This is a genomic window from Sphingomonas sp. (genome assembly GCF_013812825.1).
GTDB lineage: Bacteria > Pseudomonadota > Alphaproteobacteria > Sphingomonadales > Sphingomonadaceae > Sphingomicrobium.
Genome location: NZ_JACCSU010000068.1, coordinates 56319 through 111435 on the forward strand (window position 1 = coordinate 56319; position 55117 = coordinate 111435).

General features: G+C 67.7%; 57 protein-coding genes (2 of these 57 only partly in view). 21 read left to right on the forward strand and 36 right to left on the reverse strand.

Annotated elements, in window-relative coordinates; translation table 11 throughout:
• A protein-coding gene (locus H0T81_RS09275) for an ABC transporter ATP-binding protein (RefSeq protein WP_294012151.1) crosses the window boundary here: on the forward strand, window positions 1-923 show its 3' portion. It extends 856 nt beyond the left edge of the window; 923 of the gene's 1779 nt are visible here — the last part of the coding sequence; its start codon lies beyond the left edge, outside the window; the stop codon is at window positions 921-923.
• Here H0T81_RS09275 and asnB read toward each other — a convergent pair.
• The 3 genes from asnB to H0T81_RS09290 all read right to left on the reverse strand — a co-directional run bounded on the left by asnB (window position 920) and on the right by H0T81_RS09290 (window position 5114).
• On the reverse strand, window positions 920-2911 hold the full coding sequence (gene asnB, locus H0T81_RS09280) for an asparagine synthase (glutamine-hydrolyzing) (protein WP_294012153.1): 1992 nt from the start codon (window positions 2909-2911) through the stop codon (window positions 920-922). The genes H0T81_RS09275 and asnB overlap by 4 nt on opposite strands.
• Before the next feature lie 91 nt (window positions 2912-3002).
• Window positions 3003-3449 carry a hypothetical protein gene (locus H0T81_RS09285; protein ID WP_294012156.1) on the reverse strand — a complete coding sequence of 149 codons (447 nt, stop codon included), beginning with the start codon at window positions 3447-3449 and terminating at the stop codon, window positions 3003-3005.
• 39 nt (window positions 3450-3488) lie between these two features.
• Window positions 3489-5114, reverse strand: coding sequence for a phosphoenolpyruvate carboxykinase (locus H0T81_RS09290; protein ID WP_294012159.1), 1626 nt, complete (start codon window positions 5112-5114; stop codon window positions 3489-3491).
• A 199-nt stretch (window positions 5115-5313) separates the two neighbouring features.
• Between H0T81_RS09290 and H0T81_RS09295 the strand changes: the two genes are divergently transcribed.
• The 9 genes from H0T81_RS09295 to H0T81_RS09335 are packed head-to-tail and all read left to right on the forward strand — an operon-like array spanning window position 5314 to window position 11252.
• Entirely contained in the window at window positions 5314-6024 is a 711-nt protein-coding gene (locus tag H0T81_RS09295; RefSeq protein WP_294012162.1) for a response regulator transcription factor, read from the forward strand.
• A complete protein-coding gene (locus H0T81_RS09300; RefSeq protein WP_294012165.1) occupies window positions 6017-7582 on the forward strand; it encodes an ATP-binding protein in 1566 nt (521 codons plus the stop codon). The genes H0T81_RS09295 and H0T81_RS09300 overlap by 8 nt, the downstream gene beginning before the upstream one ends.
• Window positions 7579-8022, forward strand: a complete 444-nt coding sequence (locus H0T81_RS09305; RefSeq protein ID WP_294012167.1) for an HPr kinase/phosphatase C-terminal domain-containing protein — start codon at window positions 7579-7581, stop codon at window positions 8020-8022. Before H0T81_RS09300 ends, H0T81_RS09305 begins: the two co-directional genes overlap by 4 nt.
• 13 nt (window positions 8023-8035) lie before the next feature.
• A complete protein-coding gene (gene rapZ, locus H0T81_RS09310) occupies window positions 8036-8974 on the forward strand; it encodes an RNase adapter RapZ (protein WP_294012169.1) in 939 nt (312 codons plus the stop codon).
• Entirely contained in the window at window positions 8971-9378 is a 408-nt protein-coding gene (locus tag H0T81_RS09315) for a PTS sugar transporter subunit IIA (protein ID WP_294012172.1), read from the forward strand. Before rapZ ends, H0T81_RS09315 begins: the two co-directional genes overlap by 4 nt.
• Window positions 9375-9647, forward strand: coding sequence for an HPr family phosphocarrier protein (locus tag H0T81_RS09320; protein WP_294012175.1), 273 nt, complete (start codon window positions 9375-9377; stop codon window positions 9645-9647). The genes H0T81_RS09315 and H0T81_RS09320 overlap by 4 nt, the downstream gene beginning before the upstream one ends.
• A 12-nt stretch (window positions 9648-9659) precedes the next feature.
• Window positions 9660-10460, forward strand: coding sequence for an RNA methyltransferase (locus H0T81_RS09325; protein ID WP_294012178.1), 801 nt, complete (start codon window positions 9660-9662; stop codon window positions 10458-10460).
• 35 nt (window positions 10461-10495) lie between these two features.
• Window positions 10496-10837 carry a hypothetical protein gene (locus H0T81_RS09330; RefSeq protein ID WP_294012181.1) on the forward strand — a complete coding sequence of 114 codons (342 nt, stop codon included), beginning with the start codon at window positions 10496-10498 and terminating at the stop codon, window positions 10835-10837.
• A 4-nt stretch (window positions 10838-10841) separates the two neighbouring features.
• Window positions 10842-11252, forward strand: coding sequence for an META domain-containing protein (locus tag H0T81_RS09335; RefSeq protein WP_294012184.1), 411 nt, complete (start codon window positions 10842-10844; stop codon window positions 11250-11252).
• Between the two features lie 4 nt (window positions 11253-11256).
• On the opposite strand, the gene H0T81_RS09340 is transcribed toward H0T81_RS09335, so the two are convergent.
• Window positions 11257-12579: a DNA recombination protein RmuC gene (locus H0T81_RS09340; RefSeq protein WP_294012187.1), complete on the reverse strand. Its 1323-nt coding sequence runs from the start codon at window positions 12577-12579 to the stop codon at window positions 11257-11259.
• A gap of 117 nt (window positions 12580-12696) precedes the next feature.
• Between H0T81_RS09340 and H0T81_RS09345 the strand changes: the two genes are divergently transcribed.
• Entirely contained in the window at window positions 12697-13089 is a 393-nt protein-coding gene (locus H0T81_RS09345; protein ID WP_294012189.1) for a four-helix bundle copper-binding protein, read from the forward strand.
• A gap of 121 nt (window positions 13090-13210) precedes the next feature.
• Here the strand turns inward: H0T81_RS09345 and def are convergent, their stop codons facing one another.
• Both def and recR read right to left on the reverse strand, forming a co-directional pair.
• On the reverse strand, window positions 13211-13750 hold the full coding sequence (def, locus tag H0T81_RS09350) for a peptide deformylase (RefSeq protein ID WP_294012192.1): 540 nt from the start codon (window positions 13748-13750) through the stop codon (window positions 13211-13213).
• A 31-nt stretch (window positions 13751-13781) separates the two neighbouring features.
• Window positions 13782-14378, reverse strand: coding sequence for a recombination mediator RecR (recR, locus tag H0T81_RS09355; protein WP_294012195.1), 597 nt, complete (start codon window positions 14376-14378; stop codon window positions 13782-13784).
• 109 nt (window positions 14379-14487) lie between these two features.
• Between recR and fmt the strand changes: the two genes are divergently transcribed.
• Both fmt and truA read left to right on the forward strand, forming a co-directional pair.
• Window positions 14488-15387 (forward strand): methionyl-tRNA formyltransferase, encoded by a 900-nt coding sequence (gene fmt / locus H0T81_RS09360; RefSeq protein ID WP_294012197.1) that lies wholly within the window; start codon window positions 14488-14490, stop codon window positions 15385-15387.
• Window positions 15384-16124, forward strand: coding sequence for a tRNA pseudouridine(38-40) synthase TruA (gene truA / locus H0T81_RS09365; RefSeq protein ID WP_294012200.1), 741 nt, complete (start codon window positions 15384-15386; stop codon window positions 16122-16124). Before fmt ends, truA begins: the two co-directional genes overlap by 4 nt.
• Window positions 16125-16235: 111 nt before the next feature.
• Here truA and H0T81_RS09370 read toward each other — a convergent pair whose 3' ends face one another.
• Both H0T81_RS09370 and H0T81_RS09375 read right to left on the reverse strand, forming a co-directional pair.
• Window positions 16236-17465 (reverse strand): pyridoxal-dependent decarboxylase, exosortase A system-associated, encoded by a 1230-nt coding sequence (locus H0T81_RS09370; RefSeq protein ID WP_294012202.1) that lies wholly within the window; start codon window positions 17463-17465, stop codon window positions 16236-16238.
• Window positions 17462-18961 (reverse strand): acyl-CoA ligase (AMP-forming), exosortase A system-associated, encoded by a 1500-nt coding sequence (locus H0T81_RS09375; protein WP_294012204.1) that lies wholly within the window; start codon window positions 18959-18961, stop codon window positions 17462-17464. The genes H0T81_RS09370 and H0T81_RS09375 overlap by 4 nt, the downstream gene beginning before the upstream one ends.
• A gap of 93 nt (window positions 18962-19054) precedes the next feature.
• On the opposite strand from H0T81_RS09375, the gene H0T81_RS09380 reads away from it, so the two are divergent.
• Both H0T81_RS09380 and H0T81_RS09385 read left to right on the forward strand, forming a co-directional pair.
• The gene (locus H0T81_RS09380; protein ID WP_294012206.1) at window positions 19055-19474 is read left to right on the forward strand and encodes a hypothetical protein; all 420 of its coding nucleotides are present in this window, start codon (window positions 19055-19057) and stop codon (window positions 19472-19474) included.
• 50 nt (window positions 19475-19524) lie between these two features.
• Window positions 19525-19818 carry an acyl carrier protein gene (locus H0T81_RS09385; protein WP_294012208.1) on the forward strand — a complete coding sequence of 98 codons (294 nt, stop codon included), beginning with the start codon at window positions 19525-19527 and terminating at the stop codon, window positions 19816-19818.
• Window positions 19819-19840: 22 nt separating this feature from the next.
• Here H0T81_RS09385 and trxB read toward each other — a convergent pair whose 3' ends face one another.
• From trxB to tpiA, 4 genes are all read right to left on the reverse strand, one after another.
• On the reverse strand, window positions 19841-20806 hold the full coding sequence (gene trxB, locus H0T81_RS09390) for a thioredoxin-disulfide reductase (RefSeq protein ID WP_294012210.1): 966 nt from the start codon (window positions 20804-20806) through the stop codon (window positions 19841-19843).
• A gap of 30 nt (window positions 20807-20836) precedes the next feature.
• Window positions 20837-22471: a CTP synthase gene (locus tag H0T81_RS09395; protein ID WP_294012212.1), complete on the reverse strand. Its 1635-nt coding sequence runs from the start codon at window positions 22469-22471 to the stop codon at window positions 20837-20839.
• Window positions 22472-22571: 100 nt separating this feature from the next.
• The gene (gene secG, locus H0T81_RS09400) at window positions 22572-22964 is read right to left on the reverse strand and encodes a preprotein translocase subunit SecG (protein ID WP_294012215.1); all 393 of its coding nucleotides are present in this window, start codon (window positions 22962-22964) and stop codon (window positions 22572-22574) included.
• 41 nt (window positions 22965-23005) lie between these two features.
• A complete protein-coding gene (tpiA, locus tag H0T81_RS09405; RefSeq protein ID WP_294012218.1) occupies window positions 23006-23782 on the reverse strand; it encodes a triose-phosphate isomerase in 777 nt (258 codons plus the stop codon).
• 112 nt (window positions 23783-23894) lie between these two features.
• Here tpiA and H0T81_RS09410 point away from each other — a divergent pair, with 112 nt between their 5' ends.
• From H0T81_RS09410 to H0T81_RS09420, 3 genes are all read left to right on the forward strand, one after another.
• A complete protein-coding gene (locus H0T81_RS09410) occupies window positions 23895-25829 on the forward strand; it encodes a peptidylprolyl isomerase (protein WP_294012220.1) in 1935 nt (644 codons plus the stop codon).
• 82 nt (window positions 25830-25911) lie between these two features.
• Complete coding sequence (gene lexA, locus H0T81_RS09415; protein ID WP_294012222.1) at window positions 25912-26565, forward strand: transcriptional repressor LexA; 654 nt, start codon at window positions 25912-25914, stop codon at window positions 26563-26565.
• 12 nt (window positions 26566-26577) lie between these two features.
• Window positions 26578-26922 carry a VOC family protein gene (locus H0T81_RS09420; protein ID WP_294012224.1) on the forward strand — a complete coding sequence of 115 codons (345 nt, stop codon included), beginning with the start codon at window positions 26578-26580 and terminating at the stop codon, window positions 26920-26922.
• Between the two features lies 1 nt (window position 26923).
• Here the strand turns inward: H0T81_RS09420 and H0T81_RS09425 are convergent, their stop codons facing one another.
• On the reverse strand, window positions 26924-27196 hold the full coding sequence (locus H0T81_RS09425; RefSeq protein WP_294012226.1) for a DUF4242 domain-containing protein: 273 nt from the start codon (window positions 27194-27196) through the stop codon (window positions 26924-26926).
• A complete protein-coding gene (locus tag H0T81_RS09430; protein ID WP_294012228.1) occupies window positions 27171-29369 on the reverse strand; it encodes a ComEC/Rec2 family competence protein in 2199 nt (732 codons plus the stop codon). The genes H0T81_RS09425 and H0T81_RS09430 overlap by 26 nt, the downstream gene beginning before the upstream one ends.
• Before the next feature lie 84 nt (window positions 29370-29453).
• Between H0T81_RS09430 and gltX the strand changes: the two genes are divergently transcribed.
• Both gltX and H0T81_RS09440 read left to right on the forward strand, forming a co-directional pair.
• Window positions 29454-30836 carry a glutamate--tRNA ligase gene (gltX, locus tag H0T81_RS09435; RefSeq protein WP_366474177.1) on the forward strand — a complete coding sequence of 461 codons (1383 nt, stop codon included), beginning with the start codon at window positions 29454-29456 and terminating at the stop codon, window positions 30834-30836.
• Window positions 30833-32119, forward strand: coding sequence for a citrate synthase (locus tag H0T81_RS09440; protein ID WP_294012233.1), 1287 nt, complete (start codon window positions 30833-30835; stop codon window positions 32117-32119). Before gltX ends, H0T81_RS09440 begins: the two co-directional genes overlap by 4 nt.
• A gap of 9 nt (window positions 32120-32128) precedes the next feature.
• Here the strand turns inward: H0T81_RS09440 and H0T81_RS09445 are convergent, their stop codons facing one another.
• From H0T81_RS09445 to H0T81_RS09455, 3 genes are all read right to left on the reverse strand, one after another.
• The gene (locus H0T81_RS09445) at window positions 32129-33466 is read right to left on the reverse strand and encodes a HAMP domain-containing sensor histidine kinase (protein ID WP_294012235.1); all 1338 of its coding nucleotides are present in this window, start codon (window positions 33464-33466) and stop codon (window positions 32129-32131) included.
• Window positions 33447-34463 (reverse strand): DUF2336 domain-containing protein, encoded by a 1017-nt coding sequence (locus H0T81_RS09450; RefSeq protein ID WP_294012238.1) that lies wholly within the window; start codon window positions 34461-34463, stop codon window positions 33447-33449. Before H0T81_RS09450 ends, H0T81_RS09445 begins: the two co-directional genes overlap by 20 nt.
• An 80-nt stretch (window positions 34464-34543) precedes the next feature.
• A complete protein-coding gene (locus H0T81_RS09455) occupies window positions 34544-35728 on the reverse strand; it encodes a hypothetical protein (RefSeq protein WP_294012241.1) in 1185 nt (394 codons plus the stop codon).
• 101 nt (window positions 35729-35829) lie between these two features.
• On the opposite strand from H0T81_RS09455, the gene H0T81_RS09460 reads away from it, so the two are divergent.
• Window positions 35830-38139 carry a hypothetical protein gene (locus H0T81_RS09460; RefSeq protein ID WP_294012244.1) on the forward strand — a complete coding sequence of 770 codons (2310 nt, stop codon included), beginning with the start codon at window positions 35830-35832 and terminating at the stop codon, window positions 38137-38139.
• 3 nt (window positions 38140-38142) lie between these two features.
• Here the strand turns inward: H0T81_RS09460 and H0T81_RS09465 are convergent, their stop codons facing one another.
• The 19 genes from H0T81_RS09465 to H0T81_RS09555 form a co-directional block, all read right to left on the reverse strand.
• Complete coding sequence (locus H0T81_RS09465; protein ID WP_294012247.1) at window positions 38143-38403, reverse strand: DUF1467 family protein; 261 nt, start codon at window positions 38401-38403, stop codon at window positions 38143-38145.
• Window positions 38400-40040 carry a ribonuclease J gene (locus H0T81_RS09470; protein WP_294012250.1) on the reverse strand — a complete coding sequence of 547 codons (1641 nt, stop codon included), beginning with the start codon at window positions 40038-40040 and terminating at the stop codon, window positions 38400-38402. Before H0T81_RS09470 ends, H0T81_RS09465 begins: the two co-directional genes overlap by 4 nt.
• Window positions 40041-40820, reverse strand: coding sequence for a type III pantothenate kinase (locus H0T81_RS09475; RefSeq protein WP_294012253.1), 780 nt, complete (start codon window positions 40818-40820; stop codon window positions 40041-40043).
• Between the two features lie 31 nt (window positions 40821-40851).
• On the reverse strand, window positions 40852-41565 hold the full coding sequence (locus H0T81_RS09480) for a biotin--[acetyl-CoA-carboxylase] ligase (RefSeq protein WP_294012408.1): 714 nt from the start codon (window positions 41563-41565) through the stop codon (window positions 40852-40854).
• Window positions 41553-42989: an NADH-quinone oxidoreductase subunit NuoN gene (gene nuoN / locus H0T81_RS09485; RefSeq protein ID WP_294012256.1), complete on the reverse strand. Its 1437-nt coding sequence runs from the start codon at window positions 42987-42989 to the stop codon at window positions 41553-41555. Before nuoN ends, H0T81_RS09480 begins: the two co-directional genes overlap by 13 nt.
• A complete protein-coding gene (locus H0T81_RS09490; RefSeq protein ID WP_294012259.1) occupies window positions 42989-44521 on the reverse strand; it encodes an NADH-quinone oxidoreductase subunit M in 1533 nt (510 codons plus the stop codon). The genes nuoN and H0T81_RS09490 overlap by 1 nt, the downstream gene beginning before the upstream one ends.
• Entirely contained in the window at window positions 44518-46563 is a 2046-nt protein-coding gene (gene nuoL / locus H0T81_RS09495; protein ID WP_294012262.1) for an NADH-quinone oxidoreductase subunit L, read from the reverse strand. Before nuoL ends, H0T81_RS09490 begins: the two co-directional genes overlap by 4 nt.
• Window positions 46563-46868, reverse strand: coding sequence for an NADH-quinone oxidoreductase subunit NuoK (gene nuoK / locus H0T81_RS09500; protein WP_294012265.1), 306 nt, complete (start codon window positions 46866-46868; stop codon window positions 46563-46565). Before nuoK ends, nuoL begins: the two co-directional genes overlap by 1 nt.
• A 28-nt stretch (window positions 46869-46896) precedes the next feature.
• Window positions 46897-47496, reverse strand: a complete 600-nt coding sequence (locus tag H0T81_RS09505; RefSeq protein ID WP_294012268.1) for an NADH-quinone oxidoreductase subunit J — start codon at window positions 47494-47496, stop codon at window positions 46897-46899.
• Between the two features lie 24 nt (window positions 47497-47520).
• Window positions 47521-48006, reverse strand: a complete 486-nt coding sequence (nuoI, locus tag H0T81_RS09510) for an NADH-quinone oxidoreductase subunit NuoI (protein WP_294012271.1) — start codon at window positions 48004-48006, stop codon at window positions 47521-47523.
• Complete coding sequence (gene nuoH, locus H0T81_RS09515; protein ID WP_294012274.1) at window positions 48003-49061, reverse strand: NADH-quinone oxidoreductase subunit NuoH; 1059 nt, start codon at window positions 49059-49061, stop codon at window positions 48003-48005. Before nuoH ends, nuoI begins: the two co-directional genes overlap by 4 nt.
• Window positions 49058-51103, reverse strand: coding sequence for an NADH-quinone oxidoreductase subunit NuoG (gene nuoG, locus H0T81_RS09520; protein WP_294012277.1), 2046 nt, complete (start codon window positions 51101-51103; stop codon window positions 49058-49060). The genes nuoH and nuoG overlap by 4 nt, the downstream gene beginning before the upstream one ends.
• Window positions 51103-51720, reverse strand: coding sequence for a hypothetical protein (locus tag H0T81_RS09525; RefSeq protein ID WP_294012280.1), 618 nt, complete (start codon window positions 51718-51720; stop codon window positions 51103-51105). The genes nuoG and H0T81_RS09525 overlap by 1 nt, the downstream gene beginning before the upstream one ends.
• Window positions 51720-51854, reverse strand: coding sequence for a hypothetical protein (locus H0T81_RS09530; RefSeq protein WP_294012283.1), 135 nt, complete (start codon window positions 51852-51854; stop codon window positions 51720-51722). Before H0T81_RS09530 ends, H0T81_RS09525 begins: the two co-directional genes overlap by 1 nt.
• Before the next feature lie 115 nt (window positions 51855-51969).
• Entirely contained in the window at window positions 51970-53280 is a 1311-nt protein-coding gene (nuoF, locus tag H0T81_RS09535; RefSeq protein ID WP_294012286.1) for an NADH-quinone oxidoreductase subunit NuoF, read from the reverse strand.
• Window positions 53277-53417: a hypothetical protein gene (locus H0T81_RS09540; protein WP_294012289.1), complete on the reverse strand. Its 141-nt coding sequence runs from the start codon at window positions 53415-53417 to the stop codon at window positions 53277-53279. The genes nuoF and H0T81_RS09540 overlap by 4 nt, the downstream gene beginning before the upstream one ends.
• Entirely contained in the window at window positions 53417-53569 is a 153-nt protein-coding gene (locus tag H0T81_RS09545; protein ID WP_294012292.1) for a hypothetical protein, read from the reverse strand. The genes H0T81_RS09540 and H0T81_RS09545 overlap by 1 nt, the downstream gene beginning before the upstream one ends.
• Window positions 53566-54234 (reverse strand): NADH-quinone oxidoreductase subunit NuoE, encoded by a 669-nt coding sequence (nuoE, locus tag H0T81_RS09550; protein WP_294012295.1) that lies wholly within the window; start codon window positions 54232-54234, stop codon window positions 53566-53568. Before nuoE ends, H0T81_RS09545 begins: the two co-directional genes overlap by 4 nt.
• On the reverse strand, window positions 54234-55117 hold the 3' portion of the coding sequence (locus tag H0T81_RS09555; protein ID WP_294012297.1) for an NADH-quinone oxidoreductase subunit D. The gene runs 355 nt beyond the window's last position; the window shows 884 of its 1239 coding nt (coding positions 356-1239); its start codon lies off the right edge, out of view — the gene reads right to left on this strand; it ends in the stop codon at window positions 54234-54236. The genes nuoE and H0T81_RS09555 overlap by 1 nt, the downstream gene beginning before the upstream one ends.

Sequence of the window (55117 nt, forward strand, 5' to 3'; positions counted from 1 at the left end):
AAGGCGGCCTTGCGCAGGCCCTGCCGATCCTGGGTGCGGTCGCGCTTGGCGCCCAGCGCCTGCTGCCGCTGATCCAGCAACTCTACGCGGCCTGGACCGGGCTTGCCGGGCAGCGCTCGGTGACCGCCCAGGTGCTCGATCTGCTCGCGCTTCCGGTCGAAGATCAGGCGCAGCGGTCGCGGCCGGGGGAGCCCTTGGAGTTCCGGCAAGCAATCGCGTTCGACAAGGTAAGCTTCACGTATCCAGGGCGGCAGCATCCAGCGATCGAGGACGTCAGTCTCTCGATCGAGTGCGGCTCGCGGGTCGCGCTGGTCGGTCCGACCGGCAGCGGCAAGAGCACTCTGGCCGACCTGCTGATGGGGCTCCTCGAGCCCACCGAGGGGACCATTGCCATCGACGGAACGCCGCTGACCCGCGAGACCAGGCGCGCCTGGCAGCGCAGCCTCGCCCACGTCCCGCAAGCGATCTTCCTCGCCGACGCCAGCATCGCCCGCAACATCGCCTTCGGGGTGCCGGCAGCGGACATCGACATGCAGCGGGTCGCTCGATCCGCCGCCGCCGCCCAGCTCGGCGGGTTCATCGACTCGCTTCCCGACCGCTACGAGACTTCGGTCGGAGAGCGCGGAGTGCGCCTGTCCGGCGGCCAGCGCCAGCGGCTCGGGATCGCCCGAGCGATCTACAAGGATGCGCGGGTGCTGGTGCTGGACGAAGCGACCATTGCGCTCGACCATGACACCGAGGTCGCGGTGCTCAGGGCTCTCGACCAGTTGGGCGGCGAAGGCCGGACCGTCGTGGTCATCGCCCACCGGCGCTCAACAGTCGAGCACTGTGATCTGATCGCGCGACTGGAAAATGGCCGGCTCGTCGAGCTTGGCACATTCGCCGAGGTGTTCGGCCGCCCGCCGCGGACCGCGACGAACTAGGCGGCGGCCGACAGCGCAGAGCGCTGCTCGCGCACCCACGACTGGAACATCAGCACCGCCCACAGCGCCGGTGTCGAGTCGCGCCGGCCGCCGAGGTGGTCTTGCCAGCGGCGCTGGACGATTGCCGGGTCGAACCAGCCGTCCCCGGCCATTCGCGACGCATCGAGCAGATCCTCGGCCCACGGCCGAAGCGGGCCCTTGATCCACTCGCCGACCGGAATCGCGAAGCCGACCTTGGGGCGCTCGAACAGCTCGCTCGGGACCTCGCGGTAAAGCAGTTCGCGAAGAATGTGCTTCCCGCGGCCGCCGCGCACCTTCATGTCGAGCGGGATCCGGGCGGCGAACTCGGCGACCCGGTGGTCGAGAAAGGGCACGCGAGTCTCGAGGCTCACCGCCATCGATGCGCGGTCGACTTTGCACAGGATGTCGCCGGGCAGATAGGAGACCGCATCGAAGTACATGGTCCGGACCGTGTCCGGTACTTCGTCGTCACAGTCCATGTCCTCGGCTCGCAGGGCGCCATGACCGCCGCGGACCGGCGATTCCTCGAAGCCCCACTCGTCGATGAAGCTGGAATAGAGCTCGTCGAAATTGCGCACCGAACCCGCCAGTCGAAGCCCTTTCTGGATCTTGCCGCCGATGAGCGGCTGGTGACGGCCCGAAAGCAGGCCGACCGCGCCGCTCCAGAATTGCGACGGCACCCGGCTCAGCGACGAGCCGATCGCCGAGCGCAGTGGCCGCGGCAGGCGGCGCAGCTGCTGCCACAATTGCGGTGCCGTGAAGTGCCGGTTGTAGCCGGCAAACAGCTCGTCGCCGCCGTCGCCGGTTAGCGCCACGGTCACCTGATCGCGGGCAAAGCGGCTGACGAGGTGGGTCGGGATCTGAGAGCTGTCGGCGAATGGCTCGTCGTACATCGACGGCAGAAGCGGGATGACGTCGCGCGCTTCCTGGACGGTCAAATAGCGTTCGCTGTGGACGGTGCCGAGGTGGGCCGCGACCGTCCTGGCGTCTTCGGCCTCGTTGAAAGCCGCTTCCTCAAAGCCGATGGTGAAAGTGCGGACCGGCGTCGAAGAGTATTTCTGGTAGAGGGCGACGATGGTCGAGCTGTCGACTCCTCCGGACAGGAAGGCGCCGACCGGCACGTCCGCGACCGACTGGTCGGTGATCGCTCTTGCAAGCACCTGCTCGAGCCCGTCGAGCGCTTCGCGTTCGTCGCCGATCCGCTGCTCGAGCCCGCGCCGGACGACGTCGCGGTACGACCAATAGCGGCGGACGTGGATTCCGCCGGCCGCCCCGTCCGCCCGTGGCGGAGCGTCGAGCGGGGTCCGTGCCGCCTCCGGCGTGATGGTCAGCACGCAGCCCGGCTCGAGCTTGAACAGCCGGCGGTAGATCGACAGCGGCGCCGGGATGTAGGTTCGCGCCGCGAATAGCCGAAGCGCGCGTCGATCGATCTGGCCGTCGAAGCGCGGATGGGCGCGGATCGCCTTGAGCTCGGAGGCGAAGACGAAATCCTTGCCCGCCCAGCCGTAGTAGAGCGGCTTCTCGCCGAAGCGGTCGCGGACCAAATGGAGCGTGCGCTGCTTCCGGTCCCACAAAGCGAAGGCGAACATTCCGACGATCCTGGGCAAGGTATCGGCCAGCCCCCAGGCGGACACGCACTCGAGGAAGGTCTCGGTGTCCGAATGGCCGCGCCAGCCGCCGGGCGGAGCATTGCCCGCCGCCTCGAGTTCCTTGCGCAGCTCGGAATGATTGTAGATTTCGGCGTTGTAGGTGATCACATAACGGCCGTCGGCGGACTCCATCGGCTGGTGCCCGGCGGGCGACAGGTCGACGATCGCCAGCCGGCGGTGGCCGAGCCCGACACCGGCCTCCGAGTCGATCCACACGCCCTCGTCGTCGGGGCCGCGGTGCACGAGCGGGTCGATCAGCCGCCGGACATCGCGCTCGTCGAGCCGAGATGAAGAGATGATTCCGGCGATCCCGCACATTTGGGTATCGGGTCCTTGCTAGAGCCGCATGCCGGCCGACTATTGCTCCGCCGAGGCGCCCGAAATCAAGCCGCGCTCCCGAAACGGCGAGTCACGGCAGGGCCGCGATGTCCGGCGGCACAAGCTTGCGGCGCGCTTCGGCCGAGAACAGCCGCTCGGCGCTGTAGAAGCGCAATGGCCAGTCGCGGCGGCCCATCGGGGAAAGCAGCAGCTCGTTGACCAGCTCGTGAAGCGGCTGGTTCAAGTCCGCCTCGGCGAGGAACAGCCGAACGCCGTGCAGGAACAGGCGGGTGATCGTCTCATGATAGCCCTCGTCATCGCTGTTCACCCCGCCGACACTCTCGTTGTAGGCGCGGATGATGCCCGGCAGCTGGCGGTCGATGTCGATGTCCGGCCGGCGGGTGAGCAGGAAAGTGGTCGCGGCGAGGTGCGCCTCGTGGGTCCAGTCGGAGCGCGGCAGGGTGCGGGCGGTCAGCCCCTCGCCAATTCGGACGATCTCGGATTCGTCATGGAAAAGCCGGGGTTTCTGGTCGCTCATCGGTCGGGCCTATTCGGCAGCCCGACTGCAAGCCGGGCGTCAGACGGTTTCGGGTGCGTTGCTCGTTTGCACGGCTTGCGGCCCGGATTGTCGAACGCCCTCGTCGACGTGCGGCGCGAACTCGGCGAAATTGGCCACGAACAGGTCGACCAGCCTGGCCGCCGTGCGGTCGTATTCCTCCTTGTCCGGCCAGGTGCCGCGCGGATCGAGTATGGCGGTGTCGACGCCCGGGACTTCGACCGGCACGTCGAAGCCGAAGTTCGGGTCCTTGCGGAAGTTCGCGTTCTTGAGGCTGCCGTCGAGCGCGGCGTTGAGCAGCGCCCTCGTCGCCTGGATCGGCATGCGCTTGCCGACCCCGTACTTGCCGCCGGTCCAGCCGGTGTTGACCAGCCAGCAGTCGACATTGCCCCTGGCGATCCGCTCTTTGAGCAAATTGCCGTAGACCGACGGGTGGCGCGGCATGAACGGCGCCCCGAAGCAGGTCGAGAAGGTCGCCTCCGGCTCGGTCACGCCGATCTCGGTGCCGGCGACCTTGGCCGTATAGCCGGACAGGAAATGGTACATCGCCTGGTCGGGCGTCAGCCGGGCGATCGGCGGCAGCACCCCGAACGCGTCGGCGGTCAGCATCACCACGTTGCGCGGCAACGGCCCCATGTTGTGCTCGGACGAATTGGGGATGAAGTCGATCGGATAGGCGCCGCGGCTGTTCTCGGCGAGGGTCGCGTCATCGAGGTCGAGCTCGCGCGTCACCGGGTCGATCACGACATTCTCGAGCACCGTTCCGAACCGCTTGGTGGTGGCGAAGATTTCCGGCTCGGCTTCGGCCGACAGGCGGATCATCTTGGCGTAGCAACCGCCCTCGAAGTTGAACACCGCGGTATCCGACCAGCCGTGCTCGTCGTCGCCGATCAGGGTTCGATGGGGGTCGGCCGACAGAGTCGTCTTGCCGGTCCCGGACAGGCCGAAGAAGATCGCCGTGTCGCCTGCCGGGCCGATGTTGGCCGAGCAGTGCATCGGCATGATCCCCTGCGGCGGAAGCAGGAAATTCAAGAGGCCGAACACCGACTTTTTCATCTCGCCGGCATAAGCCGTGCCGCCGATCAGGATGATCTTCTTCTCCAGGTTGACCGCAATCACCGTCTCGCTCCGGCAGCCGTGGCGAGCCGGATCGGCCTTGAAGCTCGGCAGGTCGATGATGAGATATTCGGGGTCGAAAGCAGCCAGCTCATCGGCTTGCGGCCGCACCAGCAGGGTGCGGATGAACAAATTATGCCAGGCAAGCTCGTTGATCACCCGCACCCGGACTCGGTGCTCGGGCTGCGAGCCCCCATAGAGGTCGGCGGCGAACAATCTGTCCTTGCCGCCGAGCGCTTCGAGGAAGTCCTGGTGCAGCCGGTCGAACGCATCGCCGTCCATCGGCTTGTTGGTCTCGCCCCACCAGACGGTGCGCTCGCTGGTGGAATCGCGGACGATGAAGCGGTCGCTGGCGCTGCGGCCGGTATGCTTGCCGGTGCGCACCACCAGCGGTCCGTGCCTGGCGAGCAGCCCTTCGCCGACGCGCACCGCATGCTCGACCAGGGGTGCGGTCGTCAGGTTCCAGTGGATCTCGGCGCCGGTCGCAATGCCCTGCGCTTCAAGCCCGTTCTTCGGAACCCGGTCGGTCACTCACATTCCCCTGTTAGATGTTCAAAGCGGCGGCCAGCCGGCACCTTTGCAAGTGGGCCTGCCGCTGCATACGTATGCGCCACAGCGCCTATAAACCCGAAAAAGTTGCCGGGTCAAAGCCGAGGCCCGCGGCTTGTTTCGGGATGAGACGCTGGCTAAGCCGCCCCTTCCGGCAAAAACTGCCGCCAAAAGGCCATCGATGAGCCAAGTGATCGCGCTGGTCGACGACGACCGCAACATCCTCACGTCCATCTCCATCGCGCTCCAGGCCGAAGGCTTCATCACTCGCGTCTATTCCGACGGGGACACGGCATTGAAGGCGTTCGCCGAAAATCCCCCGGACCTTGGGGTGTTCGACATCAAGATGCCGCGAATGGACGGAATGGAGCTGCTCCGCCGGGTGCGCGAGACGAGCGCGATGCCGGTGATCTTCCTGACCTCGAAGGATGATGAGCTCGACGAGGCGCTCGGCCTGGCGATGGGCGCCGACGATTATATCGCCAAGCCCTTCTCCCAGCGGCTGCTGATCGCGCGGATCCGCGCTTTGCTTCGCCGCCAGGAGCTCGCCAGGGGCGAGGCCAGCGCAACGCAGGATGAGCCCGAAGCGCCGTTGCTGGAGCGCCGCCGGCTGAGCATGGACCCGGCGCGCCACAAGGTGCTGTGGGACGGCAAGGACGTCACTCTGACGGTCACCGAGTTCCTGATCCTCGAAGCGCTCGCCCAGCGGCCCGGAGTGGTGAAGAGCCGAAACCAGTTGCTCGACATCGCCTACCAGGACGACGTCTACGTCGACGACCGCACCATCGACAGCCACATCAAGCGTATGCGGCGCAAGTTCCGAGCGATCGATCCGGATTTCGACGCGATCGAGACGCTGTACGGCGTCGGCTACCGCTTCGAAGATGAGTGAGCACCCGCAATCGGCCGAGGCCGATGACCTCGCGCTGAGCTGGTCCGGGCGGTGGACGCTCGCCCACCGGATCCTGGCGGTCAACATCCTGACACTGGCGTTGCTGGCGCTCAGCATCCTCTACCTCGATGCCTTCCGCAATCAGCTGAGCAAGGAGCGCATTCGCCAGACGCAGCGCGAAGCGGCGATCACCGCGCGCGTGCTGGAAGCGGTTCCCGCGCAGGCCCGCGGCGCGGCACTTGCGCAGGTCGCGCGCTCGACCGGCAGCCGGCTGCGGCTCTACGACTCGCAGGGCCGGCTGGTCGAGGACAGCTGGCGCCTCACCGGCCCGACCTACGAGCTGCGCGACCCCGCCACCCAGCGCTGGACCAAGGACGCCGCCCGGGCCCTCGACCGTGGCTTCAACGCGATCGTCGGGGCCGAGCCGATCGACGATTTCTCCGAGCCCGCGAACGACCGCCTCGCCGCCTGGCCGGAGGCGCTCGAAGCCAGGAGCAGCGGCCGCGTCGAGAGCGAAGTCCGCAACGCGCCGGACCTGACGCCGGTGTTTGCGTCGGCAGCGCCCGCCGCGGGCGGGATCCTGCTGGTGACCGAGAACGACCGCAACTTCACCCGCACGGTTCGAAGCCAGCGCGCCGCCCTCGGGATCGCGATGGCCTTTGCGACCATCCTGTCGATCCTCCTGTCGCTGTTCCTTGCCCGAACGATCGTCCGGCCGCTGCGCCGGCTGGCGCTGGCCGCTCATCGGGTTCGTTTGGGCCGTGCCCGCGAGGTCAAGGTCCCCCGCCTGCCGTCGCGAAGCGACGAGATCGGGCTCCTTGCCCGGGCGGTCTCGGACATGAGCCAGTCGCTGCGGCTGCGGATCGACAATATCGAGGCGTTTGCCGCCGACGTCACCCACGAGCTCAAGAATCCGCTGGCCTCGCTGCGCTCGGCGCTCGACGGCCTCGACCGGGTCGAGGACCCGCAGCTTCGCCAGAGGCTGATCGAGGTCGCGCGCGACGACGTCCGGAGGCTGGACCGGCTGATCGGCGACATCAGCGAGGCGGCTCGAACCGACGCCGAGCTCGCCCGGGCGGCGTTCGAGCCGGTCGATCTCGGCCCGCTGATCGAACAATTGGTATCGAGCTGGGAAACCAATCGCGAAAAGGGCGATGCGACGATCGCCTTCGCCCGGCCGCGGCGGGCCAGCGCGGTTGTGCTCGGCAAGCCGGACCGGCTCGTCCGAGCGATCGATAATCTGATCGACAATGCAATCAGCTTCTCGCCGCCGGGCGGGCTGGTGGAAATCGCCGCCGCCCGGGTCGGCGACAAGGTCCGAATCCGAATCGACGACGAGGGCCCCGGCGTTCCCGGCGAAGCGCGTCAGGCAATCTTTAACCGCTTCCACTCAGTACGGCCGGAGGGCGAGGATTTCGGCCGCCATTCGGGGCTCGGGCTTGCGATTGCCCGCGCAATTGTCGAAGGCCATGACGGGGAGATTGACGTGCAGGACCGCGACGATGCGCCTTCGGGCGCCCGCTTCACCATCTGCTTACCGGCGGCGAACCTGTCATGACGACCGCTCGTTTGTCATCCGAGACGGTTCACGCGAGCACCGTCGCGATCGAGGGCCGGGCGGTGCTGATCAGCGGACCGTCGGGGTCCGGCAAGTCCGACCTCGCGCTGCGCCTGCTCGACCGCGGTTTCACCCTGGTCAGCGACGACCAGACCATCGTCCGCCGCGAGGATGACCGACTGATCGCCTCGCCGCCGCCCAATATCGCCGGCAAGCTCGAAATTCGCGGCATCGGCATCGTCGACATGGACAATCTCACCGACATGCCGGTCGCGCTGCTGGTCGAGCTGACCAGCGAAATCCAGCGAATCCCGGACGACAGCCGCGAGCGGCCGATCCTCGGGGTCGCGCTGCCGCTGATCAGCATCGACGCGATGGCCGCTTCAGCTCCCTCCAAGGTGGCGCTCGCACTCGATCGAATGGGCCTCAAGCTCAAGTGAGCTGGAAGGTTCGTTGACCGACGCGCGGGCCGGTCAGCGACCTGGGCCGCGCTTGCTGCTCGTCACCGGAATGTCGGGCGCCGGAAAGTCGACGGTCCTCGACGCTCTCGAGGACATGGGCTGGGACTGCGTCGAGAACCTGCCCGCCTCGATGCTCAAGGATTATGTCGAGCAGGGCCTCGAGGGCGGCCGCCAGGTCCCGGTCGCGGTCGGGATGGACGTCCGAAGCCGCGGCTTCGACCCCGCAGCCTTGCCCGACATCGTCCGGTCGATCGACGGCGTCAGCCCGGAAATCCTGTACCTTGACTGCTCGGGCGCGGAGCTCATTCGCCGCTACGACGAGACCCGCCGCCGCCACCCGCTTGCGGCGGATCGGCCCGCCGAAGACGGCATCGCCCGCGAGCGCAGCTTCACCGCCGGGCTTCGCAGCGCGGCCGAGAGCGTGCTCGACACCACCGACCTGACGCCGGCCGAACTGCGCGATGAGCTTCGGCGGCGCTACGGCGGCCAGGCCGACCAGCCGGTGCTGACCATCGCCTCGTTCGGCTTCACCCGCGGCGTGTCGCGCACCGCCGACCTGATGTTTGACTTGAGGTTCCTGGCCAACCCGCACTGGGTCGACGAGCTTCGGCCGCTGACCGGCACCGACGACAAGGTCCGAGCCTATATCGAGCAGGACGAGTCCTGGGCCGAGACAATGGACCGCATCGAAGCGCTTCTCATCGACTGGATTCCCCGCTACTGGGCCGCCGGCAAAACCTATCTGACCGTCGCATTCGGCTGCACCGGCGGGCGCCATCGCTCGGTCTGTGCCGCGGTTGAAATGGCGGAACGATTGCGAAGAGCGGGCTTTTCCCCGAATGTCCGGCACCGCGACCTGGCGTCGCGGCCGAGCGACACGGTCGAAGGCAATGCCGGGCAAGGCTCCATTGGAGGCGAGTTGAGCGGATGATTGGACTTGTGCTGGTGACTCACGGCCGCCTGGCGGCCGAGTTCATCACCGCGTTGGAGCATGTCGTCGGGCCGCAAGAAGCGGTCGAGGCGATCGGCATCGGCCCCGACGACGACATGGAAGCGCGGCGCAAGGACATCGCCGAGGCGATCGGCCGAGTCGACAGCGGCGAGGGAGTCATCGTCTTGACCGACCTGTTCGGCGGCACCCCGTCCAACCTCGCCATCAGCCTGATGAAGAGCGAGAACGTCGAGGTCATCGCCGGGGTCAATCTGCCGATGCTGATCCGCCTCGAGAGCGCCCGCAAGGTGATGGGGGTCCACGCCGCGGTGACCGCCGCTCGCGAGGCCGGGCGCAAATATATCTCGGTCGCTTCGGAGATCCTCGGGGAAGCCGCGGCTTGACCGCAGTCCGGCGCGACGTCCGGATCGCCAACCAGCGCGGGCTGCACGCTCGTGCAAGCGCGAAATTCGTCAGCATGGCGAGCCAGCTGCCGGCGACCGTCGAGGTCGAGAAGGACGGCAATCGGGTGTGCGGCACCTCGATCATGGGGCTGATGATGCTCGGCGCGGCGATGGGCGACGAGATTACCATCCACGTCGAGGGCGAAGGAGCGCAAGCGGCGCTCGAGCAGTTGGCCGAGCTGGTCGAAAGCCGCTTTGGCGAGGGCTGATGGTCCGCCCCGATGCCTAGAAGCGTCACCGCTTTCTCCAACGCGACGGTGAAAAGGCTGCGCTCGCTGCGCGACAAGAAGGCGCGGCGCTCGGAAGGTCTGTTCCTGGCCGAAGGGCTGCGGATCATCGCCGAGGCGCGCGGCAGCGGGCGCCTCCCCGAGATCATCGCTTTCTCGCCCGCCGGCGCTCAGCATCCGCTGGCCGCCGACATTATCGCGGAAACCGAGGCGACCGGCGGTGAAGCGATCGAGACCAGCCCGGACATTCTTGCCAAGATGTCGGGCAAGGACAATCCGCAGACGGTGATCGCCGCCTATCGGCAGCCCGACCTGTCGCTCGAGCGGATCGACCGGTCGGCGGCCCCTCTATGGATCGCCGTGCAGGCGCTGCGCGACCCGGGCAATATCGGCACGATCCTGCGAACCGGCGACGCTGCGGGGGCCGGCGGCTTGATCCTGATCGACGAATGCGCCGACCCGTTCTCGGTCGAGGCGGTGCGCGCCTCGATGGGCGCCTTGTTCACGCAAGGCATCGCGGCCGCGCGGTGGGACGAGTTCATCGCCTGGCTGCGCACCGGGCCTGGCCAGCTGGTCGGAACCAGCCTCAAGGCCGACCACGACTATCTCGATGCCGAGTATCAGGCGCCGTGCTTCCTCTTGATCGGCAACGAGCAGCAGGGCTTGCCGGCCGATTATGAGGCGGCGTGCGACCTTCTGGTCAAGATCCCGATGGCCGGGCGCGCCGACAGCCTCAACGCGGCGATGGCGGCGGCGGTGATGGCGTTCCAGGTCAAGGCGAGCTGGCGCGGCTGACGGAACCGCCATGCGGCCCAAGCGGTTGCTTGATCATGAAAAGAGTGTCTGCACTGCTGCTCGCCGGCCTGCTCGCCGGCTGCATCACCCCGCCCCCGGCGCCGCCCGCGCCCTATTCCGCCCGCGGCAGCCAGCCGAACTGGTCGCTGATCATCGACAACCAGCACGTGACCTACATCCGCGCCGACCAGTCGGTGCTGCGCGAGCCGACCCCGCAACCGGTGATCACCGCCGCCGGCTCGACCTATCAGTCGCCGCGCATCCGGGTGACCATCACCCACGCCCAGTGCCGCGACGGCGTCAGCGACCGGGTCTATCCGGACCGGGTGCGGGTCGACGTCGATGGCCGGGCGTTCAACGGCTGCGGCGGGCTCTAGGCGGATGAAACGGCTCGTGCTCGCCGGCGCCGTGCTGGCGATGGCCGGCTGCGCGCCCGTCGCGGGCGCAATCCCGCCCCAGAACGCAAGCGTGGCCGGCACCCGCTGGCAAGTCGTCGAGATCAAGGGCCGGGCGACCCCAGCCTCCGACCTCTACCGGATCAGCTTCGAGCGCGGCCAATTGGGCGCCCGCTTCGGCTGCAACCATATGGGCGGCTCCTACCAGCAGGTCGGAGGGACGATCCACGTCGGCCAGGTGGCCAGCACTCTGATGGGCTGCCCGGAGCCGGCCGGCACCTTCGAGGCCGAGGCCGGAGCGATCCTTTCCCAGCCGATGAGCGCGACCTGGATCAGCCGCGACCGGCTCGAGCTCAGCAACCGCGCCGGCGGAATGAAGCTGGTCCGCCTGCCGTAGCGCGCTAGGCCGCCGCGTCGTCCTCGTTGGCGCTCGCCGGAGCAGCGATCTTGGTCAGCGGCCGCGGGCTCGCCTCGACCATCGGCGGCGGCTCCATCGCCTTGGCGCTGCCCGCTCCCAGGCCCTCGAACTTGCGAGCCTGGGTCAGCACCTGGCTCTCGAAGCTTCCGACCATCTGGTTGTACGCGGAATTGGCGGTCGAAAGGTTCTTGCCCATCCGCGCCATATGTTCAGCCATCGTCGCAAGGCGGGAGTGCAACTCCTTGGCAATCCTGGCGATTTCTTCGGCGGACTCGTTTCTCTCGGACTGCTCCCAATAATGGGCGGCGGTCCTGGCGACGACGACCAGGTTGGTCGGAGTGGCGAGCAGCACCTTGCGTTCGAACGCCCATTCCCAAAGCGTCGGGTCGAGCTCCAGCGCGGCATTGAGGAAGTGCTCGCCGGGGACGTACATCACGACCAGCTCGGCCGAATCGCCGAACTGCGCCCAATAGGCTTTCGAGCCCAGCTGCTGCGCATGAGCGCGGATCGATGCGACATGAGCCCGGAAGCAGGCGGCGCGCTTGTCCTCGTCGACCTCGTCGCAGGCATCGAGATAGGCGTTCAATGAGCATTTGGCGTCGATGATCAGCTGGCGCCCGCCGGGCAGTCGAACCACCACGTCCGGGCGCAGCTTGCCGTCCTCGCCGTCGACCGACACCTCGGTCCGGAAATCGGCATATTCGCTCAGGCCCGCATGTTCGAGGACGTTGCGCAGCGACTGCTCGCCCCACCGGCCGCGGGCCTTGGGCGACGAACGCAAGGCGTTGACCAGGCTGCGGGTCTCGTCGCGCACCTGCCCCTGCCCCGCGCGCACCAGCTCGACCGCCTCGCGGAGCCCGGCATAATGGTCGACGCGCTCCTTTTCGACCGACTGGAGTTTTTCCTCATAGCGTTTCAACGTCGCTTCGACCGGCTGCAGGAGTGATTGCAGCTTGGTGGACTGCTCTTTGTCGGCCTTGGCCATTCGGTCGTCCGCCTTGGCAAGGAAATCCTTGTGAGCCCTTTCCAGCAGTTGATCGCCGATCTCACGAAACTGGACGACCAGTTGGTCTCGCGACTTCTGCAGGTCAGCCATACGAGCGTCGAAATTGCGCGCGTCGGACTCGAGCGCAGCCTTGGCGGTGAGCGCGTCATTACGTTCGATGGTGACCGCGTCGAGCAGCTTTTGCAGTTCAACAGCCCGCTCTCTGCCTTGGCTGGCGCCGCGAGAGGCCGCGAACCACCCAAGCCCTAGTCCGAGGACCAGAGCGGCCAACGCCAGCACGACTGCAACCACCGGCTCCATGACCTGACTCCCCGAAGCGGAACAGAGTGTGAACTCTAGGGCCTGGGCGCGGCTCGCTCAAGCGGAACATACACGGTTGGCGCCGGTTCACCCTGTGCCGGCCCAAAGGGGAAAACCATGTCCATCCGCAAGATGATCGCCCTCCATCCCGACGTCCAGGGGCACGTCAACCAGCCGCTCGGCGATGCGGTCCACCACGCGATGTATTGCGCGAAGATGTGCCTGAGCTGTGCCGACGCCTGCTCGGCCGAGGACATGGACATGGTCCAGTGCATCCGGACCTGCCTCGATTGCGCGGCCGTGTGCGACACCACCGCGACGCTCGGCCTGCGCCGGGCCGGCTCCAACGAGGCGGTGCTGAAGGAAATGCTCGAGCTGTGCGCGCGGGTTTGCGACGCCTGCGCCGCCGAATGCGACCGGCACGATCACGAACATTGCAGGCTGTGCGCGCAAATCTGCCGCGAATGCGGCGACGACTGCCGGAAGGCGGCGGTGACGATTACGCCTTAGTTCCTCCCCGGAAACGGGGAGGGGGACCATTGGCCGAAGAGCGAATGGTGGAGGGGGCGCGGTGCCAAGCGAAGGCCCCCCAGGGTCAGCTGCGCTGCCACCTCCCCGTTTCCGGGGAGGATCAAGCTGCTCTAAGACCGCGCTCCTTGCGCATCTTGGCGAGCTTCTTGAGCACCATCTCGCGCTTCAGCCGCGACAGATGGTCGATGAACAGGATGCCCTCGAGATGGTCCATCTCGTGCTGCAGGCAGACCGCAAGCAGCCCATCGAGCTCCTCCTCGTGGGGCTTGCCGTGCTCGTCGAGCCAGCGGGCGCGGATCCGGTCGGGCCGCTCGACGTCCGCATATTGGTCGGGAACCGACAGGCAGCCCTCCAGATAGGGCACTTCCTGGTCGGAGCGTCGGAGGATTTCGGGGTTGATGAACACGCGCGAATCCCGGATCGGTTCGCCGTCCTCTTCCTCGGGCTCCTGCAGGTCCATCACCAGCACCCGCCTGGGGACCCCGACCTGGATCGCGGCAAGGCCGATCCCCGGCGCCACGTACATCGTCTCGAACATGTCGGCGATCAGCTTGCGCACCTCGTCGTCGACCGTCTCGACGGCCAAGGAGATCTGGCGCAGGCGCGGGTCCGGGACCTCGACGATGGGCAGGATGGCCATGGCGGTTATCTAGTCTTTCAAGCGGCTTGCTTCAAGCAATCGGGCGCCTCGCGCGCAACGCCTGGGCAAGCGTTCCCTCATCGAGATAGTCGAGCTCGCCGCCGACCGGCAGGCCATGGGCGAGCTGGGTCAGCCGGACCGGATATTTCTCGAGCCGTTCGGCGAGATAATGGGCGGTGGTCTGGCCCTCGAGGGTCGCGTTCATGGCCAGCACGACCTCGTCGATGCCGCCCGCGGCGACCCGCGCGACCAGCCGGTCGATGCCGAGATCCTCGGGCCGGACGCCCTCGAGCGCCGACAGCCGCCCGCCGAGCACATGGTAGCGGCCCGGGAACAGCCGCGAGCGGTCGAGCGCCCACAGGTCGGCGACCTCCTCGACCACGCACAGCAATTTGTCGTCGCGGCGAGCGTCCGAGCAGATGCCGCACGGATCGGAAGTGTCGAGATTGCCGCAGGTCGAGCAGGTCGACAGGCGCTCGGAAACATCGCGCAGCGCCGCCAGCAGCGGATCGAGGGCGGTTTCGCGCCGCTTCATCAGGTGCAGCACCGCGCGCCGCGCCGAGCGCGGCCCGAGGCCGGGAAGCCGGGCCAGCGCCTGGCTCAGCGCCTCGATTTCCTGTGATGCCATTCACCTCACATAGTCCCTTCGGGCTGAGCTTGTCGAAGCCCTGTCCTTCACTTTCTACGCTGGAGGGATAAGGACAGCCCTTCGACAGGCTCAGGGCGAACGGGTTCGGATGAGAATTGTCTTCATGGGAAGCCCGGAGTTCGCGGTGCCGAGCCTCGAGGCGCTGGTCGGCGCGGGGCACGAGCTGGCCGCGGCCTACTGCCAGCCGCCGCGGCCGGCGGGACGCGGCAAGGCGCCGCGGCCGACGGCGGTGCAGCGGAGAGCCGAGGAGCTGGGCATCGAGGTGCGGACCCCGACGAGCCTGCGCTCCGCGCAGGAGCAGGCCCGATTCCGGTCGCTCGACGCCGATCTCGCGATTGTCGCGGCCTACGGATTGATTCTGCCGCCGCCGATCCTCGAAGCCCCGAAAGCCGGGTGCATCAACGTCCACGCCTCGCTGCTGCCGCAGTGGCGCGGAGCGGCGCCGATCCAGCGCGCGATCCTCGCCGGCGACACGGTCAGTGGGATCACGATCATGCGCATGGACGAAGGCCTCGATACCGGCCCGATGCTGCTCCAGCGCGAGCTTCCGATCGCCGGGAAGAACGCCGGGCAGGTCACGCAAGAGCTTTCGCGATTGGGGGCGGCCGCGCTGCTCGAATGGCTCGCCTCGCCGACCCAGCCGATACCGCAGCCCGACGAAGGAATGACCTACGCGGCCAAGCTCGCCAAGGCCGAAGCGCGGATCGACTGGAGCCGCGGCGCCGAGGCGGTCGTTCGGCAGGTGCTGGCGTTCGCGCCGTCGCCTGGCGCCTGGTTCGAAGCCGACGGCGAGCGGGTCAAGATGCTGGACGCGGAGGCAGGCGAAGCCTCGGGCCGGCCCGGGGAAGTGCTCGACGACCGCCTGGCGATTGCCTGCGGCCAGGGCGCGGTGCGGCCGCTGCTGGTCCAGCGCGCCGGACGGGCGCCGATGACCTCCCAGGAGCTGCTGCGCGGCTTCGCGATCCCGGTCGGCACGGTCGTCCGTTGACCCGCTGGCGGCTGACCATCGAATATGACGGCCGCCCGTTCATGGGCTGGCAGCGGCAGGACAACGGCCCGTCGGTCCAGCAGCAGGTCGAGGCGGCGATTTTCCGGATGACGTCGGAACTGGCGACAGTTCATGCGGCTGGCCGAACGGACTCAGGTGTCCACGCGCTGGCGATGAGCGCCCATGTCGATATCGCCAGGACGCTGAGCGCCGACCGGTTGCGCGACGGGCTCAACGCGCTGGTCCGGACCGAACCGATCGCGATCCTCGCCGCGAGCGAAGTCGACGACGACTGGCACGCGCGCTTCTCGTGCATCGGGCGGCGCTACGAGTATCGAATCCTCAACCGGCGAGCGCCGCCGGCGATCGAGCGCGGGCGCGTGTGGCATGTCGCGGCGCCGCTCGATGCCGAGGCGATGGCCGAGGGCGCGTCGCTGCTGGTCGGGCGCCACGACTTCACCACCTTCCGTTCGGCCCAGTGCCAGTCGCAAAGCCCGGTCAAGACGCTCGACCGGCTCGAGGTCGTCCGCGACGGCGACGAGATCCGGGTCGCCGCGGCGGCGCGCAGCTTCCTCCACCACCAGGTGCGATCGATGGTCGGCTGCCTGGCGATGGTCGGGCGCGGGCAATGGAAGCCGGCCGACATCCGCACCGCGCTCGAGGCGCGCGACCGGGCCGCCCTCGGCCTCAACGCGCCCCCGGACGGCCTGTATTTCGCGGAAGCGATCTACCCCTAATCCTCCCCGGAACGGGGAGGGGGACCATGTGCAACATGGTGGAGGGGCGGCGTGCCACGCGCGGACCCCCTTCCGTCAGCCGGCGGCTGCCACCTCCCCGGCCGGGAGGAGCTAGACCAGCACTTCGCGCGCCGGCGGCTGGCCGAGGAACGCTTGCGGGCTCGCCGTCAGCCCGTAGGCGCCGGCACAGAAAATCGCCATTATGTCGCCGGGCTCGGCATGCGGCAGCGACACGTCGTCGGCGAGCAGGTCGAGCGGAGTGCACAGGCAGCCGGTGACGGTCACCTGCTCGTCGGGCTCGCAGCCGAAGCGGCCGGCGATGGCGACCGGGTAGTTGCGGCGCAGCAGCTGGCCGAAATTGCCGCTTGCGGCGAGCATGTGGTGGAGCCCGCCGTCGGTGACGAGGAACGTGCGGCCGCCGCTCTCCTTGCGGTCGATAATCCGCGCCAGATAGACCCCTGCCTCGCCGACCAGCCAGCGGCCGAGCTCGATCGCGAAGCGGGTCTCGGCGAGGACGTCGGGAGCGCCGCCAAGAGTCTCCGCCAGCGCCGCTCCGACCGCCTCGACGTCGAGCGGCTGCTCGCCGGGGAAATAGGGGATTCCAAAGCCGCCGCCGAGGTTGAGCTCGGGCGGAGCGGCACCGGCCGCATCGGCGATCTCCGCCGCCAGGGCCACCGTCGCCCGCTGCGCCTCGATCAGCGCGTCCGCGGCCAGCACCTGCGACCCGGCGAAGATATGCAAGCCCCGCCACTCGGCGCCGTCGTCGATCACTCGCCGGACCAGCGCCGGGGCGCGATCGGCATCGACCCCGAACGGGCTGGCGAGGCCGCCCATCTTCATTCCCGAGCCCTTGATCCCGAACGGCGGATTGACCCGGACGGCGATCCTGGGCTGGCGGCCGGCCCGCCCGGCGATCGTCAGCGCGCGCTCCGCCTCGCCCTCGCTTTCGACGTTGAGAGTGACGTTCGCGGCAATGGCAAGCTCGATTTCCCCGTCGCGCTTGCCGGGTCCGGCAAAGCTGACCGGAAGCCCGGCGACTTCCGCCTCCTCGAGCATCCGCAGCTCGCCCGCCGAGGCGATGTCGAAGCCGTCCACGTGCCGCGCAAGGAACCTCAATAATGGCCCGTAAGGATTTGCTTTGACGGCATAATGCAAGGCCAGTCCGTCCGGCATCGCCGCCCGGAAGCGGGCGACCTGGCCGCCGGCGATTATGTTGTCGTAGACGAACAAGGGAGTGCCGCCGGCCTGCTCGATCAGCTCGTCGGCCGACCAGCCGCCGATCTTCAGTCGGGCGTCTTCATCCGCGCTGAATTGCGCCGGGATCGGCCCCATCGCCTTCATTCGAACTCCTTGACCAGCGCCGCCCGGTCGACCTTGCCGGTGGCGCCGAGCGGCAGCGCTTCGCGCCAGACGATGTCGCGCGGGTGCATGTACGCCGGCAGCTCGGCGGCGAAATAAGCGCGCAGCCGCTGCTCGGCATCCGCGCCCCTGGCGACCGCAATCAGCATCACCGCCTGGCCGAGCCGGTCGTCCGGGACTCCGAGCGCGAGCGCTTCGCGGACCGCTCCGCTGGCCAGGGCCGCCTCCTCGATTTCGTTGGGACTCAAGCGGTTGCCGCTGACCTTGATCATCGCATCGTCGCGGCCTCGGAAGCGGATCAGCCCGTCCTCGCCCTCCACCACCCGATCCCCCGACCAGACCGCGATGCCGCCATGGCGGGAACCGGGCGGCGCCGGACGAAACCGTTGCTGAGTCCGCTCCGGGTCGCTCCAGTAGCCTTGCGCGACCAGCGGCCCGGCGTGGACCAGCTCGCCTTCCTCGCCCGGTTCGGCCTGGCTGCCGTCGCGACGAACGACCATGACTTCGGCGAACGGGATCCCCGTTCCGACGCTGTCGGGATGCTCGTCGACCAGCGCGGGATCGAGGCTGGTCGAACGGAAGGCCTCGGTCAGCCCGTACATCAGGTGCAACCGGGCATCGGGGAACAGTTCGCGCAAGCTGCGTACGACGCGCGCCGGCAAATGACCGCCGCTGTTGGTCAGGCTGCGAAGGCTCCTGCCCGCGCCGCCCGGCCAATCGGCCTCGGCCAGCTGGATCCACAGCGGCGGCACTGCGGCGAGCACGGTGACGTCATGACGTCCGACTGCCCGAACGACGTCTCGCGGCAACAGGTAATCGAAGGCGATCGCATGGCCGCCCGCCGCCCAGGTCGAGAGCAGCTGGTTCTGGCCGTAGTCGAACGCCAGCGGAAGCACCGCCAGCGTCCGGTCCTTCGCGGAAAGCCCGAGGTAATGAGCGACGCTGATCGCTCCGAGCCACAGATTGGAGTGGCTCAGCATCACCCCCTTCGGCCGCCCGCTCGAGCCGGAGGTGTAAAGCAGAGCGGCGAGTTCGTCGGGATCCGCGTGGGACAATGGCAAGGCGTCGTCACCCGCCTCCCATTCCTCGAGCGCGATCATGCGCGCTTGCGCTCGATCATCGTCCAGCAGCGTCGCCAGCCGCGCCTGGTTGGCGATCAGCAGCCTGGCGCCGCTGTCGGCGAGGATGTGCGCGACCTGCGCGCGTTTGAGCACCGGGTTGACCGGAACATGGACCAGCCCGGCCCGGGCGCAGGCCAGCGGCAGCACGCAGGCGAGCAAGGTCTTGGCCATCCAGCTGGCCACCCGGTCGCCCGGCGACAGCCCCTGGCCGATCAAGGCCGCCGCCGTCCGCCCGACCTCCTCATCGAGTTCGCGGTACGACCAGGTCCGACTGCCCACGCTCAGCGCCGCATCGCCGGGCGCGCCGCGGCTCGCCAGGCGGTCGAGCGGATAGGGTCTGGGATCGGGCCCGCTCATGCGTCTTTACGTTAGCCGCCGGGTCCCTCCAGCGCCAGCGCCGGGTCCCGGCTTGCGCGGCATCGGCATCCGACGCACAGCAGTTTCCGAGTCATGGACCTTTCACTGAATCTCCTCGCCTCGATCGTCCTGATCGTCGTCGTGACCATCGTCCACGGGTCCGGCGTCACGCTCGCCGGCAAGCTGCTCAAATATGAGGAAGGGGAATTCAGCCGGCGAAGCCTGTTGTTCGTCGAGTTCCACTTCCTGGTGCCGATGGCGCTGTTCCTGTTCGGGCTGCACCTGGTCGAGATCGCGATCTTCGCGTCATTCTACATGATCGTCGGCGCCATCGGCACCGTCGAGGACGCCTTGTACACGTCAGCCGCCGCGTACGCGACGCTCGGCCTGTCCGAACACGGGCTCGCCGGATGGCGGCTGGTCGGCGCGTTCGAGGGTCTCGCAGGGTTCCTGATGATCGGCTGGTCGGTGGCGGTGTTCATCGCCGAGATGGACAAGGTCGTGCGCAAGTGACCCCTGGCGCGCGGCTTGCTGCCTTGGACGACATTCTCTAGCGGGCGGCGGTGAAGCCGAACCGACAGCGCGCAGAGCCGGCAACGGCCACGACGGTCGAGGCAACGCTTCGGGCACTGCTCGCCGACACTCTCGGGCTGCCGGCCAGGCGGGTCGCCGGCTTCACCGAGGCGACCCCCTTGTTCGGCGCCCTTCCGGAGTTCGACTCTCTCGCGGTGGCAAATTTCCTCACCGCGTTCGAGGAGCGGTTCGCGGTCCTGATCGAGGATCCTGACGTCGAGGCCGAGGATTTCGCCAGCTTCGGCGCCCTGCTCGCCTTCACGAAAAGAATGACTCTGGGCTAGCGGGCGGACGCCTCCCGCCAGGCTATTCGGCGGCCATTGCCTCGAATTCCTGAGCGGCGAGATATTTCTCGGCGTCGAGCGCGGCCATGCAGCCGGTGCCCGCCGCGGTCACCGCCTGGCGGTAGATCTTGTCCATCACGTCGCCGCACGCGAACACCCCCTCGACGCTGGTCCGGGTCGAGCCGTCCTGGACCTGGATATAGCCGTCCTCGTCGAGGTGGAGCTGGCCGGCGAACAATTCGGTGGCGGGCGTGTGGCCGATCGCCACGAACGCGCCCTCGACGTCGATCCGGCTGACTTCGCCCGAGCGGGTGTCGCGGATGTCGAGACCGACCAGGGCCTCGGGGTCGCCGCCGCCGATGAATTCGGCGACCTCGTGGTTCCAGATCACCTTGATCGCCGGGTTGGCGAACAGCCGGTCCTGCAGGATCTTCTCGGCGCGAAGCGAATCTCGCCGATGGATCAGGGTCACGTCGTGGCTGTGGTTGGTCAGGTACATCGCCTCCTCGACCGCGGTGTTGCCGCCGCCGATCACCGCCACCTTCTTGCCGCGGTAGAAAAAGCCGTCGCAGGTCGCGCAGGCCGAAGCGCCGCGCCCCTTCATATGCTCCTCGGACGGGAGCCCGAGCCATTTCGCCTGGGCGCCGGTCGCGATCACCACCGTGTCGGCCGAGTAGACGGTGCCGCCGTCGCCGGTCAGCCGGAACGGGCGCCGCGACAAGTCGACGGCGGAGATGTGGTCCCAGACGACCTTGGTGCCGACATGCTCGGCCTGCGCCTGCATTTCCTCCATAAGCCACGGGCCCTGGATGACGTCGCGGAATCCCGGATAATTCTCGACGTCGGTGGTGGTGGTCAGCTGGCCGCCCGGCTGTATCCCCTGGATCAGGATCGGCGCCAGCCCGGCGCGCGCCGCGTAGATCGCGGCGGTGAGGCCGGCCGGTCCGGAACCGAGAATCGCGACTCGAGTGGAGACGGTGTTGGTCATGCGAGGCCCGATTTAGGGATGCCCATCGGCCTAGACCAGCCGCGACTTGTCGAGCGCTGCCTTGATGAAGCCGGCGAACAAGGGGTGCGGGTTGAACGGGCGGCTCTTCAACTCGGGGTGGAACTGGACTCCGACGAACCAGTCGTGATCGGTCCGCTCGACGATCTCGGGAAGCTGGCCGTCCGGGGACATGCCCGAGAACAGCAGCCCACCCTTCTCCAGCGCATCGCGATAGTGGACGTTGACTTCGTAGCGATGGCGATGGCGCTCGCTGATCTCGGTCGTCTGGTAGATCGAGGCGACCCGGCTGTTGCCGGCGAGCCTGGCCGGATAGGCGCCGAGCCGCATGGTGCCGCCAAGCTCGCCGCCGGCCCGGCGCTGCTGGAGCCCCTCCTCGCTCATCCACTCGGTGATCAGCCCGACCACCGGCTCGGGAGTGTCGCCGAACTCGGTGGTCGACGCCTCGGCGATTCCGGCGAGGTTTCGGGCGCCTTCGATGCACGCCATCTGCATTCCCAGGCAGATGCCGAAAAACGGCACATTGCGCTCGCGGGCGAACTTGACCGACGCGATCTTGCCCTCGCTGCCGCGCTCGCCGAAGCCGCCCGGCACCAGGATCCCGTGAAGCGGCTCCAGTTCGGCGGCCAGATTGGCGTCCTCATGCTCGAACAGCTCGGCGTCGAGCCAGCGGATGTTGACCTTGGCGCGGTTGGCGAGCCCGCCGTGGACCAGTGCCTCGTTGAGGCTCTTGTAGGCGTCCGGAAGACCGACATATTTGCCGACGACGCCGATCGTCACCTCGCCTTCGTGATTGTCGAGCCGGTCCATGATGTCGTGCCAGCGGGCCAGGTCCGGCTCGGGCGCATCGTCGATCCCGAAGGCCTTGAGCACCTCGTCGTCGAGCCCTTCGGCGTGATATTGCAGCGGGACGTCGTAGATCGAGCGGGCGTCGAGCGCCGGGATGACCGCCGATTTGGCGACGTTGCAGAACAAGGCGATCTTGGCGCGGTCGCTGTCGGGCAGCTGCCGATCGACCCGGCACAGCAAGACGTCGGGCTGGATGCCCAGGCTGGTCAGCTCGCGCACCGAATGCTGGGTCGGCTTGGTCTTGAGCTCTCCAGCCGCCGCGATCCACGGCACCAGGGTCGTATGGACGAACACGCCGTTGGGCCGGCCAAGGTCGTTGCGCAGCTGGCGGATCGCCTCGACGAACGGCAGGCTCTCGATGTCGCCGACGGTGCCGCCGATCTCGCAGATGACGAAATCGACGTCATCGGTGTCGGCGATGGCGAATTCCTTGATCGCGTTGGTGACGTGGGGGATCACCTGGACGGTCGCTCCGAGATAGTCGCCGCGCCGCTCGCGGGCGATGATGTCGCGGTAGATGCGCCCCGTGGTGACATTGTCCGACTGGCGCGCCGAAACCCCGGTGAAGCGCTCGTAATGGCCAAGGTCGAGGTCGCTCTCCGCCCCGTCGTCGGTCACGTAGACCTCGCCGTGCTGGTAGGGCGACATGGTCCCCGGGTCGACGTTCAGATAGGGATCGAACTTGCGAATCCGGACCTTGAAGCCGCGCGCCTGCAGGAGCGCCCCGAGCGACGCCGAGAGGAGGCCTTTGCCGAGCGATGAGACCACGCCGCCGGTGACGAAAATGAACCGCGCCATGGGAGTCGAGGCTTAGGGCGTGAGTGCCCGAAAGGGCAAGCAGGGACGAGCAAAAAAGTTTTTCCAGTGGTCGCGAAGCGACGGCGAAACTACGCGAGAGTTATTGCGCGAGCGGCACCGCGGGCTGGTTCTCGACGGGTGCTTGCTGGTTGGCGGTCGTTGGGGCCGCGTCGCCCGGAGCCTGGTCGGCGAGCGGAACGGTCGGAGCGGCCGGAGCCGGCGCGGGCGCGACCGTGTTGGCGAGCGAGGTGTCGACCTTGGCCGGCTCACGTGAGACTCCGGCCACCGCGGCGAGCAGGATCGACAGCCCGACGAACATCGCTCCGAGGACCGCGGTCGAGCGGGTCAGGAAGTCCGCCGCGCCGCGCGCGGTCATGAACCCCGACGAGCTGCCGCCGACGCCGAGCCCGCCGCCTTCCGACCGCTGCATCAGGATCACCGCGACGAGCGAAGCGGCAATGACGGTCTGGACGACCAGAAGGAAGGTGAACATGAGCGGGCTTTCGGGAATGCTGGAAACGCGTTGGGGCGCATCTAGGCGATCGGCGGAGCGGCTTCAACCGCGGCTGCGGCGGCGATGATCGGCACGAAGTCCTCGGCCGACAGGCTGGCGCCGCCGACCAGCGCTCCGTCGACGTCCGCGACGGCGAAGATCTCGGGGGCGTTCGACGCCTTGACCGAGCCGCCATAGAGGATCCGGACCCGATCGCCGGCCTCGCCGTATGCGGCAACCAAGCGCTCGCGCAGCGCTCGGTGGATTTCGGCGATGTCCTCGCACGACGCCACCTTGCCGGTGCCGATCGCCCAGATCGGCTCGTAGGCGACCGCCAGGCGGTCCGGAACGCCCGCGGCGGCCGGCTCGCCGTGGGGAAGCGAGGCGTCGAGCTGGCCGGAGGCGGTGCGCACCGCCTCGCCGGCTTCGCGCTGGGCGAGGCTTTCGCCGACGCACAGGATGACTCCGAGCCCGGCGCCGAGCGCGGCTTCCGACTTGGCTTTGACGTCCGCGTCGCTCTCGCGCTGCGAGTCGCGCCGCTCGGAGTGGCCGACGATGGTCAGGCTGGCGCCGGCATCGGTCAGCATGGCGGTGCAGACGCAGCCGGTGTGCGCGCCTTTTTCGGCGAAATGGACGTCCTGGGCGCCGATCGCAAAGCCGGGAACCGCCCGAGCGGCGCGCTCGATCAGCGTCGCCGGAACGCACAGAGCGACATCGACGGATGGGAAACGCCGCGAGGCCTCGGCGATCGCCCGGACCTGCTCGAGGTCGGCCGCGACCCCGTGCATCTTCCAGTTTCCGGCGACCAGCTTCTTCATGCTCTCGTGCCACTAGCCATCTTGGGCAGCGACTGGAAGCTTGCCCCGCCTTGATGCGCGCGGCGCCCGCTCCTAAAGCGGCGTGAACTGTTTCCCCGAGGCGAATTCTTCAATGCTTGCTTCCTTCCGCCGCCTGTCGAAATCGACGGTCGGTTCCATCGTCTTGGTGCTGTTCGTGCTGGCGATCGTCGCTTCGTTCGCGCTGGCCGACATCTCCAACATCGGTGCGGGCAGCTTGGGCTCCGGCAGCTCGTCGTCCCTGGCCAAGGCCGGCAACCAGCAGATCACCGACCGCGACATGTCCCGGGCGATGGAGCGGCGCCTCACCCAGGTCCGCCAGCAGAATCCCGAAGCCGACTATTCGACCATCGCCGGCGACTTCGACGCGATCCTTGCCAGCCTGATCGACCAGGCCGCCCTGCAGGCGTTCGCCGACAAGCATGGGTTCGTGGTGTCGAAGCGGCTGATCGACGCCGAGATCGCGACCATTCCGGGCACCCGCGGGCTCGACGGCAAGTTCAGCGAGCAGGCTTACGCGCTGTTCCTCGCCCAGCAGCGCATGACCGACCAGGAAGTCCGGCAGTTGATCGCCAACGGGATCCTGCAACGCATGCTGCTGACCCCGGTGGCGACCAACGCGCGGGTGCCGGTGGGCATGGCGAGGCCCTATGCGTCGATGCTGCTCGAAGCGCGCGAGGGCGAGTTCGCCAACGTGCCGAATTCGGCGTTCCGCGCCGGGCTCAAGCCGACCGATGCCGACGTTCAGCGCTTCTATGCCGCCAACCGGGGACGCTACATGATCCCCGAGCAGCGCGTTCTCCGGCTCGCCCGGATCGGCCCCGAGCAGGTCGCCGGCGTTGCTGCCAGCGAGCAGGAGATCGCCGCTTATTACAACGCCAACCAGGCGACCTACGGAGCCAAGGAGATCCGCGTGATCAGCCAGGCGGTGGTCCCCGACCAGGCGGGCGCCAACGCCATTGCCCAGCGGGCTCGCGGCGGCGCCAGCTTCGTCGCGGCCGCCGCCCCGGCCGGGTTGAGCGCGGCCGACATTTCGGTCGGACCGCAAACCCGCAGCGAGTTTGCAGCGCTTGCCGGCGACCGCGTCGCCGCGGCGGCGTTTGCGACGCAGTCCGGAGCAATCGTCGGCCCGGTCCAGTCGGACCTTGGCTGGCACGTCGTCAAAGTCGATTCGATCCGTCGCGAGGGCGGCAAGCCGCTCGCCGCAGCCCGAGCCGAAATCGCCGCCAGGCTGACCGCCGAGAAGCGCAAGGAAGCGCTGACCGATCTCGTGACCACCATCGAGGACGCGATTTCCGAGGGCAGCAACTTCACGGAAGCGGCGGCGAAGGCCAAGCTCCAGGTGACCGAGACGCCGCTGATCACGGTCAGCGGCAGCGCGCTGGGCAACCCGTCCTTTCGACTGCCGCCCGAGCTCGCTCCGGCCTTGAGGAGCGGCTTCGAGCTGGCCCAGGACGACGAGCCGGTGGTCGAGACCCTCGCCAATGAGGAGAGCTATGTGCTGGTCGCTCCGTCGCGGATCGCCCCGGCTGCCCCGGCCCCGCTGGCCAGCATCCGCGCCCGGGTCGCCGAGGACTGGATCAACCAGCAGGCGGCGGACCGCGCCCGGGCCGTCGCGAATACCATCGCCGCCAAGGCGGCTCGCGGTGTGCCGCTGGCCAAGGCGGTGGCCGAGGCCGGAGTCTCGCTGCCGCTGGTCCGCCCGGTGGCCGCTCGCCGGCTCGACCTGTCGCAAATGGGCGCCAACGTCCCCGCCCCGGTGCGCATGCTGTTCAGCCTCGGCGCCGGCAAGAGCCGGGTTGTCGCCGACCCGCAGCAGCGCGGCTTCTCGGTCGTCAAGGTCAACCGCATCGTGCCCGGCAACGCGCTCAACCAGCCGGCGCTGATCGGCCGAGTCCAGAACGAGTTCCAGGAAGCGGTCGCCGAGGAATATGCCGGCCAGTTCCTGGCCGCCGTGCGCGCCGCCGTTGGAGTGCGCCGGAATGAAGGCGCGATCGCCGCGACCAAGCAAAGGATCAGCGGCAGCTAGACCAATCAGCGCTTGACGCGAGTCCCCGTGTTGCCTACACGTTCTCCGTTCGTTCCTGCTAAGGCCAAACGGGGTAACGCCAATGCTCACCGCCAAGCAGCATGAATTGCTCATGTTCATCCACGAGCGGCTCGGTCGGACCGGGGTGTCGCCGAGCTTCGACGAGATGCGCGAAGCGCTCGATCTCAAGTCCAAGTCGGGAGTTCATCGCCTGATCTCCGCGCTCGAGGAGCACAAGTTCATCCGCCGCCTGCCCAACCGCGCCCGCGCCCTGGAAGTGGTCAAGATGCCGGAGACGACCGCCCCCGCCGCCATCGCCGCGGCTGCGCGCCCTGCAGTCCCGGCGCCGGCCAACGACACCATCGAGATTCCGCTGTACGGACGGATTGCCGCCGGCACTCCGATCGAGGCGCTGCAAGGCACCGAAGGGTTTGCGGTTCCCGCTGCGCTGCTCGGGCCGGGCGAGCATTACGCGCTCGAGGTATCGGGCGATTCGATGGTCGAGGAAGGCATCCTCGACGGCGATTTCGCGCTGATCCGAAAGGTCGACACGGCGCGCGACGGCGAGATCGTCGTCGCTCTGATCGACGACAGCGAAGCGACTCTCAAGACCTTCCGGCACGAGGGCAGCATGATCCGCCTCGACCCGGCCAACCGCCATTACGAGCCGCAGCGCTACCGGCCCGACCAGGTGCAGATCCAGGGGCGGCTGGCGGGGCTGATCCGCCGCTATTGATGGGCGGCTGAGATGGGCGGCGCCCGAATTGATTATGTCGAGCTGCCGAGCGCGACCGCGCACGAGCTGACCCGCGGCTTTTACAGCAAGGCCTTCGGTTGGGATTTCGCCGATTACGGTCCCGCTTATTCGGCGACGACCAACGGAACGGTCGATGTCGGCCTCAACGGACAGCCCAGTGATGCGCTCGCCTCACCGCTCCCGGTGGTGCGGGTCAACGACCTCGAGGCCTCGCTCGACGCGGTGGTCAAGGCCGGCGGGACCATCGCCAAGCCGATCTTTTCCTTTCCGGGCGGCCGCCGCTTCCACTTCATCGACCCGTCCGGGAGCGAGCTCGCGGTGTGGTCCGAAGCCTGACCTATTCGGCGGTGGTCGGATCGATGACGTTGCGCACCTGCGAAATGCTGTTGGCCGGGAAACCCGCGGTGTCGGCGTGCTGGCGGATCATGTCCTCGCTCGGGGCGCGATAAATGCAGTAAATCTTGTCGTCGGTGACATAGCTGTGGACCCACTGGATGTCGGGTCCGAGGTCGCGCAGGACCGAGCAGCTCGTCTCGGACGCGCCCTTTAGGTCACCACCGGACAGCTTGCCTACCCCGGGCATCTCACGTTCGATCACGAATTGGGGCATCGGCGCTCTCCTTGGCTCTGACCCGCGGCGCATAGCGCATTTGCCCGCGAACGTCAGCCGCCCAGGGATGCCCGCCGATCCGCTCGGCGACCGTCTCGGCGCGCGGCTGCCGGCCGAGGTAGACCGCGACCCCCCCGGTCCGGGCCAGCGAGTCGCGGTCGAGCTTGAGCCAGCGCGGAGTGCAGGCGCGCGGCAGCCAGCGGCTCGAAACGACGATGTCCGAGTTGGCACAGGCGCGCACCAGGGCCTGCCACTCGATCGACTGCGCGGAGCGCGTCGCGAGGATCTGCCAGCGCCGCTCACCGCGGTCGAGCAGCGCGATGCAGCTGTCGCGCGAGCAGGAGGCGAACGGGCGCGACTCCAAGTCTTCCGGATCGTCGTCGAACCCGGCCGAATCGGCAAGGACGCTGCGGATGAAGTCGCCGCTGCGCTCGCGAAGCAGCAGCGGAGTGCCGTCGGCATCGACGACCGCCAGGTGACGCCCGTCGCCGGTGACCAGCAGGTCGGGGGTCGGCGACAGTGCGGCGCCTGCCGCGCCCAGCAGGATCGGGACGAGGCCCCACAACCGCGGGCGGCTGTTCCACAAGAACAGCCACAGTCCGCCGGCGACCATCATGCCCAGCGCCCAGGGAGGCATCGCCGCCATCATCACGATCGCACCCCGCGTGTTGGCGACTAGGTGCGCGAGGCCAAGCAGCAGGTCCAGCGACAGCCCGGTCAGCCACCACAAGGGCGCCCCCAGGCCGACGGCGTCGAGCAGCAGGGCAGCGGCTTCGAGCGGCATGATGACGAAGGTGGTGAGCGGGATGGCGATGATGTTCGCGGCGACCCCATACAGGCCGGACTTGTGGAAATGGTAGAGCGCGATCGGAATCAGCGCGAATTCCACCGCGAGCCCGGTGGCGATCAAGGCCAGCACTGCCCGTCCCACCCGCGCGAACAGCGCTTCGTCGCGCCGGTGGAACATGCTCCGCGCCCAGGCGGTCGAATGCAGCGCGATGATCGAGGCGACGGCGGCGAAGCTGAACTGGAAGCTGGCTCCGGCGAGCGATTCGGGGCGGAACAGCAGGACCAGCAGCGCCCCGACCGCGAGCGTACGCAGGCTGATCGCGTCGCGGCCGAGCGCGATTCCAGCGAGAACCAGCAGCGCCGCGACGCAGCTTCTTACCGTCGGCACCTGGGCGCCGGTCAGAAGCGTGTAGCCGATGCCGGTCAGAGCGCCGACTCCCGCGGCGACCAGAATCAGGTTGAAGCGCAGCGCGACGCGCTCGCTCAGCGCCAGCAGCTTGAGGGTCAGGAGCATCGCCGCCCCGACCGCGGCGGCGATGTGCAGGCCGCTGACCGACAGCAGGTGCGTGAGGCCGCTTCGCCGCATCGCCTCGGCATCGGGCTCGCGGACGCTGTTCTGGTCCCCGGTGACGAGCGCGACGGCGATCCCTCCGCTGGGACCGGGCAGCCGCTCTCGAACGTGGCGGCCGAGCCGCTCGCGGGCCGCGTCGAGGCCGGTTTCTCCCTTGGGCTCGACGACGGTCACGGGCCCAAGCGCCCGACCGACGCCGCCGATGCCCTTGAACCAGGCATCGCGCGCGAAGTCGTAGCCCCCCGGCAGCGCCATCGGCGGCGGTGGCGCCAGCCGGGCGCGCAACTGCAGCTCGGCGCCCCTGGCGATGCCCTTGGGAGCCGCGTCCTGCTTGATCGACACCCGCACCCGCGGCGGCAGCGCCGGATCGGCGGGAGCGAGGGTCAGCCTAAGGTCGCCCTTGGCGACCCGGGTCTCGACCCGTTCGACCTTCGCCCGGAACTCGGTGACCAGCGGCCGCTCGAGCCGCGGCGCGGCGACATAGTGCGAGCGCGCCCAGACCAGCGAGCAGCCGAGCATCATCGCCAGCCCGAACCAGCCGGCCGCCCGCTCGGCCCGCCCGCCCCGCGATGCGAAGCCGGCGATCGCCAGACCGGCGCTCAGGCACAGGAACGCCGCCCAGTGCCGCGGCTGCCCGAGCAGGAACCAGGCGGCGATGCCGGCGCCGAAGCCGACCACGAACCACGGCGGCAGCTGCCCGCGCTCGCGCTCGAGGAATGCCTCGACGCTTTCGCGCAAGCCGCCGAAACGCGTCTCCCAGAACCGCCGAGCCCGCTGTGGAAGAGGCGCACCCGCTATGTTAGGGGCGCTCATCCATTGCATCTATCGGGACAAGACAAAGGAAAGCGCTTGAGCGCAAGTCACAATCCGTCATCCGCCTCCGCGACGAACGCAGTGGTGACGCGCTTCGCGCCCTCCCCGACCGGTTTCCTGCACATCGGCAACGCCCGCACCGGCCTCTTTTCCTGGCTTTACGCCCGGCACCACGGCGGCACGGCGCTGCTTCGAGTCGAGGACACCGACAAGACGCGATCGACCCAGGGGGCGATCGACGTGATCCTCGACGGGCTCGAGTGGCTCGGGCTCGACTGGGACGGGAAGGTCCACTTCCAGTCCGAGTTCGAGAAGCGGCATGCCGAGGTCGCGCATCAGCTGATCGAGCGCGGCGCCGCCTACCGCTGCTACCTGACGCCGCAGGAGCTCGCGAAGCGGCGGGAGAAAGCCCAGGCCGAGCGGCGGCCGTTCCGAATCGAGAGCGAGTGGCGCGACTGCTCGAGTGATGGCCCCGAAGACGCCCCGTTCGTCGTCCGACTGAAAGCGCCGCGCGAGGGCGAAACGGCGATCGACGACCTCGTCCAGGGCCGCGTTGCGGTCGCCAATGCCGAAATCGACGATTTCGTGCTGCTTCGGTCGGACGGGACCCCGACCTACATGCTGGCGGTGGTGGTCGACGACCACGACATGGGTGTGACCCACATCATCCGTGGCGACGACCATCTCAACAATGCCTTCCGCCAGCTGGCGATCATCCGGGCGATGGACTGGCCGGAGCCGGCCTACGCCCACATCCCACTGATCCACGGGCCGGACGGAGCCAAGCTGAGCAAGCGCCACGGAGCGCTCGGGGTGCATGACTATCGCGAGACGGGAATTCTGCCCGAAGCCCTGTTCAATTATTTGCTTCGGCTCGGCTGGGGGCACGGCGACGACGAGATCATCAGCCGCGAGCAGGCGATCGCCTGGTTCGACCTCGACCATGTCGGCAAATCTCCGTCGCGCTTCGACTTGAAGAAGCTCGAAAGCCTCAACGCCCACTATATCCGGGAAGCCGACGACACTCGGCTGGCCGGGCTGGTCGCCGGTCGGCTCGGCCTCGGGGAAACCGACATCGAGCTGCTGGTCCGCGCGATGCCCGAGCTGAAGGCCCGCGCCCACGACCTCAACCAGCTGGCCGACGGAGCGCGATTCCTGTTCGCCCGACGCCCGCTCGCGATGGGCGAGGGCGCGGCCGCATTGCTCACCCCCGAGAGCCGGGCATTGTTGCGCGCCGCCCACCAGGCTCTCTGCAAGGTCGCGACCTGGGAGCATGACGAGCTCGAAACCGTCGTTCGCGAGGTCGCCGACCAGGCGGGGGTCAAGCTCGGCAAGCTCGCCCAGCCGCTGCGCGCCGCTCTGACCGGCCGCTCCACCAGCCCCGGAATTTTTGACGTGCTGGCCTTGCTCGGGCAGTGCGAAAGCCTCGATCGAATTGCCGACCAGATGGTGGAGCCGAACGAATGACCGACAAGACGCTGACGATGACGTTCGATGGCGGCGAGCAGACCTACCCGCTGCTGTCAGGCTCGGTCGGCCCGGACGTCGTCGACATCCGCAAGCTCTACCCGGATACGGGCATGTTCACCTACGACCCGGGCTTCACCTCGACCGCCAGCTGCCAGAGCGCGATCACCTTCATCGACGGCGAAAAGGGCATTCTGCTCCACCGCGGCTACCCGATCGACCAGCTGGCCGAGCAGTCGAGCTTCATGGAGGTCGCCTATCTGCTGCTCCACGGCGAGCTGCCCAAGAAGAACGAGCTCGACACCTTCACCTATACCATCTCGCGCCACACGATGCTGCACGAGCAGCTTTCCACATTCTATCGCGGGTTCCGGCGCGACGCGCACCCGATGGCGGTGATGTGCGGCGTGGTCGGCGCCCTCTCCGCTTTCTATCACGACAGCACCGACATCACCGATCCGCTGCAGCGGATGATCGCTTCGCACCGGCTGATCGCCAAGATGCCGACGATCGCCGCGATGGCCTACAAATACACCATCGGGCAGCCGTTCGTGTATCCGCAGAACAGCCTCAGCTACACCGGCAACTTCCTGCGCATGACCTTCGGCGTCCCCGCCGAGCCATATGAGGTTAACTCGGTGGTCGAGCGGGCGATGCGGCGAATCTTCATCCTCCACGCCGACCACGAGCAGAACGCGTCGACCTCGACGGTGCGGCTGGCCGGATCGTCGGGAGCCAATCCGTTCGCCTGCATCGCGGCCGGCATCGCCTGCCTGTGGGGCCCCGCCCATGGCGGCGCCAACGAGGCGGCGTTGAACATGCTGCGCGAGATCGGGCGGCCCGAACGAATCCCCGAATATATCGCTCGAGCCAAGGACAAGGACGACCCGTTCCGGCTGATGGGCTTCGGCCACCGCGTGTACAAGAACTACGATCCGCGGGCGAAGGTCATGCAGCAAACCGCCCAGGAGGTGCTCGACGAGCTGGGAATCAGCGACCCGGTGCTCGATACCGCCCGCGAGCTCGAGCAGATCGCTCTCAAGGACGATTATTTCGTCGAGAAGAAGCTCTATCCGAACGTCGACTTCTATTCGGGCGTGATCTTGAACGCGATCGGCTTCCCGACCGAGATGTTCACCGCCTTGTTCGCCCTCGCCCGAACGGTCGGCTGGGTCGCGCAGTGGAACGAGATGATCTCGGACCCCGAACAGAAGATCGGCCGCCCGCGCCAGCTCTATGTCGGCGCCAAGCGGCGGGACTTTGTGCCGGTCGACAAGCGCTGAGCCGGCCGGTCAGGCCGAAGGCAGGATCAGCATGAACCGTGCTCCCAGCTCGGGAGCGCTTTCCAGATGGATGTCGCCGCCCATCGAACGCGCGAGCCGCCGCGAAATCGCCAGCCCGAGCCCGGTCCCGCCTTCGTCCGGGCCGGCCCGCTCGAAGCGCTCGAAGATTCGCTGCTGATCGGCGGGAGCGATCCCCGGCCCTTCGTCCGATACCGTCACCGAGGCGAGGTCGGAGGTCCGGTCGAAGCGCAGGGTGACGGTGCCTCCGGCCGGCGAATGGCGCACCGCATTGCCGATCAGATTGACGAGGATCTGGATCACGGCCCGCTCTTCGCCGCTGGCCGGCAGCGATTCGTCGCCCTCGATCGCGAAACGGATGCCGCGCGGCTCGGCGGATGGCTCGACCAGGACGACGGCCTCGGCCGCGAGCGCGGCGAGGTCGATGGTTCGGTGGCCCTGCCCGGTGTCTTCGCTCATCGAGTGGATCACCGACAGCAAGTGGCGGGCGGCGGCCGAAATGTCGGTCGCATAGACCGCATAGTCGCTGCGCAGCGGCCCGTCGGCGCGGTCGGCGATGCGCTCGGCGCAGTCGATGATCCGGTCGAGCGGTGAGCGCAGCGCCTCGTTCAGCACCTGATCGATCGCCGCCAGCGACGGCTGCGGCGGCTGGGTCGCCGAATCGCCGCTCGGCACCGCCCGGCCCGAAAAGCCGGCGAAGCTGCCGTCCGGGCCGAAGATGACGTCGGCGCTGAGCATCAGCGTCGCGCCCGGGTCGCCGCTCCGGGCGATCGCCGGCTGGCCCGAAAAACCGTGGCGGGCGGCGAGCGCTGCAATTAGCGGCATCTCGCCGGCCTCATTCTCGTCGAGCCGGAAAACCCGAGTCAGCGGCTGGCCGATGAGGTCGGCTGGTTCGGCGCCAAGCCGCTCGGCCAGCGAGCCCGACAGCGAGGTGAGCTTGAGGTCGGAGTCCGCCGCCCATTCGCCGGCCTCGGCAACGGGCTGGGTGCTGTTGTCGCCGCCGAGCAGGGCCGCAAGCCGCGCCTGGCGGGGCGGACGGACGGTCCAGCCTTCCAGGGCCAGCGCGACTTCCTCGCCTTCGGGCACGGCGCGGACCCACATGTCGATATCGTGTTTGGCGCTGGCCGCAAGCGCGGGCCGCGAAACCGGGATCCCGAGCTTTCGCGCCAGCCTCGCGACCGCCGCGACCTGCGGCAGAGCGAGCGCCGCTCCGACGGTCGAGCCGGCCTCCATCTGCAGGGTCGCCAGCTCGGGGTCAGCGGCGACCAGCCGGCCGGCGCGGTCAACCCGGCCGAGAACCGGCCGCGGGTCAGAAGGTGCGCTGGCCATGATCCTGTCCGAGCGCCTCGAGCGCGGCGCGATAGGACGGGTCCAGCCGCAGCCACTCGCGGGCGGAATCGACTTCCTCGGTGCTAATCGAGTCGAACCGGGCGATCGCTCGGCCGGCATCGGCGATCTCGAGCAAGTCCCCCGGCCCGGCCAGCAGCCGCGCAGCCAGCTCGCGAGATGCGCCGGCCATCCTAAGCAGCAGCATGAGCGAGGCGCCCTCGCCGCCGAGCAGGAGGTCGAACGCCTCCTCGCCGCCGATCGCGGCCCGGCGCGCCAGCGCCTGCGCGACCAGCACCACTTCGCCGTCCTCGGCCGCGGCGGCGATCAAATCCTCGTCGAGCCGCCCCTGCTCGTCGAGCAATCGGATCAAGGCGCCGGCGAGCGCCTCGAGCCGCTTGGCCTCGTCGTGCCGCTTGATCAGCGCCGCGCCGGCCGACGCCAGTTGCCGGTCGGCGGACGGGCGGTCGACGGTGGCCAGCAGGCGCCGCCTGAGGCCCGCGCCGACGATCTGGGTTAGAGCGGCAGCGGTCTCGGCCGGCAGGTCGTCGAACTCGACTCGGGCCTGGCCGAAGCGGTCGCGGCGGCGGCCACGCGCCAGGATCAAGGCCATCGCCGCGGCGGAAATCGACGCGTTGTCGTCGCTGACCAGGGTCTGCAACAAGCGTCCCTCGCGGCGGCCGCTGCGCGCCTTGACCGCGATCGTGATCTGCTCCTCGTCGGCGCGGCGAAGCAGAAGCTCGATCAGTTGCGGCTGGTCGAGCAAGCCCGCGGCGGTCAGCTCGGCGACCAGCCCGCTGTTATCCTCGTCGTTGGCGACCGCCGAGTTGGCCGGCAGCGACACCCGCAACTCGTCGGCGATGTCGGAGACGATCGCGTGGAGCATGGCGGTCATCAGGGCCCGCTCCTGCTCGTTCAGCCGCTGCCGCGGATCGAGGAAGAAATCCTGGCGGACGGTGTCCAGCCGCGCTCGCCCCGCGCGACGCGCGGGTGCGACCATGGGGTCGGCTGCCGGAGCAGCGATCGGCCATTCCTCGGGAACCATTTCCTGCGCGTTATCAGTCTCGATTTAACGCTGCGTCAATCGGGCCTGATTCGATGGTGCCAATTCTGGACAAAGAAGAAGGACGCGGCCGCGTAGAGCGCCAGGGCCACCAAGCCTAGCGCCCATGCGCCGGCGATCGCGAACGGGACCATGGCGAGGATCGCATTGCGCCTCGAGAACAGCCACACCTGCCCCGGGACCTCGTCATTGCCAAGCTCGATCCGCGCCGCCTCGGCGAACGCCAGCGCCGCCAGTGCCGTGACCAGCGTGCCCCAGCCGCTGCCGTGGGTCGCGAGCCTCCAGCCCAGCCCGAGCAGCGCAAGCCCCGCCGTCGGCCACAACAGCTGCAGGCTCAGCGACCGCGGCGGCAGAGGCCGCAGCCGAAGCGTCGCCAGGCGGCGGGCGACCAGGTCGAGCGGCGTCGACAGGATGAGCATCCCCAGCGACGGCCACAGCCAGCCGCGGGTGAAGGCCAGCGCCGCCGCCAGATTGAGCCCCAGAGCGGTCCAGATCAGCCATTGCGGCCTGACCTGGGTGTCGAGCAGCCGTTCGGTCGCGAACTCCTCGACGAGCGGCAGCACGTAGCGGCTCGACCAGTCGCTCCGGGTTCCCCGCGAGGAGACGATCAGGGCCCGCTCGAAGCCGCCAAGCTGCTCGGCACTATCGGCCAGCAGCGGCTCGCCGGCTGTCGCGACGCGGACTCGCAGGGCGCCGTCCTGGAGCGCCCGCCTCAGCAAGGTCGATTGCAGGTCCCAGTCGCCGAGCATCGCCGCGGTCGCTCCCAGCGTTCGGCCGTCGACCAGCGCCACGCCCGCCCAGCGGCTGGTGGCGTCGATCCGTTCATAGGCTTCATGAGCCTCGTCGTCGGGCACGGTCGCGACCGCCGGCTCGGGCTCCTCGGCAAGCTGGGCGAGCAGCTCGGCCGGGGCCGCAACTCCATCGCCGAGCAGCAGGATCAACGAACCGGCCTCGAAGCGGCTCGCGGCTTCGTTGCCGTCGCTGACCGGGATCACCGCCAGCCCGTCGCCGCGCAGCCGCTCGAACGCTTCGTGGAGCGCCGGCGGAACGCGCTCGACCATGACCACGATCGGGGCCGCGCCAGCCGCCGCCGCGCAGCGCGCCTGATATTCGATCAACGTCCGGCCGGCGAGCGGCAGGAGCGCGCGAAGCTCGCCGCGATCATTCTCCTGATAGGCTCCGATCAGGGCGCCGACCGCCATGCCGCCTGTTCCCCTGCTTTTCCCCCGCTTCACAGCAGCCGGGCGAAGCACCCTCTCTAATCGCTTTCGCCGCGAGACAAAGATGGTAAACTGCAATGGCCATGAACCCACGCATCCAGCGCGCCGAGCTTCCGCCCAGCGAGGCGGAAGAGCTTCCGGTCACCGACTCTTCACCCCAAGACGACACGCTCGAGCTTGGTTTCGACCAGATCCAGTGGACCGAACCCGAGGCGGAACCGGCGTCCCACGGGGCCGGCGGCCGAGCCGTCCTCGGCTACGGACTGACGATCCTGGCAATCCTCTGGGTTGGCTTCACCGCCTGGTCGGCGGGACGAGTCATGGCCGGCCAGCCGATGTCGTCCCCGGCACTCGCGCAATGGATGGCGATCGCGGCGGGTCCGCTGGCGCTGCTCGGGCTGGCCTGGCTGATGTTCGGCCGCACCCGGCGGCGCGAAGCCGAGCGCTTCACCCGCTCGGTGGTGGCGATGCGCTCCGAGGCCCATTCGCTCGAGGCCCTGCTGGCCGTGCTGTCGCAGCGGATCGAGGACAGCCAGTCGGCGCTCAGCGGAATGGCGGATCGGCTGATGAAGCTGGGCGACGAGGCCACCGGCCGGATCGGCACCGTCACCCGCGAGCTCGATTCCTCGTCCGATCGCCTCAGCCGAACCGGCGAGGCGGTCGACCGGGCCGCCGAGCAGGCGCGCACCGACATCGCCGTGCTGCTCGAGGACTTGCCGCGCGCCGAAGCGTCGACTCGGGCGGTTGCTGAACAGTTGCGCGGGATCGGCGGCGAAACCACGGCCCGTGCGGCCGACCTCGGGCAGCAGGTCGCCGCGCTTACCGAGCGCACCCGCGAGGCGGATGAGCAGGTCGGAAGCGCTGCGCAGCGGCTGGTCACGCACCTGACCCAGATCGAGAGCGCCGGCGCTGCGGCTGCCGCGCGGGTCGGCGAAGCGGAGACGAGCTTTTCAGGAGCGCTCGACTCGCTGCTCGACCGGACCGCTCGAACGCTCGACGAGATTCGCGGCGGCATCGACACGCAGGCCGCGGCGGTCGCGGCGCTGGTCGAACAGGCGTCGGCCGGAATCGGGCGCGCCGGCGTTGAAGCCGCCGACGTGCTGGGATCCAAGATCGGCCAGGCCGGCGCTTCGCTGGACGGGCTATCGGCCCGAGTCGCCGAGCAGGAGCGCGTGTCGCAGCGGATGTTCGCGGAGATCGACCGCGGCCTGACCCTGATCGACGAGCGCTTCGCCGAACTCGCCGCGCAGGGCGACGAGCGGGCCAATCACTTCCTCGGCTCGCTGGCGCGGGCTCGAGCCGAGCTAGACGGGCTCGCCCAGCAGACCGGAACGCAGGACAATTCGATCGAATCGCTGGCCGAGCGAACGACCGCGCTTCGCCAGGGAATCGACCAGCTCACCGCCGAAATCCGCGAAGGCCTGGCGAGCGCCATCGGCGACGCCGAGAGCGGCGCCGAGCGCGTGCTTCGGGCCACCGAGACCGCCAAGCCCGAGATCGGCTGGATGCGCGACGCGGCGCTGGAGGCGAGCGAGCGGATTACGGCCAGCGGCACTGGAATCGCCGAGCAGCAGGACCGCTTCGCAGCACTCCTGGCGACCATCGACGACGGCGTCGGCACCTCCGAGACGCGCCTTGCCGCGTTGACCGCGGCGCTGGCCGAGGCCCAGGGTGAAGCGACGCGCCTGACTGCCGAGACCGGGCCGGCGCTGGTCGCGGCGCTGGTGCAGGTGAAGGAAGCGGCTGCTCACGCGGCCGAGCGCGCCCGCGAGGCGATCGAGGGAGTCATTCCCGACAGCGCCGGCAAGCTGTCGAAAGCCACCCGCGAGGCGCTCGAGACGGCGATCCGCGAGGGCGTCGAGGAGCGCTTGCGCGGAGTCGAACAAGTCGCCGCGCGAGCGGTCGAAAGCGCGCGCGAAGCGTCGGATCGGCTCACCCAGCAGATGCTGAGCCTGGGTCAGAGCAGCGCTGCGCTCGAACATTATTTCGAGAAGACCCAGGCCGACCAGCGCGAGAAGGACAGCGAGGCGTTCGCCCGCCGGGTGTCGATGCTGATCGACTCGATGAATTCGGCGGCGATCGACGTTGGAAAGATCCTGTCGGACGAGGTCGACGACAAGGCGTGGACGTCCTACCTCAAAGGCAATCGAGGCGTGTTCACGCGCCGCGCGGTGCGCTTGATGGGCGGCAGCGAGAGCCGCGCGATCCAGGCGCATTATGACACCGACCGGGAGTTCCAGGCATCGGTGAACCGCTACGTGCACGACTTCGAGGCGATGCTGCGGCGAGTGCTGGCCGAGCGCGACGGCGGAATGATCGCGGTGACCCTGATGTCGTCGGACATGGGCAAGCTCTACGCGGCGCTCGCCCAGGCGATCGATCGCCGGCGCTAGGCGTCAATTGTAGAAGTCGAGGTCCTCGACCTCGACCCAGCCGTATGTCCAGTTGGCGTAATACAGCCCGAACAGCAGCAATCCGAGCAGCGCCGCTCGGAGAAGGTGCCGCGGCAGGTCGAACCGGTGCGGGGCGCTGTCGGCCTGGCCCGGGACCTTCTCAGTCCCCGCCTCCTCGTCGGTCTTCACCCCGAACGGCAGCAGCAGGAACGCGCTGGCGATGAAGAACAAGAGATAGATCGCGGCAATCGAGCCGATCGTCATTCGGGGACCTTGAGTATGGTCACGTCGACCATCGGCTTCTTGCCGGTCCACGCGGTCGCGCATCGGCGAACCGCGAGCCGCACCGCCTCGCGGGCTCGGTCGTCGGCGGCGCGCGGGTCGAACGCCCGCTCGGCGGTGTCGGCGGCATCGGCGATGAAATCCTCGCGATCGACCTCGACCGGGATTCCGAACGGACGGACCAGCGGAGTACCGGCAAGCTCGCCCTTCGCATCGAGCGCAAGCGCGACCGTGATCAGCCCGCCAACGGCAATCTTGCGGCGCTCGTTGATCGTCGTCCCGTCGGCGGGGAGAATCACATCGCCGTCGAGCACCAGCCGCCCGACCCGCACCTGGTCGATCTTCGCCGGCCCCTCGGGCGCCAGGCGAACGAGGTCGCCGTTCATCTGGACCACCGCCCTGGGAACACCGTGCGACAAGGCCAGGCGCGCCTGCTCGGCGAGGTGCCGCGCCTCGCCGTGCACCGGCACGATGATTTCCGGCCGGACCCAGTCGTACATCATCAGCAGCTCGGGCCGGCCCGGGTGCCCCGACACATGGACATGCGCCTGCTTCTCGGTGACGATCAGGGCCCCAAGGTCGGACAGCTGGTTCATGATCCGGCCGATCGCCACCTCGTTGCCGGGAATGATCCGCGACGAGAAAATCACCGTGTCGCCTTGGGACAGCTTGAGCTCGTGGCTGCCCGAGGCGATCCGGCCGAGCGCCGCGCGCGGCTCGCCCTGCCCGCCGGTGGCGACGATCAGCAGCTCCTCGCGCGGCAGCCGCATCGCCTCGTCGAAGCGCACCGGCTCGGGGAAATCGCGCAGATAGCCGGTCGCCTTGGCAACTCCGATGATTCGATCGAGCGAGCGGCCGGCGACGCAGACGCGGCGGCCGGTTTCGGTCGCGACTCGGCCGATGGTCTGGAGCCGGGCCGCGTTCGACGCGAAGGTCGTGACCAGCACCCGCCCGCGGGCCTTGGCGACCTGCTCGGCAAGGCCGTGATGGACTCCTTCCTCGGATCCCGACGGCTCGTTCTGGAAGACGTTGGTCGAATCGCAGACCAGCGCGAGCACGCCCTGGTCGCCGATGTCGGTCAGCGCCTCGGTGCTTGGAGCCTCGCCGAGCACCGGCGTCTCGTCCACCTTCCAGTCGCCGGTATGGAAGACGCGTCCGAACGGAGTCTCAATGAGAACGCCGTTGCCCTCCGGGATCGAATGCGACAGCGCGATGTAGCGAACCTTGAAAGGGCCGAGCTCGACGACCCCGTCGCGCTCCACGATGTTGAGCTTGACCTGCCCGGTCAGCCCCTCTTCCTCGAGCTTGCCGGCGATCAGCCCGGCGGTGAATGGAGTCGCGTAGAGCGGCACCTTCAGGTCCGAGCACAAATAGGGCAGCGCGCCGATATGGTCCTCGTGCCCGTGGGTGAGGATGATTCCGGCCAGCCTGTCCTGCTGCTTCTCGATGAACTCGAGCTCGGGCAGGATCAGGTCGATGCCCGGATAATCGGGGCCGGCGAAGGTCAGGCCGAGGTCGACCATCAGCCACTGGCCGCGGCAGCCGTAGAGATTGACGTTCATGCCGATCTCGCCCGACCCGCCGAGCGCACAGAACAGCAGCTCCTCGCCTGGGATCATCTAGGATGAAACGCTTGTCTGGTGGAGCAGGCCCAATCCCTGGATCGTCAGGTCCGGCTCGATCGCGTCGAACGCATCCGTGTGCGTGTCGAACAGGGTCGCGAGCCCGCCGGTCGCAACGACGGTGACGGGCCGCCCTATCTCGGCTTTCATTCGCCCGGCCAGCCCCTCGATCATCGCCACATAGCCCCAGTAGATGCCGATCAGCATCTGCCGCTCGGTGGTCCGGCCGACGACGCTGGTGTCGTCCGGAGCCTCGATCGCGATGCGCGGCAGCATCGCCGCCGCGTTGACCAGCGCGTCAATCGACAGGTTGATCCCCGGTGCAATGATGCCGCCTTTGTACGCGCCCGAGAAATCGACCACGTCAAAGGTGGTCGCGGTGCCGAAATCGATGATGATCAGGTCGCCCGGATATTTCGAGTGCGCGGCGATGACGTTGAGCGCCCGATCGGCGCCGACGTTCTGAGGCTCGTCGACGTCGAGCGCCATCGGCCATGCGGCCGCGCCCTGCCCGGCAATCAGCGGCTCGACATGAAAATATTTGCCGGCCAGCACCTGAAGGTTGTGGAGCGCGCGCGGCACCACCGTGCCGATGATCACGGCGTCGACGTCGGCCTTGGAATAGCCCTCGAGCTCGAGCAATTGGTGAAGCCACACCGCATATTGGTCGGCGGTCCGCCGGGGATCGGTCGCAATGCGCCACCGTGCCTTGATCTCGCCGTCCAGGAGAAGCGCGAAGACCAGGTTGGTGTTCCCGGCGTCGATGGCGAGCAGCATGGGGCCGACTGCTAGTCTGGCGCTCGCCGGTTCACAAGGCGACGTCCCCGGCCCGCACGATCTCGACGCCCTCGTCGGTGCGCAGCCGCAGCGCCCCGTCGGGCTCGATTCCGTCGAAGCGGCCGCTGACCCGATCGTCCGCACCGATGTGAACCGTGAGCAACGCACCCACGGGATGGGCGCGCATTTGCCACGCCTGGGCGACGGCGGCGGGCTCGCTTGCTCGCCACAAGGCCAGCAATCGGGCGAAGCTTGCCGCGAGCAGCGGCGCGAAGGCCTGCGGACTCGCCGCGCCGCGAAGCGATGCCGCCGTCCGGTCCGGCATGCGTGGTGCGAACGCCAGATTGACTCCGAAGCCGGCGACCACCCGCTCGCCGCTCCGTTCGAGCAGGATTCCGGCGAGCTTGTCGGGCCCAAGCAGCAGGTCGTTGGGCCATTTGAGCATCAAGGGCAGCCCGGCGGTCTGCGAAAGATTGGGCGCGGCGACGTCGACCGCCTCGATCAGCGCCAGGCCCGCGGCGAGCGACAGCGACGGCGCCGGCGGGTCACCGGGCTGCAGCTCGACCAAGGTGCTGCCGAAGAAGTTTCCCCGCGGAGAAACCCAGGCTCGCCCCTGCCGGCCCTTGCCGCCCGATTGCTCCAGCGCGACCAGCCAGTCGCCTTCGACCGCGGAATGATCTCCCAGCAAATCGGTATTCGTCGAGCCGGTCCGCTCGACGATTCGGATGCGGGTCAGAAGATCGATCCCGCGGCGCGGTCGGCGTAGTCGCCGAGCGGCCCGATCAGGAGATAGCCGAGCGGCGAGACGATCAGCGCTGCAATGAGGATCATCAGCCGCTCGAGCGGGGCCCTCACCCGCACCAGCGGCGAGGGGGCCTCGTCGAAGTACATGATCTTGATGATCCGAAGATAATAATAGGCGCCGACCACGGTCCCGACGATGCCGGCGACGGCAAGCGCGATCAGTCCCTCGTCGACGGCTGCGTTGAACACCAGCAGCTTGGGCCAGAAGCCGAACAGGGGTGGGATTCCGGCGAGGCTGAACATGAAGATCGCCATTGCCGCGGCGAAACCCGGGCGCGCCTGCGACAGGCCGGCAAGATCCTCGATGCGCTCGGTCGGCTCACCGTCCCTGGTCCGCATGCGCAGCACGCACAGGAATGCGCCCAAGGTCATCACCACATAGATGGCCATGTAGAACAGCACCGACGACGCGCCCTTCACCCCGCCGGCGGCGAGGCCGATCAGCGCGAAGCCGACATTGTTGATCGACGAATAGGCAAGCAGCCGCTTGATGTTGGTCTGTCCCCAGGCGGCGACCGCACCCAGGAAGATCGAGGCGAGCGCCGCGAAGATCACGATCTGCCGCCAGGCGTCGGTCGCGGGCTCGAGCGCGTCGAGGCAGACTCGGGTGGCGAGCAGCACCGCCGCGACCTTCGGCGCCGAGGCGAAGAAGGCGGTCACCGGGGTCGGAGCGCCCTCGTAGACGTCCGGCGTCCACATGTGGAACGGAACGGCGCTGATCTTGAAGGCGATCCCGGAGAGCAGGAACACGAGGCCGAACAGCAGCCCCAGCGAGGGCGCGCCGTCGCGCGCGAAGGCGGCCGCAAGCCCGGAAAAGGTCATTGTGCCAGTGAAGCCGTAGAGCAGCGAGATTCCGTAGAGCAGGATGCCGCTGGCGAGCGCTCCAAGGACGAAATATTTCAGGCCTGCCTCGGCCGAGCGCTCGTCGCCGCGGCGGTAGGACGCGAGCACGTAGCTCGACAGGCTGAGCAGCTCGAGCCCCATGTACAGCATGATCAAATTGGTCGCCGAGACCGTCACCGCTCCGCCAATGGCGCTGAACAGGATCAGCACCGAATATTCGGGGCTGTGCTCGGTGCCGCGCTCGAACCAGCCGTGCGCCGCGATGATCGCGACCGCCGAGGAGAGGAAGATGATCACCTTGCCGAACGAGCCGAACGCGTCGGCGACGATCAGTCCGCCGAACAGGACCCCGGCGCTGGACGGCGGCCCGATCAGCGCAACGCTCGCGGCGACCAGCAGCGCGACCGACGCCCAGCTGGTGAGGCCCGAGCCGCGACGGCCGACGAACGCCGAAACCATCATCAGCAGCAGTGCGCCGACGGTCAGGATCAGCTCGGGCAGGATGGGCATCAGACGGTTCATCAGTGGGCCGCTTCGGTTTGATGGGCTTCAGGGGCGGCTTGGGGCTTGCCGGCGGTCGGCACGGAATCGCCTTTGGGAGCGGCACGCTCGACGCGCTCGAGCAGCCGCCCGACGTCGGCCCGGATCGGCCTCAGGAAGCTTTCCGGGTAGACGCCCATCCACAAGACCGCCGCGGCGATCGGCGCCAGCAGCCACCATTCGCGCATCGACAGGTCGGGCATCGCGGCCGCTTCGGCGGTGCGGGCGGTGCCGAACGCGATCCGCCAATAGAGCCACAGCATGTAAGCCGCGCCGAGGATAATCCCGGTCGTTGCGACGATCGCCGCCCAGGTCGACACCTGGTACGTGCCGACCAGGCTCAGGAACTCGCCGACGAAGCCGCTGGTGCCGGGCAGTCCGACCGCGGCCATGGTGAACAGCATGAACAGCAGCGCGTAGCCGGGCATGTTGTTCGAGAGACCGCCGTAGCGGTCGATCTCGCGGCTGTGCAGCCGGTCGTAGACGACCCCGACGCACAGGAAGAGCGCGCCCGAGACGAGGCCATGGCTGAGCATGACGATCATCGCCCCTTCGATGCCCTGCCGGTTGAACGCGAACAGGCCGAAGGTGACGAACCCCATGTGCGCGACCGACGAGTAAGCGATCAGCTTCTTCATGTCGCGCTGCACGAGGGCGACCAGCGAGGTATAGACGACGGCGATCCCCGACAGGATGAACACCAGCGGCACGAACGTCGCCGATCCTTCCGGGAACATCGGCAGCGAGAAGCGGATGAAGCCGTAGCCGCCCATCTTCAGAAGCACTCCCGCCAGGATCACCGAACCGGCGGTCGGAGCTTCGACGTGGGCGTCGGGAAGCCAGGTGTGGACCGGCCACATCGGCATCTTGACGGCAAAGCTGGCGAAGAAGGCGAGCCACAGCCAGATTTGGGCATTGACCGGGAAGTCGTGCGCCATCAGCGCCGGGATCGACGTCGTGCCGGCCTCGAGCACCATGTACAGCATGGCGATCAGCATCAGCACCGAGCCGAGCAGCGTGTAGAGGAAGAATTTGTAGCTCGCCTTGATGCGCTCGGGCCCGCCCCAGATGCCGATGATCAGGTACATCGGTATGAGGCCGCCTTCGAAGAAGATGTAGAACAGGAACAGGTCCTGGGCGACGAACACGCCGACCATCAAAGCCTGCATCAGCAGGAACGCGGCCATATATTCGGGCACCCGTTTCTCGATGGCCCGCCACGACGCCCCGATGCAGATCGGCATCAGGAACAGCGTCAGCATGATCAGCACCAAAGCGATTCCGTCGATGCCGAGCGCCCAGGCGATTCCACCGCCGACATCCGCTCGTTCGACGAACTGCCATTGCGGGCCGTCGGGGTCGTAGGCGCTCCACAGCCAGGCGCCGATCGCGAGCTCGACCAGCGTCGTGGCCAGCGCGATCCAGCGAGCGGCGCCCGCGTTGACGAACAGGCAGACCATGCCGGCGACCAGCGGCAGGCCGACCAGGATCGACAGCACTGGAAGTTCGTTCATTGGGCCCACCAGACGGCCCAGCTCGCCGCGCCGATCAGCCCCAGCAGCATCACGAAGGCGTAGCTGTAGAGATAACCCGACTGCAGCCGGGCGGTGAGCTTGTTGCCGACGCCGACCGCGTACGCTGCGCCGTGCGGGCCGAAGCGGTCGATCGTGCCTTCATCGCCGCGCTTCCAGAACAGCCGTCCGAACCACAAGGCCGGGCGGATGAAGATGCGGTCGTAGAGCTCGTCGAAATACCATTTGTTGAGGACGAAGCGATGCAATCCGGGGAACTGGGCGACGAAGCCGGCGGCGGCGCCGGGGCGGCGGAGGTAATTGTTGTAGGCGATCGCCAGCCCGATCAGCATCACGACCGTTGCGGTGTATCTGACCCAGGCCGGCACCTCGTGGGCGGCATGGGCGAGATGTTCGTCGAACGCGACGCTGCCGTTCCAGAAGGCCGCGCCATGCTCGGCCTCGATGAAGATGCCTTGGAACAGCTGGCCGGCGAGGATCGAGCCCAGCGCCAGCAGGCCGATCGGCACCAGCATGGTCCACGGGCTTTCGTGCGGATGATATCCGCCCGTTCCGGCCGGGGGCATGGCGGTGCCGTGAGCGCTGTCGCCATGCTCCTGGTCGGGCGCGTCAGGCTCGCCGTGCAGCGCGTGCTGGATATGCTCGGACGCGGCCCAGCGCGGCTCGCCGTAGAAGGTCAGGAAGATCAGCCGCCACGAGTAGAAACTGGTCAGCAGTGCCGCCAGCGCGCCGAGGAAGAAGGCGATTCCGCCCGGCACGCTGCCGCTCGCATAGGCGCTTTCGAGGATCGCGTCCTTCGACCAGTAGCCGGCAAAGCCGATTCCGAAGATGCCGACTCCGGTGATCGCCAGGGTGCCGATCACCATCACCCAGAAAGTGACCGGGATCTGCTTTCGAAGACCGCCGTAGAACCGCATGTCCTGCTCGTGGTGCATCGCGTGGATGACCGAGCCGGCGGCAAGAAACAGCAAAGCCTTGAAGAAGGCGTGCGTGAACAAGTGGAACATCGCCGCGCCGTAGGCGCCGACCCCGGCGGCGAAGAACATGTAGCCGAGCTGCGAGCAGGTCGAATAAGCGACCACCCGCTTGATGTCGTTCTGGGCGGTGGCGACCGTGGCGGCGAAGATCGCGGTCGCCGCGCCGACGTAGATGACGGCGTGCTGCGCGACGACGCTGACCTCGAACATCGGCGACAGCCGGCAGACCATGAACACGCCGGCGGTGACCATCGTCGCGGCGTGGATCAGGGCGCTGACCGGAGTCGGGCCCTCCATCGCATCGGGCAGCCAGGTGTGAAGGCCGAGCTGGGCCGACTTGCCCATCGCACCGACGAATAGCAGCAGGCACAACAGCGTCATCGTGTCGACGCGCATTCCGGCAAAGCCGATGGTCGATCCGGCCATTCCGGGCGAGGCTTCGAGGATTGCCGGGATCGAGACGGTGCCGAACACCAGGAAGGTGCCGAAAATGCCGAGGCTGAAGCCGAAATCGCCGACCCGGTTGACGATGAAGGCCTTCAATGCGGCCGCGTTCGCCGACGGCTTGTGGTACCAGTAGCCGATCAGCAAATAGGAGGCGAGGCCGACCCCTTCCCAGCCGAAGAACATCTGGACGAGGTTGTCGGCGGTGACCAGCATCAGCATCGCGAAGCTGAACAGCGACAGATAAGCGAAAAAGCGAGGCTGGCCGGGATCCTCGGCCATGTAGCCCCAGCTGTAGACATGGACGAGGCTGGAGACGGTCGTGACGACGACCAGCATCACCGCGGTCAATGCGTCCACCCGCAGCGCCCAGGTCACGTCCATGTCGCCTGACTTGATCCATTCGGCGACGTCGATGACCATCGGCTGCGTGTTTCCCGCCACGAAATCGAGGAAAATGGGCCAGCTCAGGGCCGCGCCGACGAGCAAGGCGCCGGTGGTGATCAGCTTGGCTGCGAAATTGCCAATCAGGCGCCCGCCGAGGCCGGCGATCAAGGCCGCGATCAGCGGCAGGAAGACGATCAGCTGAAGCGAGATATCCATCAGCCGCGCATCCGGTTGACGTCGTCGACCGCGATCGAGCCGCGGCGGCGGAAGAAGATCACCAGGATGGCAAGACCGATCGCCGCCTCGGCCGCGGCGACGGTCAGCACGAACATCGCCATTACCTGCCCAGTCAAGTCGCCGAGGAAGGCCGAGAAGGCGACCAGGTTGATGTTCACGGCGAGCAGGATCAGCTCGATGGCCATCAGCATCAGGATGACGTTGCGGCGATTGATGAAGATGCCGAGCACACCGAGCACGAACAGGATCGCGGCGACGGTCAAATAATGGCCCAAGCCGATCATGATCGGCGTGCTTTCACGAAGCGCGTGATCACAGCTCGACCCCCTCGCCGCTCGCTGGCTGGGTCAGCCGGACCGCGTCCTTGGGCTTACGGGCGATCTGCTTGGACACGTTCTGCCCGCGAGTGTCGCCGCGGCTGCGGTGAGTGAGGACGATCGCGCCGATCATCGCCACCAGCAGGACCAGTCCGGCGATCTCGAACGGGAGCAAATAGCGGCTGTACATCAGCTCACCCATGGCAACGATGTTCGGCTGCCGGACCGCCGGGATCGCCCCCGATGCAGGCCCGGCGTTGCGAGCGCTCACCGCGATGACGATCTCGGCCAGCAGCAGCAGCGCAATCAGAATCCCGAGCGGCAGGTTTTTCGTGAAGCCCGAGCGCAGCGACGCGAAATCGACGTCGAGCATCATCACCACGAACAGGAACAGAACCGCGACCGCGCCGACGTAGACGATGACCAGCAGGAGCGCGATGAACTCGGCCCCGACCAGCAGCATCAGCCCGGCGGCGCTGAAGAAGGCGAGGATCAGCCACAGCACGCTGTGCACCGGGTTGCGCGCGAAGATCACCGCCACCGCCGAAGCGATGGTCACCGTCGCGAACAGGTAAAAGGCGATGAGTCCGATCAAGTCTGAGGGCCCTGTTTGGAGCGGCTATCGATAGGGTGCATCGGCGGCAAGGTTGGCGGCGATCGCCTGTTCCCATCGGTCGCCGTTGGCGAGCAACTTGGCCTTGTCGTAGAGCAATTCCTCGCGCGTCTCGGTCGCGAACTCGAGGTTCGGGCCCTCAACGATGGCATCGACCGGGCAGGATTCCTGGCACAGCCCGCAATAGATGCATTTGACCATGTCGATATCGTAGCGGGTGGTGCGCCGGGAACCGTCCTCGCGCGGCTCGGACTCGATGGTGATCGCCAGCGCCGGGCAGACCGCCTCGCACAGCTTACAGGCGATGCAGCGCTCCTCGCCGTTCGGGTAGCGGCGAAGTGCATGCTCGCCGCGGAAACGCGGGCTCTGCGGGTTCTTCTCGTACGGGTAGTTGATCGTCGCCTTGGGCTTGAAGAAATACTTCAAGGTCAGCGCGTGAGCACGGACGATTTCCCACAAGGTGAAGGCCTTGAGCCACTGCAGCGGGTTCATGAGCCAACTCCATAGCGGGTAAGCATCAGCCAGCTCGAAACGACGACGACCGATGTGATGCTGAGCGGCAGGAAGATCTTCCAGCCGAGCCGCATCAGCTGGTCGTAGCGGTAGCGCGGCATGGTCGCTCGAACCCAGCTGAAGACGAAGAAGAAGAACAGCATCTTGCCGAACAGCCAGAAGATCCCGGGGATATCGAACCAGGGAATGAGGTCGACGTTGAGCGGCGGGAGGAAGCCGCCCCAGAACAGGATCGCGTTCAAGGCGCACATCAGGATGACGTTGCCGTACTCGCCGAGCCAGAAGAGCGCGAAGCTCATCGACGAATATTCGGTCTGGAAGCCGGCGACGAGCTCGCTCTCCGCCTCGGTCAGGTCAAACGGAGTGCGGAAGGTCTCGGCCATCGAACTGATCAGGAAAACAACAGCCATCGGGAACAGCAGGGGATTGAAGCCGAAGCCGTTCAGCAAGCCGAACACGTGACCTTGCTGCGCAAGCACGATCGCGCTCAGGTTGAACGTATTGGTGTAGAGCACGACGCTGATCAGAACGAAGCCGATCGACACTTCGTAGCTGACCATTTGCGCCGCCGCTCGAAGCGCCGAGAAAAAAGGATATTTGGAGTTGGACGCCCAGCCGGCGACGATGACGCCGTAAACGCCCAGCGACGACGCGGCGAGCACGTAGAGCAAGCCGACGTTGATGTCGGCGAGCACCACTCCCACGTCGAACGGAATCACCGCCCAGACGATCAGCGCGACGGTGAAACTCACGACCGGCGCGATCAGGAACAGCCCCTTGTTGGCGCTGGTCGGGATGATGGTTTCCTTGAGGAACACCTTCAGACCGTCGGCGAAGCTTTGCAGCAGCCCCCAGGGACCAACGACGTTGGGCCCGCGGCGAAGCGCGATCGCCGCCCAGATCTTGCGGTCCGCATAGATGATCATCGCCACCGCGAGCATCAGCGGGAAGGCGATCAGGAGGATTCCGGCGATGGTCGCGAAGAACCACGACCATTCGTAGGTGAAGCCCCAGTTCTGGAACGATTCGGTCATTCCGCCGCCTCGCGGAATTCGCGGCCGTGGAGCAGCTCCTCCGAGCAGCGGCGCATGGTCGGGCTCGCCCGGCAGATCGCGTTGGTCAGGTAGAAATCGGCGATCGGATAGCGCACCGCACCCTCGGCCTTCGAGTCGAGCTCCGGCGGTGCCCAGGGCAGATCGATGAGGCCGTCGCGGCCGAGCTCGGGATAGTCGGCAATCATCGAGTCCCGAAGCTGGTCGAGGCTGTCGAACGGAAGCGCTTGGCCGGCCAGCTCGCTGACTGCCCGCAAGATCGCCCAGTCCTCGCGCGCTTCGCCGGGCGGGAACACCGCGCGCTCGCCGCGCTGAACGCGGCCTTCGAGACTGACGTAGGTGCCGTGCTTCTCGGCGTAGGCCGCGCCGGGCAGAACGAGGTCGGCGCTGCTCGCGCCGACATCGCCGTGGTGGCCGATGTAGACCTTGAACGCGCCCTTGAAGCGGTCGGCCGCGACTTCGTCGGCCCCGAGCAGAAACACCATTTGCGGCTCGGCGGCCTCGATGTCGGCGATTCCTCCGGGCTGCGCGTAGCCGAGGATCAGCCCCGCCATTCGCGACGCCGCGGTGTGGATGACGTTGAAGCCGTTCCAGGCAGCCTGTCCTGAGCTTGTCGAAGGGCGGACGAGCCTGAGCGGCCCGGCCAAGGCGAGCGCGGCGCCCAGGGCATTGCCGGCGAGCGCCCCCGGCCCGAGGATCAGCGCCGGGCGCTCCGCCGCTTCGAAGGCTTCCGACACTCCCTTTGGAATCTTGCCCAGCAGCTTGAGATCGTTGCCGATCCACTCGACTCGCATCCCGAGGTCGACTTCCGGCCCGATGGCGAAAATCCTCGCGCCCTTGCGCGCCGCCTTGCGCAATCGGGTGTTGATCAGCGGCGCTTCCCAGCGCGGGTTGGTGCCGACCAGAAGCACCGCGTCGGCGCTCTCGATCCCGGCAATCGTCGAGTTGAACGCGACCGCCGACAGGCTCGAAATGTCATAAGCAAGGCCGGTCTGGCGGCCTTCGAGCAGGGCCGACCCCTGCGCTTCGAGCAGCTTTTTGGCCGCATACATGGTTTCGGCGTCGAGCAGGTCGCCGGCGATCGCCGCGACGCCGGCGCCCGCTTTCTTCAGCCGCGCGGCGAAGACATCGAGCGCCTCGCCCCAGTCGGCTTCGCGCAGCTTGCCCGCGCCCTCGCCTTCTTTTGGGCGCACCCACGGCCGGTCGAGGCGATTGCGCACCAGGGCATCGACATGATGGCGCGTCTTGTCGTGGATCCACTCCTCGTTCACGTCCTCGTTGATGCGCGGCAGAATGCGCATCACCTGACGCTGGCGGACGTCCAGACGGATGTTGCTTCCAACTGCGTCCATGACGTCGATCGCCGGCACCCGGCGCAGCTCCCACGGACGGCTCTCAAAAATCTGCGGCTTCTGAAGCAGCGCCCCGACCGGGCAGATGTCGGCCAGGTTGCCGGCCAGCTCGCTGGTCACTGCGCGCTCGAGGTAGGATGTGATCTGCGCGTCCTCGCCGCGGTACAGCATGCCGAGCTCCGGCTCGCCCGCGACCTCCTCGGCAAAACGGACGCAGCGGGTGCACTGGATGCAGCGAGTCATCGAGGTCTTGATGACCGGGCCCATATATTTGTCGTCGATCGCCCGCTTGTTCTCCTCGAACCGCGAGAAGCTGCGGCCGTAGGCCATCGCCTGGTCCTGGAGGTCGCATTCGCCGCCCTGGTCGCAGATCGGACAGTCGAGCGGGTGGTTGATGAGCAGGAACTCCATCACCCCCTCGCGCGCCTTTTTCACCATCGCGGTATCCGTGCGGATCGTCTGGCCGTCGGCGGCGGGCAGAGCGCAGCTCGCCTGCGGCTTTGGCGGACCCGGAGCGACTTCGACCAGGCACATCCGGCAATTGCCGGCGATCGACAGCCGCTCGTGATAGCAGAAGCGCGGGATCTCCTTGCCGGCAAGCTCGCACGCCTGCAGTACGGTCACGCCCTGCGGGACCTCGAGCTCGATGCCGTCGACGGTAACCTTTGGCATTATCTCGCCGCCGTCGAATTGTGTTGAGCGAGGCGATTGGCGCCAAGCGCGAGCAATGCGCGCAACGCTTCACGGGTGAAGCGCGACTTGCTGTTGGCCGGAAGGCATCCGCCGAGCACCGGGCCAAGCGCGACGATGGCGTCATATTCGGCGGCTGTCGCGGGATCCGTCTTGAGCAGCCGAGCAACCGCTGCCGCGTCTTTCCGCACCGCGCAGAACGCCATCAGCTCGCCGGCATTGCGCGCCTCGATGGCGGGCAGCGCCGGGTTGTACCCCGTGCGCGCGGCCAGATCGTCGAGGCTTCCGTCGCGGCGCAGCAGGCCTTCTGCAAGCGCACCGCCCCACAGCAACGTGCCCGACGAATAGGCTCCCCTGGGAACGCTGACGCCAGGGCACGGAGCAGGCCGGTTGACCAGCTTGCGCATTTCCTTCCCGTAGGCGCGATCGCGGAAATCCGAGTCGAGCAGCGCGCGCACCGCGACCGGGCGCTCGATGGCAACGCATCGCCCGTAGGCGTGCAGCGCGCGCAGAGCCTTGGGGCTGGACTTCCCGCCGATTTCCGCTTCCGAGGGTGCGGACGCGGCCATGGCAATCGCGACGATAAGCGAGACGAGCATCATTCCCGATCCTCACTCTCGTCTTCATCGCGGCGGTGCTCGATGTGGGTGACGCGCGGGCCCGACGGGCGCATCAGCATCATCACCGCTACGACGAGCACGAGCAGCAAGGCGAGGATGATCACGAAGCGCATCAGCCGCGCTCCGGCCCGCGGGCACGCGGGCGAAGGAGCTGGGCGAGCCGATAGGCGGCGACGGCCGCGAGGATGAAGGCGACGAGCGCAAACGTCGCGAGGCCGGAATGGGAAGTCATTCGGCGGCCTCCAGCATGGTGCGCCCGGCGCGCTCGGCGATTCGGCGCTCGAGCTCGGGCCGGAAGTGGCGGATCAGGCCCTGGATCGGCCAGGCCGCGGCGTCGCCCAGAGCGCAGATCGTGTGGCCCTCGACCTGCTTGGTGACGTCGAGCAATTTGTCGATCGTCTCGACGGTCGCGTCGCCCTCGCGCAGGCGCTCCATGGTCCGCCACATCCAGCCGGTGCCCTCGCGGCACGGAGTGCACTGGCCGCAGCTCTCGTGCTTGTAGAAGTAGGAGATGCGGGCGATCGCACGGACGATGTCGGTCGATTTGTCCATGACCGTCACCGCCGCGGTGCCAAGGCCGCTGCCGAGATCCTTGAGCCCGTCGAAATCCATCGGCGCGTCGATGATCTCGTGCGCCGGGACCAGCGGCACCGAAGAGCCGCCGGGGATCACCGCGAGCAGATTGTCCCAGCCGCCGCGGACTCCGCCGCCGTGCAGCTCGATCAGTTCGCGGAAGCTGATCGACATCGATTCTTCGACCACGCACGGCGTGTTGATGTGGCCCGACAGCTGGAACAGCTTGGTGCCGCTGTTGTTCTCGCGGCCGAAGCTCTTGAACCACTCGGCGCCGCGGCGAAGGATGGTCGGCACGACGGCGATCGATTCGACGTTGTTGACCGTGGTCGGGCAGCCGTAGAGGCCCGCGCCCGCGGGGAACGGCGGCTTCAAACGCGGAAAGCCCTTCTTGCCCTCGAGGCTTTCGAGCATCGCGGTTTCTTCGCCGCAGATATAGGCGCCGGCGCCGCGGTGAACGAACAGGTCGAAGTCGTAGCCCGACCCGGCGACGTTCTTGCCGAGCAGGCCGGCCGAATAAGCGTCGGCGACGGCTTTCCTGAGCGCCTCGGTCTCGCGGACGAACTCGCCGCGGATGTAGATGTACCCGGCCCGGGCGCGCATCGCGAAGCCGGCGATCAACGAGCCCTCGATCAATTTGTGCGGGTCGTGGCGGATGATCTCGCGGTCTTTGCACGATCCCGGCTCGGATTCGTCGGCATTGACGACCAGGAAATTGGGTTTCCCGGGCTTGGGCTCCTTGGGCATGAAGCCCCATTTCATGCCGGTCGGGAAGCCGGCGCCGCCACGGCCGCGAAGGCCGCTCTCCTTGATGATGTCGATGATCGGGTCCTGGCCCAGCTGCATCAATTTGGCGGTGTCGTCCCAATCGCCGCGCTGCTTCGCGGCTTTCAGGTCGGGCGACTGGAAGCCGTAGACGTTGGTGAAGATGCGGTCCTTGTCCGCAAGAGGCCCGGTGCTGGTCACGCGCCGATGCCCCCGGTCATGAAGTAGAAGACGGCCAGCAGGAGCAGCCCGAGCACGACGAATTTGATCATTCCGCTGATGAACTTGAACACCAGGAAGGCACCCACGACGGTGAGGATGATGGCGAGGATCTCCATCAGCTTTTCGGGCTCTCGAGCAGCTTCATTCCGCCCCAGACCAGCAAGCCGGCGGCGGCGACCGCCAGCAGCAGGCCGACCACGCCTTTGACGATCTTCCAGGCGACGATGATCAACAGGATCGCGACGACGATCTTGGCGATGTTCTTCATGCCCACTGCCCCCGATAGTCGTAGTTGCGCTCGGCCATTTTCTTGAGGCTGGTCGGACCGCCGACCGGGCAGCTGGTCTGGCGCTCGATCTGCGGGCCCGGCCGGGGCGTTTCGCCGCGGGCGAGTGCGTCGAGGATCGCGGTCATGCTTTCCCCGGTCAGGTCCTCGTAATTGTCGTCGTTGATCTGGACCATCGGCGCATTGGCGCAGGCGCCGAGGCATTCGACCTCCGAGAGCGTGAACAGCTCGTCGTCGGTGGTCGCGCCCCTCCGGAGCCCACGCTGGTAGCAGGCGTCGAGCAAATCGTCGGACCCGCGCAACATGCACGGGGTCGTCCCGCACACCTGGACGTGGAAGCGGCCGACCGGGACAAGGTTGAACATGGTGTAGAAGGTCGCGACCTCGAGCACGCGGATGATCGGCATGCCGAGCTCGGCGGCGACGAACTCCATCACCGGGAGCGGCATCCAGCCCTGGGTATTGGTTTCGGCACCGACCTGCCGCTGGGCGAGATCGAGCAGCGGGATCACCGCCGACTGCTGCCGGCCTTCGGGATAGCGCGCGACGATTTCCGCCACCGCCTTGCGGTTGGCGTCGGTCCACGCAAAGCCGGACCAGCGCGCGCGCTGGTCGGCGTCGTCGAGGATGGAGGCTTGCCCGGCCATTACCGGTCGACCTCCCCGAACACGACATCGATCGCGCTCAGCACCGCGGTGACGTCGGCGAGCATGTGGCCCTTCATCATGAAGTCCATCGCCTGCAGGTGCGAGAAGCCGGTCGGGCGGATCTTGCAGCGGTAGGGCCGGTTGGTGCCGTCGGCGACCAGATAGACCCCAAACTCGCCCTTCGGGCTCTCGGTGGCCACGTAAACCTCGCCGGCGGGCACGTGATAGCCTTCGGTGTAGAGCTTGAAGTGGTGGATCAGCGCCTCCATCGACGTCTTCATCTCGGCGCGCATCGGCGGGAACACCTTGCGGTCGAGGCTGCCGATCGGCCCTTCCGGCATCTCGTTCAGGCATTGGCGCGCGATCCGCCACGATTGGCGCACTTCCTCGACGCGGACCATGAAGCGGTCGTAGCAGTCGCCGTTGGTGCCGACGGGCACGTCGAACTCCATCCGGTCGTAGACTTCGTACGGCTGCGACTTGCGGATGTCCCAGGGAACGCCCGACGCCCGGATCATCGGCCCGGAGAAGCCCCAGGCGATCGCGTCCTCCTTGCTCACCTTGCCGATGTCGACGTTGCGCTGCTTGAAGATGCGGTTGTCGGCAACCAGGCTGATCGCGTCCTCGAACAGGCGCGTGCGTTTGTCGAGGAACTCGCCGATCTGGTCGAACACCTTCGGCGGGATGTCGCCGTGGACTCCGCCGGCGCGGAAGTAATTGGCGTGCATCCGGGCGCCCGACACCGCCTCGTAGAGCTGCATCAGATCCTCGCGGATCTCGAACAGCCACAGGTTCGGAGTCATCGCGCCGACATCCATGATGTGGGTGCCAAGGTTGAGCATGTGGTTCTTGATTCGGGTCAGCTCCGCCATCAGCGTGCGGA

Bases quoted from the DNA above. Each gene is read 5' to 3' on its own strand.
- nuoE (WP_294012295.1), bottom strand. From the start codon at position 54,234: ATGGCCGGGCAAGCCTCCATCCTCGACGACGCCGACCAGCGCGCGCGC.
- H0T81_RS09335 (WP_294012184.1), top strand. From the start codon at position 10,842: ATGAAACGGCTCGTGCTCGCCGGCGCCGTGCTGGCGATGGCCGGCTGC.
- nuoH (WP_294012274.1), bottom strand. From the start codon at position 49,061: ATGACCGAATCGTTCCAGAACTGGGGCTTCACCTACGAATGGTCGTGG.
- H0T81_RS09410 (WP_294012220.1), top strand. From the start codon at position 23,895: ATGCTTGCTTCCTTCCGCCGCCTGTCGAAATCGACGGTCGGTTCCATC.
- H0T81_RS09450 (WP_294012238.1), bottom strand. From the start codon at position 34,463: ATGGTCGCACCCGCGCGTCGCGCGGGGCGAGCGCGGCTGGACACCGTC.
- H0T81_RS09545 (WP_294012292.1), bottom strand. From the start codon at position 53,569: ATGAAGAACATCGCCAAGATCGTCGTCGCGATCCTGTTGATCATCGTC.
- H0T81_RS09530 (WP_294012283.1), bottom strand. From the start codon at position 51,854: ATGCGCTTCGTGATCATCCTCGCCTTGCTGCTCGTGCTCGTCGTAGCG.
- H0T81_RS09395 (WP_294012212.1), bottom strand. From the start codon at position 22,471: ATGGCGCGGTTCATTTTCGTCACCGGCGGCGTGGTCTCATCGCTCGGC.
- lexA (WP_294012222.1), top strand. From the start codon at position 25,912: ATGCTCACCGCCAAGCAGCATGAATTGCTCATGTTCATCCACGAGCGG.
- H0T81_RS09525 (WP_294012280.1), bottom strand. From the start codon at position 51,720: ATGCTCGTCTCGCTTATCGTCGCGATTGCCATGGCCGCGTCCGCACCC.
- H0T81_RS09470 (WP_294012250.1), bottom strand. From the start codon at position 40,040: ATGATCCCAGGCGAGGAGCTGCTGTTCTGTGCGCTCGGCGGGTCGGGC.
- H0T81_RS09490 (WP_294012259.1), bottom strand. From the start codon at position 44,521: ATGAACGAACTTCCAGTGCTGTCGATCCTGGTCGGCCTGCCGCTGGTC.
- H0T81_RS09330 (WP_294012181.1), top strand. From the start codon at position 10,496: ATGAAAAGAGTGTCTGCACTGCTGCTCGCCGGCCTGCTCGCCGGCTGC.
- H0T81_RS09305 (WP_294012167.1), top strand. From the start codon at position 7,579: ATGACGACCGCTCGTTTGTCATCCGAGACGGTTCACGCGAGCACCGTC.
- H0T81_RS09440 (WP_294012233.1), top strand. From the start codon at position 30,833: ATGACCGACAAGACGCTGACGATGACGTTCGATGGCGGCGAGCAGACC.
- H0T81_RS09420 (WP_294012224.1), top strand. From the start codon at position 26,578: ATGGGCGGCGCCCGAATTGATTATGTCGAGCTGCCGAGCGCGACCGCG.
- nuoG (WP_294012277.1), bottom strand. From the start codon at position 51,103: ATGCCAAAGGTTACCGTCGACGGCATCGAGCTCGAGGTCCCGCAGGGC.
- H0T81_RS09425 (WP_294012226.1), bottom strand. From the start codon at position 27,196: ATGCCCCAATTCGTGATCGAACGTGAGATGCCCGGGGTAGGCAAGCTG.
- recR (WP_294012195.1), bottom strand. From the start codon at position 14,378: ATGGCATCACAGGAAATCGAGGCGCTGAGCCAGGCGCTGGCCCGGCTT.
- H0T81_RS09460 (WP_294012244.1), top strand. From the start codon at position 35,830: ATGAACCCACGCATCCAGCGCGCCGAGCTTCCGCCCAGCGAGGCGGAA.
- H0T81_RS09455 (WP_294012241.1), bottom strand. From the start codon at position 35,728: ATGGCGGTCGGCGCCCTGATCGGAGCCTATCAGGAGAATGATCGCGGC.
- H0T81_RS09465 (WP_294012247.1), bottom strand. From the start codon at position 38,403: ATGACGATCGGCTCGATTGCCGCGATCTATCTCTTGTTCTTCATCGCC.
- nuoL (WP_294012262.1), bottom strand. From the start codon at position 46,563: ATGGATATCTCGCTTCAGCTGATCGTCTTCCTGCCGCTGATCGCGGCC.
- H0T81_RS09375 (WP_294012204.1), bottom strand. From the start codon at position 18,961: ATGAGCGGGCCCGATCCCAGACCCTATCCGCTCGACCGCCTGGCGAGC.
- H0T81_RS09445 (WP_294012235.1), bottom strand. From the start codon at position 33,466: ATGGCCAGCGCACCTTCTGACCCGCGGCCGGTTCTCGGCCGGGTTGAC.
- H0T81_RS09380 (WP_294012206.1), top strand. From the start codon at position 19,055: ATGGACCTTTCACTGAATCTCCTCGCCTCGATCGTCCTGATCGTCGTC.
- H0T81_RS09285 (WP_294012156.1), bottom strand. From the start codon at position 3,449: ATGAGCGACCAGAAACCCCGGCTTTTCCATGACGAATCCGAGATCGTC.
- H0T81_RS09295 (WP_294012162.1), top strand. From the start codon at position 5,314: ATGAGCCAAGTGATCGCGCTGGTCGACGACGACCGCAACATCCTCACG.
- trxB (WP_294012210.1), bottom strand. From the start codon at position 20,806: ATGACCAACACCGTCTCCACTCGAGTCGCGATTCTCGGTTCCGGACCG.
- fmt (WP_294012197.1), top strand. From the start codon at position 14,488: ATGAGAATTGTCTTCATGGGAAGCCCGGAGTTCGCGGTGCCGAGCCTC.
- asnB (WP_294012153.1), bottom strand. From the start codon at position 2,911: ATGTGCGGGATCGCCGGAATCATCTCTTCATCTCGGCTCGACGAGCGC.
- nuoN (WP_294012256.1), bottom strand. From the start codon at position 42,989: ATGAACCGTCTGATGCCCATCCTGCCCGAGCTGATCCTGACCGTCGGC.
- secG (WP_294012215.1), bottom strand. From the start codon at position 22,964: ATGTTCACCTTCCTTCTGGTCGTCCAGACCGTCATTGCCGCTTCGCTC.
- H0T81_RS09325 (WP_294012178.1), top strand. From the start codon at position 9,660: ATGCCTAGAAGCGTCACCGCTTTCTCCAACGCGACGGTGAAAAGGCTG.
- H0T81_RS09340 (WP_294012187.1), bottom strand. From the start codon at position 12,579: ATGGAGCCGGTGGTTGCAGTCGTGCTGGCGTTGGCCGCTCTGGTCCTC.
- nuoK (WP_294012265.1), bottom strand. From the start codon at position 46,868: ATGATCGGCTTGGGCCATTATTTGACCGTCGCCGCGATCCTGTTCGTG.
- H0T81_RS09300 (WP_294012165.1), top strand. From the start codon at position 6,017: ATGAGTGAGCACCCGCAATCGGCCGAGGCCGATGACCTCGCGCTGAGC.
- def (WP_294012192.1), bottom strand. From the start codon at position 13,750: ATGGCCATCCTGCCCATCGTCGAGGTCCCGGACCCGCGCCTGCGCCAG.
- H0T81_RS09475 (WP_294012253.1), bottom strand. From the start codon at position 40,820: ATGCTGCTCGCCATCGACGCCGGGAACACCAACCTGGTCTTCGCGCTT.
- H0T81_RS09370 (WP_294012202.1), bottom strand. From the start codon at position 17,465: ATGAAGGCGATGGGGCCGATCCCGGCGCAATTCAGCGCGGATGAAGAC.
- H0T81_RS09315 (WP_294012172.1), top strand. From the start codon at position 8,971: ATGATTGGACTTGTGCTGGTGACTCACGGCCGCCTGGCGGCCGAGTTC.
- H0T81_RS09540 (WP_294012289.1), bottom strand. From the start codon at position 53,417: ATGGAGATCCTCGCCATCATCCTCACCGTCGTGGGTGCCTTCCTGGTG.
- tpiA (WP_294012218.1), bottom strand. From the start codon at position 23,782: ATGAAGAAGCTGGTCGCCGGAAACTGGAAGATGCACGGGGTCGCGGCC.
- H0T81_RS09430 (WP_294012228.1), bottom strand. From the start codon at position 29,369: ATGAGCGCCCCTAACATAGCGGGTGCGCCTCTTCCACAGCGGGCTCGG.
- nuoI (WP_294012271.1), bottom strand. From the start codon at position 48,006: ATGAACCCGCTGCAGTGGCTCAAGGCCTTCACCTTGTGGGAAATCGTC.
- H0T81_RS09345 (WP_294012189.1), top strand. From the start codon at position 12,697: ATGTCCATCCGCAAGATGATCGCCCTCCATCCCGACGTCCAGGGGCAC.